The organism is Mycolicibacterium sp. lyk4-40-TYG-92, assembly GCF_030209435.1.
GTDB lineage: Bacteria > Actinomycetota > Actinomycetes > Mycobacteriales > Mycobacteriaceae > Mycobacterium.
In genome coordinates this window covers 400,168-449,688 of record NZ_JARVRX010000010.1, presented here as the reverse complement: position 1 = coordinate 449,688, position 49,521 = coordinate 400,168, and the positions used below count along the sequence as shown (strand labels likewise).

The 49,521-nt window shown below is 65.9% G+C and carries 49 protein-coding genes (1 of these 49 only partly in view); 16 read left to right on the top strand and 33 right to left on the bottom strand.

The window, feature by feature from the left end; translation table 11 throughout:
- Positions 1-527 (top strand): type I glyceraldehyde-3-phosphate dehydrogenase (locus QRN63_RS16905; protein WP_502888148.1); only part of this gene is annotated, 527 nt, incomplete at its 5' end.
- A 28-nt stretch (positions 528-555) separates the two neighbouring features.
- Here the strand turns inward: QRN63_RS16905 and QRN63_RS16900 are convergent.
- The 5 genes from QRN63_RS16900 to QRN63_RS16880 form a co-directional block, all read right to left on the bottom strand.
- Positions 556-1,656 (bottom strand): metallophosphoesterase, encoded by a 1,101-nt coding sequence (locus tag QRN63_RS16900; RefSeq protein WP_285031834.1) that lies wholly within the window; start codon positions 1,654-1,656, stop codon positions 556-558.
- Positions 1,653-2,495, bottom strand: coding sequence for an ABC transporter permease (locus QRN63_RS16895; RefSeq protein ID WP_267316242.1), 843 nt, complete (start codon positions 2,493-2,495; stop codon positions 1,653-1,655). Before QRN63_RS16895 ends, QRN63_RS16900 begins: the two co-directional genes overlap by 4 nt.
- Positions 2,485-3,222 (bottom strand): ABC transporter ATP-binding protein, encoded by a 738-nt coding sequence (locus QRN63_RS16890; protein ID WP_350224453.1) that lies wholly within the window; start codon positions 3,220-3,222, stop codon positions 2,485-2,487. Before QRN63_RS16890 ends, QRN63_RS16895 begins: the two co-directional genes overlap by 11 nt.
- A 68-nt stretch (positions 3,223-3,290) precedes the next feature.
- Complete coding sequence (locus QRN63_RS16885) at positions 3,291-4,319, bottom strand: ABC transporter substrate-binding protein (RefSeq protein WP_285031831.1); 1,029 nt, start codon at positions 4,317-4,319, stop codon at positions 3,291-3,293.
- Positions 4,320-4,358: 39 nt separating this feature from the next.
- Positions 4,359-6,695, bottom strand: coding sequence for a CehA/McbA family metallohydrolase domain-containing protein (locus tag QRN63_RS16880; RefSeq protein WP_285031830.1), 2,337 nt, complete (start codon positions 6,693-6,695; stop codon positions 4,359-4,361).
- Between the two features lie 77 nt (positions 6,696-6,772).
- Between QRN63_RS16880 and QRN63_RS16875 the strand changes: the two genes are divergently transcribed.
- Positions 6,773-7,669, top strand: coding sequence for a LysR family transcriptional regulator (locus QRN63_RS16875; protein ID WP_267316238.1), 897 nt, complete (start codon positions 6,773-6,775; stop codon positions 7,667-7,669).
- Here the strand turns inward: QRN63_RS16875 and QRN63_RS16870 are convergent.
- The 6 genes from QRN63_RS16870 to QRN63_RS16845 form a co-directional block, all read right to left on the bottom strand.
- On the bottom strand, positions 7,666-8,895 hold the full coding sequence (locus QRN63_RS16870; protein WP_285031829.1) for a M20 family metallopeptidase: 1,230 nt from the start codon (positions 8,893-8,895) through the stop codon (positions 7,666-7,668). The two genes, QRN63_RS16875 and QRN63_RS16870, sit on opposite strands and share 4 nt — an antisense overlap.
- Complete coding sequence (locus QRN63_RS16865; RefSeq protein ID WP_285031828.1) at positions 8,892-9,848, bottom strand: asparaginase; 957 nt, start codon at positions 9,846-9,848, stop codon at positions 8,892-8,894. Before QRN63_RS16865 ends, QRN63_RS16870 begins: the two co-directional genes overlap by 4 nt.
- Positions 9,845-10,813, bottom strand: coding sequence for an ABC transporter substrate-binding protein (locus QRN63_RS16860; RefSeq protein ID WP_285031826.1), 969 nt, complete (start codon positions 10,811-10,813; stop codon positions 9,845-9,847). Before QRN63_RS16860 ends, QRN63_RS16865 begins: the two co-directional genes overlap by 4 nt.
- Entirely contained in the window at positions 10,810-11,598 is a 789-nt protein-coding gene (locus tag QRN63_RS16855; RefSeq protein WP_285031825.1) for an ABC transporter ATP-binding protein, read from the bottom strand. Before QRN63_RS16855 ends, QRN63_RS16860 begins: the two co-directional genes overlap by 4 nt.
- Positions 11,595-12,350 (bottom strand): ABC transporter permease, encoded by a 756-nt coding sequence (locus tag QRN63_RS16850; protein ID WP_285031824.1) that lies wholly within the window; start codon positions 12,348-12,350, stop codon positions 11,595-11,597. The genes QRN63_RS16855 and QRN63_RS16850 overlap by 4 nt, the downstream gene beginning before the upstream one ends.
- A gap of 399 nt (positions 12,351-12,749) precedes the next feature.
- Complete coding sequence (locus QRN63_RS16845; protein WP_285031823.1) at positions 12,750-13,358, bottom strand: TetR/AcrR family transcriptional regulator; 609 nt, start codon at positions 13,356-13,358, stop codon at positions 12,750-12,752.
- Positions 13,359-13,452: 94 nt separating this feature from the next.
- Between QRN63_RS16845 and QRN63_RS16840 the strand changes: the two genes are divergently transcribed.
- From QRN63_RS16840 to QRN63_RS16820, 5 genes are all read left to right on the top strand, one after another.
- A complete protein-coding gene (locus QRN63_RS16840) occupies positions 13,453-14,349 on the top strand; it encodes a metal-dependent hydrolase (protein WP_285031820.1) in 897 nt (298 codons plus the stop codon).
- A complete protein-coding gene (locus QRN63_RS16835; RefSeq protein WP_285031818.1) occupies positions 14,346-15,431 on the top strand; it encodes a PDR/VanB family oxidoreductase in 1,086 nt (361 codons plus the stop codon). Before QRN63_RS16840 ends, QRN63_RS16835 begins: the two co-directional genes overlap by 4 nt.
- A gap of 31 nt (positions 15,432-15,462) precedes the next feature.
- Positions 15,463-16,980: a flavin-containing monooxygenase gene (locus QRN63_RS16830; protein WP_285031816.1), complete on the top strand. Its 1,518-nt coding sequence runs from the start codon at positions 15,463-15,465 to the stop codon at positions 16,978-16,980.
- Positions 16,977-17,816 carry a short-chain dehydrogenase/reductase gene (locus QRN63_RS16825; protein ID WP_285031815.1) on the top strand — a complete coding sequence of 280 codons (840 nt, stop codon included), beginning with the start codon at positions 16,977-16,979 and terminating at the stop codon, positions 17,814-17,816. Before QRN63_RS16830 ends, QRN63_RS16825 begins: the two co-directional genes overlap by 4 nt.
- A gap of 77 nt (positions 17,817-17,893) precedes the next feature.
- Positions 17,894-18,400, top strand: a complete 507-nt coding sequence (locus QRN63_RS16820) for an Abi-alpha family protein (RefSeq protein WP_285031814.1) — start codon at positions 17,894-17,896, stop codon at positions 18,398-18,400.
- Between the two features lie 24 nt (positions 18,401-18,424).
- Here the strand turns inward: QRN63_RS16820 and QRN63_RS16815 are convergent, their stop codons facing one another.
- Positions 18,425-19,240, bottom strand: a complete 816-nt coding sequence (locus tag QRN63_RS16815; RefSeq protein WP_285031813.1) for a TetR/AcrR family transcriptional regulator — start codon at positions 19,238-19,240, stop codon at positions 18,425-18,427.
- 55 nt (positions 19,241-19,295) lie between these two features.
- Between QRN63_RS16815 and QRN63_RS16810 the strand changes: the two genes are divergently transcribed.
- Both QRN63_RS16810 and QRN63_RS16805 read left to right on the top strand, forming a co-directional pair.
- Complete coding sequence (locus QRN63_RS16810; protein ID WP_285031811.1) at positions 19,296-21,056, top strand: AMP-dependent synthetase/ligase; 1,761 nt, start codon at positions 19,296-19,298, stop codon at positions 21,054-21,056.
- Between the two features lie 17 nt (positions 21,057-21,073).
- A complete protein-coding gene (locus QRN63_RS16805; RefSeq protein ID WP_285031810.1) occupies positions 21,074-22,213 on the top strand; it encodes an acyl-CoA dehydrogenase family protein in 1,140 nt (379 codons plus the stop codon).
- A gap of 53 nt (positions 22,214-22,266) precedes the next feature.
- Here the strand turns inward: QRN63_RS16805 and QRN63_RS16800 are convergent, their stop codons facing one another.
- From QRN63_RS16800 to QRN63_RS16745, 12 genes are read right to left on the bottom strand one after another with little or no spacing between them, the layout of a single operon-like run.
- Entirely contained in the window at positions 22,267-23,040 is a 774-nt protein-coding gene (locus QRN63_RS16800) for a hypothetical protein (protein WP_285031809.1), read from the bottom strand.
- Positions 23,041-23,062: 22 nt separating this feature from the next.
- Entirely contained in the window at positions 23,063-23,674 is a 612-nt protein-coding gene (locus QRN63_RS16795; RefSeq protein WP_285031808.1) for an Rv1363c family protein, read from the bottom strand.
- Positions 23,671-24,300 (bottom strand): Rv1363c family protein, encoded by a 630-nt coding sequence (locus QRN63_RS16790; RefSeq protein WP_285031807.1) that lies wholly within the window; start codon positions 24,298-24,300, stop codon positions 23,671-23,673. Before QRN63_RS16790 ends, QRN63_RS16795 begins: the two co-directional genes overlap by 4 nt.
- Positions 24,301-24,325: 25 nt before the next feature.
- Positions 24,326-25,585 carry an MlaD family protein gene (locus QRN63_RS16785; RefSeq protein WP_285031806.1) on the bottom strand — a complete coding sequence of 420 codons (1,260 nt, stop codon included), beginning with the start codon at positions 25,583-25,585 and terminating at the stop codon, positions 24,326-24,328.
- Complete coding sequence (locus tag QRN63_RS16780) at positions 25,582-26,700, bottom strand: MCE family protein (protein ID WP_285031805.1); 1,119 nt, start codon at positions 26,698-26,700, stop codon at positions 25,582-25,584. The genes QRN63_RS16785 and QRN63_RS16780 overlap by 4 nt, the downstream gene beginning before the upstream one ends.
- Positions 26,697-27,905 carry an MCE family protein gene (locus tag QRN63_RS16775; protein WP_285031804.1) on the bottom strand — a complete coding sequence of 403 codons (1,209 nt, stop codon included), beginning with the start codon at positions 27,903-27,905 and terminating at the stop codon, positions 26,697-26,699. Before QRN63_RS16775 ends, QRN63_RS16780 begins: the two co-directional genes overlap by 4 nt.
- Positions 27,902-28,966, bottom strand: a complete 1,065-nt coding sequence (locus tag QRN63_RS16770) for an MCE family protein (protein WP_267316217.1) — start codon at positions 28,964-28,966, stop codon at positions 27,902-27,904. The genes QRN63_RS16775 and QRN63_RS16770 overlap by 4 nt, the downstream gene beginning before the upstream one ends.
- Positions 28,963-30,012 (bottom strand): MlaD family protein, encoded by a 1,050-nt coding sequence (locus tag QRN63_RS16765; protein ID WP_285031803.1) that lies wholly within the window; start codon positions 30,010-30,012, stop codon positions 28,963-28,965. The genes QRN63_RS16770 and QRN63_RS16765 overlap by 4 nt, the downstream gene beginning before the upstream one ends.
- The gene (locus QRN63_RS16760) at positions 30,009-31,529 is read right to left on the bottom strand and encodes an MlaD family protein (protein WP_267316215.1); all 1,521 of its coding nucleotides are present in this window, start codon (positions 31,527-31,529) and stop codon (positions 30,009-30,011) included. Before QRN63_RS16760 ends, QRN63_RS16765 begins: the two co-directional genes overlap by 4 nt.
- Entirely contained in the window at positions 31,529-32,386 is an 858-nt protein-coding gene (locus QRN63_RS16755; protein ID WP_410506010.1) for an MlaE family ABC transporter permease, read from the bottom strand. The genes QRN63_RS16760 and QRN63_RS16755 overlap by 1 nt, the downstream gene beginning before the upstream one ends.
- A gap of 1 nt (position 32,387) precedes the next feature.
- Positions 32,388-33,251, bottom strand: coding sequence for an MlaE family ABC transporter permease (locus QRN63_RS16750; protein WP_285031802.1), 864 nt, complete (start codon positions 33,249-33,251; stop codon positions 32,388-32,390).
- A complete protein-coding gene (locus QRN63_RS16745; protein ID WP_350224452.1) occupies positions 33,248-33,895 on the bottom strand; it encodes a TetR/AcrR family transcriptional regulator in 648 nt (215 codons plus the stop codon). The genes QRN63_RS16750 and QRN63_RS16745 overlap by 4 nt, the downstream gene beginning before the upstream one ends.
- Positions 33,896-34,159: 264 nt before the next feature.
- On the opposite strand from QRN63_RS16745, the gene QRN63_RS16740 reads away from it, so the two are divergent.
- Entirely contained in the window at positions 34,160-34,954 is a 795-nt protein-coding gene (locus QRN63_RS16740; RefSeq protein WP_267316663.1) for a crotonase/enoyl-CoA hydratase family protein, read from the top strand.
- Here QRN63_RS16740 and QRN63_RS16735 read toward each other — a convergent pair.
- The 5 genes from QRN63_RS16735 to QRN63_RS16715 form a co-directional block, all read right to left on the bottom strand.
- Entirely contained in the window at positions 34,888-36,000 is a 1,113-nt protein-coding gene (locus tag QRN63_RS16735) for a hypothetical protein (RefSeq protein WP_285031800.1), read from the bottom strand. The two genes, QRN63_RS16740 and QRN63_RS16735, sit on opposite strands and share 67 nt — an antisense overlap.
- Before the next feature lie 54 nt (positions 36,001-36,054).
- Positions 36,055-36,519, bottom strand: coding sequence for an RrF2 family transcriptional regulator (locus QRN63_RS16730; protein WP_285031799.1), 465 nt, complete (start codon positions 36,517-36,519; stop codon positions 36,055-36,057).
- A gap of 195 nt (positions 36,520-36,714) precedes the next feature.
- Positions 36,715-37,935: an acyl-CoA dehydrogenase family protein gene (locus QRN63_RS16725; protein ID WP_285031797.1), complete on the bottom strand. Its 1,221-nt coding sequence runs from the start codon at positions 37,933-37,935 to the stop codon at positions 36,715-36,717.
- 1 nt (position 37,936) lies between these two features.
- Entirely contained in the window at positions 37,937-38,965 is a 1,029-nt protein-coding gene (locus QRN63_RS16720; RefSeq protein WP_285031796.1) for a phosphotransferase family protein, read from the bottom strand.
- Positions 38,965-39,720 carry an SDR family oxidoreductase gene (locus QRN63_RS16715; RefSeq protein ID WP_285031795.1) on the bottom strand — a complete coding sequence of 252 codons (756 nt, stop codon included), beginning with the start codon at positions 39,718-39,720 and terminating at the stop codon, positions 38,965-38,967. The genes QRN63_RS16720 and QRN63_RS16715 overlap by 1 nt, the downstream gene beginning before the upstream one ends.
- A gap of 105 nt (positions 39,721-39,825) precedes the next feature.
- Here QRN63_RS16715 and QRN63_RS16710 point away from each other — a divergent pair, with 105 nt between their 5' ends.
- Positions 39,826-40,464, top strand: coding sequence for a TetR/AcrR family transcriptional regulator (locus QRN63_RS16710; RefSeq protein ID WP_285031794.1), 639 nt, complete (start codon positions 39,826-39,828; stop codon positions 40,462-40,464).
- A 14-nt stretch (positions 40,465-40,478) separates the two neighbouring features.
- On the opposite strand, the gene QRN63_RS16705 is transcribed toward QRN63_RS16710, so the two are convergent.
- Together QRN63_RS16705 and QRN63_RS16700 are read right to left on the bottom strand one after the other, a co-directional pair.
- Positions 40,479-41,618 (bottom strand): 3-ketosteroid-9-alpha-monooxygenase, oxygenase component, encoded by a 1,140-nt coding sequence (locus QRN63_RS16705; RefSeq protein WP_285031793.1) that lies wholly within the window; start codon positions 41,616-41,618, stop codon positions 40,479-40,481.
- A gap of 137 nt (positions 41,619-41,755) precedes the next feature.
- Entirely contained in the window at positions 41,756-42,415 is a 660-nt protein-coding gene (locus QRN63_RS16700; RefSeq protein ID WP_267316205.1) for a TetR family transcriptional regulator, read from the bottom strand.
- 119 nt (positions 42,416-42,534) lie between these two features.
- Between QRN63_RS16700 and QRN63_RS16695 the strand changes: the two genes are divergently transcribed.
- The 4 genes from QRN63_RS16695 (at position 42,535) to ygiD (ending at position 46,496) form a co-directional block, all read left to right on the top strand.
- On the top strand, positions 42,535-43,035 hold the full coding sequence (locus QRN63_RS16695; RefSeq protein ID WP_285031792.1) for a VOC family protein: 501 nt from the start codon (positions 42,535-42,537) through the stop codon (positions 43,033-43,035).
- Positions 43,035-44,501, top strand: coding sequence for an FAD-binding protein (locus QRN63_RS16690; RefSeq protein ID WP_285031791.1), 1,467 nt, complete (start codon positions 43,035-43,037; stop codon positions 44,499-44,501). Before QRN63_RS16695 ends, QRN63_RS16690 begins: the two co-directional genes overlap by 1 nt.
- Positions 44,494-45,639 (top strand): 3-ketosteroid-9-alpha-monooxygenase, oxygenase component, encoded by a 1,146-nt coding sequence (locus tag QRN63_RS16685; protein ID WP_285031790.1) that lies wholly within the window; start codon positions 44,494-44,496, stop codon positions 45,637-45,639. The genes QRN63_RS16690 and QRN63_RS16685 overlap by 8 nt, the downstream gene beginning before the upstream one ends.
- 92 nt (positions 45,640-45,731) lie before the next feature.
- The gene (gene ygiD / locus QRN63_RS16680; protein WP_502888153.1) at positions 45,732-46,496 is read left to right on the top strand and encodes a 4,5-DOPA-extradiol-dioxygenase; all 765 of its coding nucleotides are present in this window, start codon (positions 45,732-45,734) and stop codon (positions 46,494-46,496) included.
- A gap of 8 nt (positions 46,497-46,504) precedes the next feature.
- On the opposite strand, the gene QRN63_RS16675 is transcribed toward ygiD, so the two are convergent.
- Both QRN63_RS16675 and QRN63_RS16670 read right to left on the bottom strand, forming a co-directional pair.
- On the bottom strand, positions 46,505-47,887 hold the full coding sequence (locus QRN63_RS16675) for an FAD-dependent oxidoreductase (protein ID WP_285031787.1): 1,383 nt from the start codon (positions 47,885-47,887) through the stop codon (positions 46,505-46,507).
- Positions 47,888-48,251: 364 nt separating this feature from the next.
- Positions 48,252-49,109, bottom strand: coding sequence for a cutinase family protein (locus QRN63_RS16670; RefSeq protein ID WP_285031786.1), 858 nt, complete (start codon positions 49,107-49,109; stop codon positions 48,252-48,254).
- Positions 49,110-49,456: 347 nt separating this feature from the next.
- Here QRN63_RS16670 and QRN63_RS16665 point away from each other — a divergent pair, with 347 nt between their 5' ends.
- Positions 49,457-49,521, top strand: partial view of an MFS transporter gene (locus QRN63_RS16665; protein WP_285031784.1) — the start only. The gene runs 1,270 nt beyond the window's last position; the window shows 65 of its 1,335 coding nt (coding positions 1-65); it begins with the start codon at positions 49,457-49,459; its stop codon lies off the right edge, out of view.

Below are 49,521 nucleotides of genomic sequence, written 5' to 3'. Positions count from 1 at the left end.
CGATCGCCAAGGTCTTGAATGACGAGTTCGGCATCGTCAAAGGGTTGATGACGACCATTCACGCCTATACCCAGGATCAGAATCTGCAGGACGGGCCGCACAAGGATCTGCGCCGGGCGCGGGCGGCGGCGATCAACATCGTGCCGACCTCGACGGGGGCGGCCAAGGCCATCGGGTTGGTGCTGCCCGAGCTCAAGGGCAAGTTGGATGGGTATGCGTTGCGGGTGCCGGTGCCGACGGGGTCGGTGACCGACCTGACCGCCGAACTCGGCACAGCGGCCTCGGCGGCGGAGATCAACGCCGCGATGGCGGCCGCGGCCGAGGGGCCGCTGCGGGGGATTTTGAAGTACTACGACGCGCCCATCGTGTCGTCCGATATCGTCACCGACCCGCACAGTTCACTGTTCGACGCGGGCCTGACCAAGGTCATCGACAACCAAGCCAAGGTCGTGTCCTGGTATGACAACGAATGGGGCTACTCCAACCGCATCGCCGACCTGGCCGCACTGGTCGGCAAATCGCTGTAGACGGCACCCGAAGCCGGCGTCCTCAGGGTCAGTCCGCCCGCGAACCGGTCCAGCGAAACGGTGTCCGCAGCGCAATCACCTTCTCCGCCTTGTCATACCAGCCCTGCGGCGCATGCTGGCTGGTGTGCAGATAGCACTGCACCCGGACTTCCGCGCTGCCGGGAGTGAACGTCAACAACCGGCTCAGTGGCAGCGTCGTGATCGGCATGTGGTGCCGGCTCAATGAGGCGACGTTGAGAAACCAGGTGCCCCAGCGCTGTTCGATATGGCTCTTGCCGCCGAAATTGTCATCGGGATGGGTATGGGTGTGCCCGGCGATCCACAGCTGCACCCGGCCCGGGTGCTCGGCCAGAAACTGTTCGAAGGCACCGGAGTCCGGCTGACTGTCCACCCAGTACAGGTACGACGCGCCCTGTGGTGTGCCTTCCGTGAACGGCCGGTGGTAGTGCTCAACCAACCGGCCGTCGGTGTCGCGACGCACGCCTTCCCACTCGCCCGAGGCGACGGTGGTGTCCTTGAGGACGTAGTGGTGCACCGTCACGATGATCGCGTCGGGATTGGCCAGCACCATGTCTTTCCACCATCGGAACGTCTCGCCGCTGACCACTCCCCCCGGGTTGCCGCCCAACGTGCCGCGACCGACAGACTGGGTTGGTTCGTTGCGGTCACTCAGCATGAGAAACAGCAGGTTCCCCACCCGGAACGAGTAGTGCTGCCACACCCCGTCGACCGCAAAGGGCCGGCGGGCGTTGTCGACGCCGGACGACGCGGTGTGCTGTCCGAGCGGGTCGACCCATTTCTGCCACCACCAGGCCTCGGGTTCGTCCAGGCCACTGCGATCGTGGTTGCCGCACACGCTGTAGATGTCCTCGCGCCGATGGCGGCGCAGGCCGGCGAACTGCCGCCGCAGCTCACGCCCCTCGGCGTCGTCCGGCAGCTGGTGGTGGGCACCTGACATGTCGCCGACGTCGACCGCGATGTCCCAGTCGAACGCCGGGCCGCCGTCAGGGCCACCCGCCTCGGACTGCGAAATCGCCTCGGCCAGGCTGTCTCTGCCGAATCGCCGGTCGGTGCCCACATGGGCGTCGCCGAAGGCCCAGAGGCGAAATGGGTTCACGCCGCCGGTCATTCGTGGTCACCGTCGACCAGTCCCCAGTACCGGCGGATCTGTCTGTCCGCCAGGCCGAAAACGGAGTCGACGACGATGCCGATCACCAGCACGACGATCATGACGGCGATGGCCAGCGGCATGTCACTCATGTTCTGCGCGTTCTCCAGCAGAACCCCGATCGATGCGGTGCCCGCGACCATCACGACCAGTTCACCGGCCATGAGGCTCCGCCACGCGAACGCCCAGCCCTGCCGCAACCCGCTGACGAACGTCGGCAGTGACGCCGGCAGGATGACATGCCGGTACAACGCAAACCGCCTCAGCCCCATGGTCTTTGCCGCACGCAATTGCAGCGGTGGAATGTGGTCGGCACCCGAGATCACGCCGAGTGCCACACACGGCGCGGCACCGATGACGATGACGAACAGGATTGCCGAGGTGTCGAGGCCGAAGAAGATGATCGCGAAGGGAAACCAGGCGATGGCCGGCATCGTCTGCAGTCCGGTGATGATCGGACCAAAGGTAGTGCGCAGCAGTTTGTTTCGGGACAGGATGCTGCCGATGACCGTACCGATCAGCAGCGACAGCGCGAAACCGACGACGGCCCTGGCCATCGTCGTCGAAACCGCCTGCCACAACACCGGATCGTGCAGCTGCTGCCACAGGGTGGCACCGACCGCCAATGGGCCCGGCAAGATCACCGACGACTTCCAGCCGCTCAGACAAACGAGCTGCCACGCCCCCAACGCCACCAGCAGGGCCAGCGCCTTCGTCCATATCGATGCCAGCACCGACTGCAGCCGATCGCTCTTCTGACGTGACGGCCGAGCCAGATCGGCAACTCCGCTACCGACCACGATGACCGTTGCCTTCCTCGTGCAGCCGCGCCGTGATGTGTGCCGCCAGCTCAGCGACGTCGGCGGTGTTGATCTGACGAGGACGGGGTGCCGGCACCTGGAATTCTTCGACGACACGACCCGGTCGAGTCCCCAGGAGAATCACCCGATCAGCCAGCCGCACCGCTTCCCGGACATTGTGGGTCACGAAAACAACTGTCAGTCCACGCGATTCGACGATGCGCTCGAGTTCCTCGTGGAGCAGATCACGGGTCAGCGCGTCCAGCGCGCCAAAGGGTTCGTCCATCAACAGCACGTCGGCGTCCTGCGCGAGCGCGCGGGCCAGCGCAACCCGTTGCCGCATACCGCCGGACAACTGATGCGGACGCTTGCCGGCGAATTCGGTCAGCCCCACGGTGGCCAGCAGTCGCGCCACCCGTTCGCGGCGCACGTCCCGCGGCACCGCGCGCGCCCGCAGTGCCAGGTCGATGTTGGCTGCCGCCGTCAGCCAGGGAAACAGGGCCGGCTCCTGAAACATCAGCGCCACCCGGCGACCGAAAGTGTCGACCGCCCCGCTCGACGGCGCGTCCAGTCCGGCGATGATCGACAACAGCGTGCTCTTGCCGCAGCCGGAACTACCTACCAGACAGACGAATTCACCTTCTGCGACTGTCAGGCTGACCGGATCCAGCGCGGTCACCGCACCAGCGCCCTTTCCATAGCGCTTGGTCACCTCGGCCAGTTCCAATGCCTGCTGCGGTACCGGAGGCGGCGTCGGGACGGCCACGGTCATCTCACCGGCTTGTGCACAGCGGGTCACGCGGCGACCGCCGGTTTGCCCGACGCCGCGAGCACCGCGTTCAGTGGGGCCGGATCGAAGAGGCCGTCGATGTTCAGCGGCGGCAACAAGCCGATGGCGACGGCCTTGCTCACCTGTTCGCGCAGTGAAACGATCCCCGGATCGTTGGTGAACGTGGTCTCCTTGAACGACTCGGCCAGCACCTCCGGATCCAGCCCCTTGCCAAGCGTTTTCGCGAGTGCGGCATTGGCCGACTGCGCCGCGGCCGCGGGATCGGCACCGATCTTGTCGTTGGCCTGGACCTGGCCGCGCAGCAACCCCGCCACCGCGTCGGGATGCGCGGCGAGGAAGTCCTGACGCACGACCAGCACGGTGATGGTGTTCGGATCCGACCACAACCGCACGCCGCCGGCTTTGATCATCTGCACGTCGAACGGCGCGGAATCCAGCGCACCGGCGATCTGCTTGCTCACGAACTGCTGGACGATCGCCGATTCGGGGTTTGTCGGCTTGACCGAAACATCGCCGCCGCCCTGGGTGTCGGTCTTCAAACCGTTCTTGGCCAGCCAATCGCGGAGGCTGACGTCCTGGGTGCCACCGAGCGCCGGATCGGCCACCGTCTTGCCCCTGAGGTCCTGGGCCGACGTGATGCCCGGCTGGACGACCATCGAGGTACCACCACTGGCAGCGCCCGAAATGATCTTGATGGCTTGACCTTTCGATTTCTGCCAGGCATTGAAAGCCGGGTTGGGGCCGACGTATGCCGCGTCGAGGTGGCCCGACAACAGCGCGGTGATCTCTTCGGTGCCGGTGCTGAACGGTTGCGCGGTGAAGGTGACCCCAGAGCCGAGTTGGTGGGCGAACAGCCCGTCGTTGACGCCGATGAGCGCCGGCGCGTGCGTGACACGAGTCAGATAGCCCAGCCGCAATGGCACCGGCGACGGCGACGCCGACTTGGTCGGCGAAGAGCATCCGGCCACCGCGACGACGGCGGTGATGGCTGCGCCCAGCGCAAGCAGCCTGGTGAAATGACGATGAGAGAACACTGTTTTCCTTGGTGTCGATCGAGCGGGTGAGACGCGAGGTCAGGCCGGCTCGGGACATCGCGGCCGGCCGCCCGAACGGGTGACGAACAGCGGGCTGGTCCACACCTGATGGCCATCGGACTGGGTGGCGCGCACATACGTGGCGCTGGTGCCGTGTGGCAGGCCGAGCAGGAGGTCGCCGGTCACCGTGGTGGGCAGCGCGGAGAACTCGGCCACCCGTTCGGCACGCAGCCGCAGATTCAGTCCGCCCACAGCGGATTCGACGTGGCCGGCCCCGATCAACTCGGCACCCGAGAACTCGCGCTCCACGCGCAGGCCGTCCTCGTGCACCGACGCCTCGATTCGGAAGGCGGCCGCCGCGAGGTCGGCCAACCGCACCACGATGCCCGTGTCCGAGCCGTAGGTCGTGGTCCGCCAGCGCACGGTCTCGCCGGCCACATCGAAGCCCTGTTCCGGATGCGCTGCGGCCCAGGGCGTCACGTCCAGCAGCTCGGTGCCCGTCACCCGTACTTCGCCGGACCACGTCGCCCACCGGTAGCGGTCGCGGTGCCGCGCCCCACCCCACCGGATGCGAACGAGCTCGTCGGACAGTCCGGTTTCGGTGTGCAGGTTGCGCTGCCACAGGCGCCCCGTGCTGTCGTGGATGGCGATCTCGTCCCAGCCGGACGTGCCGTACAGCGCGTAGTTCAGGCTCAATTCGGTGTCTTCGGTGGCGATTTCGTCGCCCATCCAGGCGTCGCCGCTGCGCAGCAACGCGACAGCACGCGCGCCGGTCGTCGCCCACGTCCGACGGGCGCGCAGTGCGCGTCCCACGTCGGCTTTCGTGAGCTCCGGTGCGAGAACGCCTGTCAGGCCGCCGAATCCGCCGAAGATGTTCGCGCCGGGCGCCCCGCCGCCGGGGCGGCCACGGTGCTCGTCACTGGCGGCGCTGGCGCCCAGGCGCAGACCGCGGGCCAACGCGTCTTCCAGGAACCAGGGACTGCTCCCCCAGGACGAGTGCACCTCGATCAGCCGTTCCAGCTCGGGATGGTGCCAGTCCAGGATCGCGCGCCGCCCGCCCACATGCGGGATCAGGAGATACGAATCCGGGTCTTTCTCGTAGGCGGCGTAAAGCTCTGTGATGGGCCAGGTTTGGGGTGTCGGCACGGTGCTGGCCATCCCCTGGTGCCACTCCAGCGAGCGCGCCAGCGTGGTGTCTTCTCCGAGAAAGACGACGTTGTGGTCACCGCCGACACCAGCCGTGCCACACCACTCGACACCCGGATAGCAGACCAGGCTGCCGTCGCTCGAGATGGTCCGGCAGGCGTCGACCACATCGATCCAGGCCTCGTCGGTGATCTGAAAGTCGTTGGCGGTGTACCCGACAACGTCGAGCGCCCCGATATCACGGGCATAGCGCAGGTTCCAGGCGGTGTCCTGGGTGCCGACCGTGTCATTGGAATGGACGTGCAGGTCCGTGAAGAACGCGCGCGGGGCGGGCAGGTCGTCGATGACATCGACGATGGTGTCGGCGGCCCGCACCTCGGTGTGCGTTTCGGCGACGACCTGGATGTGCGCGGCGCGCGCCGGCACCACCAGCGACACACTCGCCCAACCGGCGGACGGTGTCTGCGCCTCGGCCACGGCAGCGCCGTCGATGTGCGCGCGCAACGTGGCAGCGGTATCAGCGCAGGCGTTGCCCCACCGGTCCTGCAGATGAGCGCGGAGCGTGACAGCGCCGGCGTCGCTGCGCACCAGCCGTGGTCCGCGCACCACCACCCGCTCGGGCGGGCCGGGCACGATCGCGAGTCGATTGACGCCGGCCCGGGCCATCCGGGAGGTACCCAGTGGGTCGACGAACAGATGGACTTCGAACTCGTCCTCGACGAAAGTCTGCACGCGGGTGCCCGGGCCGCCGAATCGGCGGTCCCCCAGCCGGATTTCGATCACGTCGCCGGGCCTGAGGTAGCCGTCAACCGCGTGGATCAGCAGCGATTTCTGGAACGGCCGCTCCCCGCCTTTGACGTCATAGCGGACGGCCAGCTGCTGCACGGTGGCCGCGCCGGCTTCGGAAGCACGCCCCACCAGCGACCGGCTGATCAATTGAGCGCCGGCGTAGTCGCGCCCGGCCGGATCAGCGGTCTGCAGGTCCCAGTCGGAGTAGTAGCGGAAGCACAGTTTGAGCCAGCCGCTGTCGGCGATACCCGAGCGGCCGACCGTGTAGGTGAAGACGATCTCCTCCACCGCGCCGGCGACCACCGACGTGTGCGAGCACCGCAGCTCGCCGAGGAAGGGCACCGCGTCGAATTCCGCTGTGATGGCATCCCGTACCGCCGCCACCGAGCAGTCGTTGCTGCGTAGCGGAGGCTGCGGACGGAGGGGAATCGCGCGGGACATCAACCCATCCTTTCCGCAACGCACCTAGGAGTCCAGTTAATAGATATGATGCGATTCATCATTGAAAGTGAAGACTGATGAATCTGCAGCAGCTCCATTACGTGGTCGCGCTGGCTGAAGCCAAGAGCTTCACCAAAGCGGCCGAGACCTCCTTCGTCGTGCAATCGGCGCTCAGCCAGCAGGTACGAAAATTCGAGGAAGAACTCGGCGTGACGCTCTTCGAGCGCACGACCCGCGCCGTCTCGCTCACCCCGGCCGGTGAGGCCCTCCTGCCGCTGGTGCACCAGGTGGTCGCCGGCATCGACCAGATCAAGGTCGACGCCCAGGCACTCAGCGGCACCGTCACCGGACGCCTGACCGTCGGGATGATGGAGGTGCCGTCCGAAAGCCTTGACGTCGCAACGCTGATGGCGACATTCCACGCCCGCTACCCGGACGTGAGCGTGACCCTGCGCAGCGGTGGCAGCGACGTCCTGCTGACCGCGACCCGCGACCGCAAGCTGGATGCGGCCATCGTCGGCTCCAACGTTTCCCCGGCCAGCGACCAGTTGGATTTCACCCACTTGTTCACCGAGTCGTTGATCGCGGTCATGCCGTGCGATCACCCGTTGACCGGACAGCCGGCGGTGTCGCTGACCGAACTGGCGGTACTGCCGTTCATCGACTTTCCCCTCGGATATGGCCTCCGGCACGAAACCGACCGCGGCTTCGCCGGCGTACCGCGACGAGTGGCCTTCGAGGTCACCCGCGTCGACGAGGTCGTGCACTTCGTGCGGCAGAACCTCGGTGTGGCGCTGCTGCCGGAATCGGTGGCGCGGACCCGCGCCGACAGCGACAGCACCCTGGCGCTGCGTCCTGTCACCGGTGTCGAGATGAACCGGCAGGTGCATCTGGTGGCACCGCGACCCCATCTGCGTTCGGCGGCATGCCAGGCATTCATCGCCTGCGTCCATGACCACCTGGCGACGCACTAAGCCGGGCCGGCGGCCGAAAAATACTCCCGCACAGCGGCTTCGAGGACCTGCACGGCGGTGACCATTCTGTCGATGCTGATGCTCTCGTCGTACACGGCCCACCCGTCGTCACCTGGGCCGAACGTGACCGCGGGAATGCCGACGTGGCGGAAGCGGATGGTGTCGTTGAAAGCAGGTTTTGTGTAGGTGCGGACGTCCTCGCCCGTCACACCGCGGTACGCGCCCTGGATCGCAGCGACGAGAGGATCGCCGCCCGTCAGCGGTACGGTGCCCGCGACAAATGTCGGGCCGGGCGCGAACTCGACGTCGACCTCGATGCCCTCGGGCCGGACGGCCGTCAAGCGGCGGTGAAACTCTTCGAGCAGTCGGCCGGCGGCGACATCCGGGCCGATGTTGACGGCCGCGACGCGGGCGCTCGCTTCCAATGGCGTGAACTGCGCCATGCCGGTCTCCCCCGCTTGCAGGCCCACCACCGAAACCGGCCAGTCGCCAACAGGATCGGCGGCGATGCCGGACAGGAACTCGGCGAGAAACAGCGCCGGATTGACGCCGGTATCGGGTCGCCAGATGTGGCTCGACCGCCCGCGGGCCGTGATGTCGAGCAGCGCATGACCGGTCTGTGCCACCGCCAGGGCGATACCGCTGCGGCCGCCCTCGGTCCACGCCGTCGGCTCGACCGTGATGGATGCGTCAGGGCGCAAACCGTGTTCGTCGACCAGGTACTTGGACCCTTCGATGCCGTTGCGTTCCTCGTCAACGGTCAGGACCACCAGCAGCGTCCCGTACTCCGGCGGGTCGTCGACGATCCGGTTGGCCGCGGTCAGGAGCGCCGCGAGGTTGGCGCGGGTGTCCGACGTGCCGCGTGCATAGATCCGGCCGTCCGATTCGACTGCCGAATAAGGGTTTCCGGCGCAGACGAGCCAGCGGCTCGGCGGTCCGGACGGGTAGGTGTCGAGGTGATCGTTGAGCATGAGGGACGGGCCGGCGCCGAAGCGCTTCGTCGCCACCACATTCGGCCGCTGCGGGGTGCGACCCACCAGTTCGACGGTGAAGCCCCACTCGCGCAACAGCTCACCCACCGGGCGTGCGATGCGCTCCTCCTCCGGCGGGCGACTCGGACCGTCGAGGCTGTTCTCGCACCACGGCTGGCCGGCGGCCACCAGGCGAGTGGTGAGTTCGACGAGTTCACGCCGGTCCACGACGGCGTCGACGGCGGCGCGGGTCATGCGCGAATCTCGCTGTCGATCAACGCCCGCAGCCCGTCGTTGTCCCGGCCTTGTGCCAGCCCGAGCGTCACCAACAGGCGTGCGCGGTGTGGCGAGATCCCGGCAGCCAACTGCGCACCGTGCTCGACGAGACCGGCCACGCCACCGGGGTATCCGTACACCGGAGCGACCCGACCGTCGGCAGCCCGGGTGGTGAGCACGACGAACCTGCCGCCGTCGATCAGTTCCTCCACTGCCGCAGCCTGTTTCGGCGGTAGATTGCCGGCACCGTTCGCCGCCACCACGATCGCGCGCTGCGCATCTCCGGCGGCACGGAACACCGAGCCGTCATCACCCAACGCAGCCAGCAGCACGGGCACCGGCCGAATCGGACCCGTGGGATCGCCGTGGCTCGTGAGGCGTTGCTGGGACCGGTGCCACTGGACTTGGCCGCCGACGACGTATCCGATGGGTCCTCGCCCCGGTGCATCGAAGGCGTCGCGCACAACCCCCGAGACCTTCACGGCCTCACGGCCATCGAAAATCTTGCCGGCGAACACCACCACGGGATCGATGTCCGCTCCGGACGACGCCACCGCCAGCGCGTCCGCGAGGTTGGCGCGGCCGTCACTGTCATGCCGTGTGCCGAGAATCATCGAACCGGTGACCACCACCGGCACCGACCAGTTCTCCCGATAGGACAACCAGGCCGCCACCTCTTCGATGGAGTCGGTGCCCGTGGTCACGACGATGCCGGCGGCGCCGTCGGCGACCAGTTCGCGCGCCCGGGCCACCAGGCGTTCCAGTAGGTCGAAGTCGACCTCGGACCCACCGACCAGTGCGAGGCTCTCGGCGCCGGAGAAGCCCGCCACCGTCTCGGAGAGCTCGACCGCGCCGGTGACGGGCACCGCGCCCTGCGCAGTCTGGTGCATGGAGATGGTGCCGCCCAAGCCGAGCAGGTATGCCCCGCTCATGAATTGCTCTCCGTCACAAAGGATCCGACGATGACGTTCTGGTAGTCCGGGATGTGCTGGTCGGCAGGAATGCGCCCGATGCTCTGTGCCCACCGGGCCCGATCGGCGAGGTCGCCGGCCAGTTCGGATCCGAGGTGCGTCTGGTATTTGAACTCCGACGAGACCTGGTTGATCAGGCTGTTGTCGAGTCCTGTTGCTTTCGCGACCGCGGCCAGCGCGGCCGGATCTTTGCCGGACAGCGGCGCATCGGCATTGCGGATGGCCGCCACGAACTTGCCCACCGCCTGCTTCTTCGACTCGAGAACGTTCGCGTTGGCCAGGTAGAGGCTGTGCTGGTTGTACTTCTGCTTGCCCTGCAGCTCAATTGCGTCGCCACCCAGTGCCGCAACCGCTTTCGCCAGTGCGGGTTGGAAGACGGCGATCGCGTCGACGTTGTGGTTGGTGATCGCGGTGACGATCTCCGCCGGTCCGGTCTGGATCAGATCCGCCTTCACGTTCGCTTCGGACAGGAACCGGCTGGCGAAGTAATGTGCGCTGCTGCCCAGAGGCACTGCGATCTTGCGGCCGGCCAGGTCGGAGATCGAGTCGATCCCGGCCGAGCGGCGCGCGACGAATCTACCCTCCGGCCAGATGGCTCCGTCTGCGAAGACCCGCAGATTCGGATTCTTCAGTGCCGCAGCCGATGTGGGGACATCGCCGCCGTTGGCGACATCCACAGCGCCGCCGGCCAGTGCCTCGAGCGCTGCGGCGCCCGTCGGGAACGGGACGATCTTGACGTTGACGCCATGCTGCTTGAAGTATCCGAGATCGTTGGCCACGGGCACCTGCGCCCACGACGGGTCGACCACCCATGCCAAGGTGAGCGAGTCCGCTGCACTGTCCTTATTCGAACTACCGCAGCCCACAACCCCCAGGACCGCAAGCGCGGCAACGACTATCGCGGCAATTTTCCGATGTGTGTTCATCCGTGTTCTCCCGAGGTGAGGGCCGGCTGCTGCCCATGCAGCAGGTCGTGCAGTCGACGGCGCAGTGCTGCGTAATCGTCGAATTCGGCGAGGCGGCTCGCGGGCCGAGGTCGCGGCAGCGGGTTGCTCAGGTGGTCGGCGACGGCGCCGGTGTGATCCATCACGACAATCGAGCATGCGATGCGGATTGCCTCGTCGACATCGTGCGTGACGAAGACGACGGTCGGCCTGCTGCGCTCCCACAGCTCGACCACCAGGTCTTGCATCTGCTGGCGCGTCAGGGCATCCAGCGCACCGAAAGGTTCGTCCATCAACAACACTCGCGGGCTGTTCGCCAGGGCGCGCGCGATTCCGACGCGCTGCCGCATGCCACCCGACAGCTCGTGTGGACGCTTGTGCACGACTTCCGGCGCGAGACCGACCGCACTGATCAACTCGGCGATCCGGTCGCGCCGGTGCGCCCGGGGCACGTTCGCCGCGCGTAGCGCGAACCCGACGTTGCTCCCGACAGAGGCCCAGGGGAACAGGACGTCGCGCTGGAAAACGACGCCGCGCTCACGTCCCGGTCCGGTCACTGGCTCCCTCCCGAAGGTCACCGAACCTGTTGTCGCCCGGACGAATCCGGCGATCACGTTCAACAAGGTCGATTTGCCGCAACCCGACGGCCCGAGGATCGCCAGGAATGCTCCGGACTCGATGGTGAGGTCGAGGCCGTCGATGACGGGACGGTCCGCACCCGGATACCGCACTGTCAGCGAGCGGACCGCGATGTCGCCGGCGGTCACGACTGTTCCTTCGCCCAGCGCACCGTGCGGCGCGTGACCTGGTGGAACAGTTGATCGGCGAGGGCGCCGACGATACCCAGCGCACCGAGACAGACGAACAACCGGTCGGGCTGGCTGAACAGGCGCGCCTGGTCGAGCCGGAAGCCGAGCCCCTCGGTGACACCGGACTGCTCGGATGCCACGATCAGGATGAGGGAGGTCGCGATGCCCTGGCGCAGACCGGTGAGCACCGACGGCAGGGCGCCCGGCAGCACGACGTTGGTGAACGTCAACAACTTTGACGCGCCGAGCGATGCGGCCACCCGCAGATGGTCCTCGCGCGTCGCGGCGATCCCGGCGTACGTGTTGACCCACACCGGGAAGAAGACGCCGAGGCTGGTGAGGAACAGCTTGGATTCTTCACCGATGCCGAACCACAGGATCGCCAACGGCACCAGAGCAATAGCCGGGATGGGCCGGACGATCTGGATCGTGGGTTCCAACAGGCCCCGGGCAATGCGGGATCGGCCCGTGAGGGCGCCCACCACGATGGCGATCAGCGATCCGACGACGAAGCCCTGGAGGGCCCGCCGAAAGCTCGCGGCGGAATCGGCCAACAGCGTTCCATCGCTGTACATCTCACGTGCGGCGTGCACAACCTGCGCGGGTGCGGGCAGGAGCCGAGCGGAGAAGAGCTCGAACCGCACCGCGGCGTCCCAGCCGATGATGACAGCGACGAGGCTCAGGATCGGCAAGGCGGACAACAGCGCCATCCGGGCGAGCTCACCGCGACTGCGCCGGCGCCGTTGGGCTCCGGCCGTACTACCAAGGGGAACTGCTGTGGGCACGCCGCCCGAGCGGAGCGCGCCAGAACCGCGTGCGGGTGCCGATACCATCCATCTTCCCTTGCTGACCTGCGTGACGGCCCGCAACGTAACACCGGCGTCGCCGGGATCCGGTGTGCCGACGGCACCACAGCGCCGTCAACGCCACCGAAGCGTCACTGGCCGAATCGACTCAGACCTGCAGTAATTCGCCAGCGGTCGCGCCGCCGTGGCGCGTTTCGATCCTTCTGATCCGATGGTCGGAGTACCCACGTGGTGGCCGGCGGTCCAGTCGCGCCGGGAAGTGACTCTCGCGCGCACAGCAGGTTCATGCGCGCGTTCGCGGCACTACGGTTTCGGCATCGACGCGATCGGCAGGAGGTTTCGCCGGGCGAACTGTTCGACCTGTTCATACGTCTCCAGCGGTGTCAGCACCACCGGCGTGAGCAGGATCGAATGGGTGATCCGGACAAGGATTTCGGCCCGTGCGAGCAGTTCGGGTTCCGGGACTGCCGCAACGTCCGGGCCGCGGAGCACTTCGGCGGTCGCCGCGACGGCCCCGGCCAGCAGCGGAGAGCCATCGAGGGTCAGCCGCGGCAGCACCGTGTCGGGCTCGATGTCGAGAAGCCGGTTCCAGACCGCGTTCGTGCGCACCGTCTGGATCGTCGTCGCGAAACTATGAACCACTCGATCCGCGAAATTATCTGTGCGCGCTGCAGCGGCGCGCACAGCTTCGAACAGCTTCTGGGATTCCCGGACGAGTACCGCCGTGACGATCTCGTTCTTCCCACCGACCCGTCGATAGATCGTGACTCGACCCAACCCCGCGCGTTGGGCAATTTCATCGACGGTCGCCCGCCGGATCCCGATCTTGGCGAAGACGTCCAACGCGGCATCGAGGATCTCGTCGACGCCCTCATCACGAGCCGTGTCGAGCGCGAAGAGATCGGTGTGCACGCACCTGACCATAGTCGACGCTGCAACATTGAAACAATTGTATGTAGTGTGTTTCACTGTAGCACGAAGGACTCAGTGGCGAGGAAGGCGTGTGATGGCGAGCAAGAAACCGGGACGAGTGGTACGCGAGTACAACGACGAGGCACTGGCGATCAACGCCCGCCACGTCCACTTCGATTGGTCCGGCGTCCCGTTGGAGTACATCCCGGGCGAGCCCTATGCCACTCATTTTTGGAACGTGATGCACCTGGTCTTGCCAGAAGGTGAGCGGGCCATGGCCGATGTCTTCAGCCAGGCCCTGCCATTCATCGACGACGAGCGCCTCAAAGAGGAAGTCATCGGATTCGTCGGGCAGGAGGCGACGCACGCAGCCTCACACGAGGGTTTCCGCAATTACCTGCGCTCACACGGTGTCGAGGTCGGGGTGGTTCTACGTCGCATCGAGTTCGCGGTGGAGAAGATCTTCGGCGACCACGGGATCACCGGCCCCGCGCGCAAGGCGTGGTTGAGTGAGCGCCTCGGGGTCTATGCGGCGGCCGAGCATTTCACCGCCGTCATCGGTGAATGGCTGCTGGACAACGAGGCCTTCGATCGCGCCGGTATCGACCCGACGATGCTCGACCTGCTGCGCTGGCACGGCGCCGAGGAACTCGAACATCGCAATGTCGCATTCGATGCCTACCAGTACGTCGACGGCGGCTACGCCCGCCGCGCGCGTACGGCCATTATCGCGTGTTCGGGCCTTGCGCTTCTTTGGTTTTCGACGGCATCGCATCTGTACCGCAACGACTCGACGGTGCAACGCCGGCGTCCGTGGCCCTTCGAGTACATGCGCGCCGCCCATCGCGGATTGGTGCCGGGGGTATCGTTCCTGTTCTCGCAGATGTACTTCTATCTACGGCCCGGTTTTCACCCGTCGACGATGGGCGACATCAGCAAGGCGGTGCGCTACCTGGCGTCATCGCCCGCGGCGCAGGCGGCACACGCATGAGCGATGTCCTCGACCAGCGCACATCCGTCCATGACCCGACCCCCACGCTCAGGGCGATGGGGCAGCTGGCCCGCGGCTATTCGCGGTTGTTCACCGAGAGCCGGATCGCGGACCGCTTGTCACCGGCGCGCCCGGTACACCGGGCGGGATACGACGCGCGGCTCGAAGTTGTTGCGGCGGAACGCGTAGCCGACGACGTGGTCGGTCTGACCTTGAGCCGGCCCGACCGGTCACCGCTCCCCCGGTGGACACCGGGTGCGCACATCGATGTGTTCACCCCCTCTGGCCGGCAACGGCACTACTCGCTGATGGGAGACCAAGGCGATTGCGTCCACTACCGGATCGCGGTGCGGCTGATCCCCGACGGCTCGGGTTCCGCCGAACTGCACTGCGTCCGGGTCGGCGACACGCTGCGGATCCGGGGACCCCGCAACGCGTTCAGTCTTGCCCCCGCTGACGAGTACGTGTTCATCGCCGGCGGGATCGGCATCACGCCGATCTTGCCCATGGTGCGCGCGGCGGCATCCGGACCGTCCCCCTGGCGCCTTGTCTACACAGGGCGTTCGCGTGCATCGATGCCCTTCATCGACGAGCTCACCGAACTCGGGCGCGACCGGGTGCTGATCCGGCCCGACGACCAGTACGGCACACCGGATCTCGCCGAATTGTGCGCGCCTGCTTCATCCCGCGCGGCGTTCTATGTGTGTGGCCCGCCCGCCATGATCGACCGGGCCCGCGATGTCGCCACCGCCGCGACCGAGGCGGGCCGCACCGCAGAGTTCCACAGCGAACGATTCAGTGCCGCGCCGATCGTCGACGGCAGAGCATTCATCATGAAGCTCACCGAATCGGGACTCGATGTCCACGTCGCCGCCGACGAGTCTGCTCTCGCTGCGATCCGCCGCGTCAAGCCGGATGTGCCGTACTCATGCCAGCAGGGTTTCTGCGGAGCTTGCCGCGTGCGACTGGTGGACGGCGCTGTCGAGCACCGGGATCGGGTGCTGACTCCCGACCAGCAGGACGACTCGATGATGATCTGCGTCTCCCGCGCCCAGCGTGACTCGATCTCCGTCGCGCTCTAGTCATGCACTGGCACTCAACAAGGACACACCAATGACGAAACCCACGCCCACACATGTCCATACCGCGATCATCGGTGCCGGATTCGGCGGGATCGGCGCGGCGATGCGGCTCAAAGATTCCGGCGACAGCGACTTTCTCGTGTTCGAGCGGGCGGCCGACATCGGTGGGACGTGGCAGGCGAACACCTATCCGGGAGCGCAGTGCGATATCCCGTCGGTGTTGTACTCGTACTCTTTTGCCCCGAATCCGGACTGGACCCGTCTCTATCCGTTACAGCGAGAACTGAAGTCCTACATCGAAAGATGCGTCGACGACGGTGGCATCCGGCCACATATTCGGCTCGGTCACGATGTCACCGACGCGTCCTGGGATGACATGGGGCAGGTGTGGCAGATCGTCGCGCGCGGTCAGCGTTTCACCGCGACCGTTCTGATCGTCGCCACCGGGCCGTTCAGCGAACCGTCGATCCCGGATCTTCCAGGACTCGAGGACTTCTCGGGCCCGGCATTTCACTCCGCACAGTGGCGTCATGACGTCGACCTTCATGGAAAGGCGGTCGGTGTCATCGGCACCGGTGCTTCGGCCGTGCAATTCATCCCGCAGATTCAGCCCGATACCGCCAAACTGGTCGTCTTCCAGCGAACCCCGACGTGGATCCTGCCGCATCCGGACCGCCCGGTCGGGCCCGCGGTGCGTTCGGTGTTCCGCACGGCCCCATTCGTCCAGCAAGCGGCACGCGCGGCGGTAAGCCTGGTCCAGGAAGCGATGGTGCCCGGTCTGGTGCATCTCCCGGCGCTGCTGCAGCCGATGGCAGCCGCCGGGAAGTGGCATCTCCGTCGGCAGGTCCGGGATGAGAACCTCCGGGAAAAGCTGACACCGCGGTACGCGTTCGGATGCAAACGCCCGACGTTCTCCAACACCTACTACCCCGCGCTGGCGGCGGACAACACCGTCGTCGAGACCTCGGCGATCCGGCGGGTCACCACGGACGGCATCGAAACCGCCGACGGTGTACACCATCGCCTCGATGCCATCGTGTTCGGAACCGGGTTCAAACTGGCCCACAACGAGGGCTTCACCCGGATCCACGGCCGAGATGGTCGCAGCCTCGCACAGGTGTGGGCCGGCGGAGAGATGAAGGCGCACTTGGGCACCGTCATTCCGGGTTTTCCGAATCTCTTCATGATTCTCGGTCCGAACTCGGTGGTCTATACGTCGCAGATCGTGACGATCGAAGCACAGCTCGACTTCGTGCTCGACGCCATCGCGCAGATGCGCCACCGCCGGATCCGCAGTATCGAGGTTTCCGATGGCACCCTCGACAACTTTGTCGAGCACGTCGACCGGCGTCTTGCAGACTCGGTGTGGAACTCGGGTGGTTGCCAGAGCTACTACTTGAGCCCGTCCGGGCGCAACTTCACCTTCTGGCCGGGTTTCGTCTTCACATTCCGACGCCAGATGCGCCGAGTTCGCCTCGCGGAGTTCGACATCCGCTACGCGACCGTGCCGCCCGCGTCCGCCGACATCGAGTTGGTGGTCGGACGATGACCGCACGTGCAGCGATGAATCTTTCTGGCGCAGTGGTTTTCGTCACCGGCGCGGCACAGGGCATCGGGTTCGAAGCAGCTTCCCGGTTCGTCGCGGCCGGTTCCCGGGTGGTCCTCGTCGACGTCGATGAGGAGAAACTCGGGAAGGCCCGGGCACAGCTGGGCAACGACAGCATCAGCGTCGTCGCCGATGTACGCGATGCCGGGGCCTTGACCGCGGCAGCCGACCAGGTGGTGCAGACCTGGGGACGCATCGATGTTGTGGTCGCCAACGCCGGCGTCACACCACCGCCGGCGACCCTGCGCACCATCGAACCCGATGTGTTCCAACGGGTCATCGACATCAATCTGCTGGGTGCGGTACGCACGGTGCGCGCGACAACCGAGCACATCATCTCCAGTCGCGGACACATTCAGCTCATCGGGTCGTGCGCCGCGTTCGCACCGGGTATGGGCGGCGCGGCATACATGATCAGCAAGGCCGGGGTCGAGCAGCTCGGGCGGGCGCTACGGATCGAGCTGGCGGCGCATGGGGTGACGGTCGGAATCTCCTACTTCGGAATTGTCGACACGGCGCTGGCCCGCACGACGCTCGACGACGATCCCATGGGCCAACGGATCGGCGAATTGCTGCCCTGGCCGTTGAACCAGCGCATCGACGCCGGCCAGGCCGCCGCGAGCATTGTCGACGCAGTCGGCCGGCGCAAAGCCAGTAGCACGGTTCCGCGAGTATGGATGCCCTACGCCTGGCTTCGCGGTGTCATCAATGTGGTCCTCGACCAACAACTCGCGGCCAATCCGGCGGTGGCCAGCATCATCCGGCAACTGGAGCGATAACACGCTGTCCCGCAGTGGAAAACCGGTCACCACCCAGCACCAGCCGAACGCACCGCCCCCAGAAATGAGAGGAAACGATGGTCACCACCTCCGACGTGCACGGCCTGCACACCAAAATGGCCGGGCTGCTGGACCGCTCGCTGGAGCAGAGCACAGGCGAGACCCGGTTGGAGCTCTACCACCGCATCGTCGACCAGCTTGTTGCCGACGAGGCACGGATTCTGCGGGCGCTGTCAGACGGCACCACGTCTCCCCTCGTCAACGTCTACGCGCAGTCGCGCCGGTGGTCGTTGCCTCGAGCCGTCCTGACCAATACATCGCTGATCGGCCGCACCGCAGGCGTGACACTGCCGACCATGGTGCCGATGTACGTCGCCAATCTGCTGCGGCTCGGTCTGGTTGAAATCGGGACACAGGCAGCCGGATCCGCGCCCGGCTACGAAGTGCTCATGGCCGAGCCCGGCGTCATGCGCGCCATCGCCGATGCCCACAGGGTGCGGCAGTCCATTCGGGTGGAACGGCTCAGTCTGCGCCTGTCGGACCTGGGTCGCGAGCTGTGGACGGCAACGATGAGCGGCAAGTAGCGCCACCGCGCACGACTTGTCGAACTACCTGGGCCACAACGCGTTCCGCCACAGTGCCGACACCGCATCGGTGGCGCGATCGAGGTGGCCGGACTGGGTGGCGATGCGCGCGGGCGCGCACCCGGCGACCGTCGCTGTGGTCAGGACACGTACCAGCGCAGGAAGGTCGGTCGAGATCGGTTGGGCGCCTTGATGTACTTCGGCCGACACGATCTCCACGATGCGGCCAGTGATCGCCTCCTCTACACCGGCGACGATTTCGGCGATCTCCGGTTCATAGCCTGCCGATGCGCGACACGACGCCCACACCGGATCGTCGGCCGCCAGAGCGGCACGGATCCCGGCGATGACACGTGCGATCAAAGCCGGCGTGCACTCTCCCGGTATCCGCAACGCGAACGATTGATCGAGCATCGCGGCAGTGGTACGTCCGTTCAGCAGTTCCGCCAGAGCGGAGTACTTGGATTCGAAATAGAAATAGAACGCGGTTCGGGTGACGCCGGCCTGCCGAGTGATCGCCTGCACCGAAACCTCGGAAATCGGGTTCCGATCCAGCAGCGCGCGCAGCGCCGTCAAGATCGCCGTACGGGCGTGATCACCACGGTTGGTGGTGCTCGTGCGGTCACGAGCGACGGCGCTCGGACTGTCAGTGGCCGTCAAACTCACCGGACAGCAAGCACCATCCGGTTGACGTCGGGTTGCCAACAACACGGCTCTCTTTCTGTCGGACAAGGCATTTCGCTTACCGCCGCACTCCTCGAACGCGGTGGGCATGACCACACGGCCGTCGCGATTGAAACAATCATACGCAATATGTTCTACTGTTTCAGCCTGAGCCATTGCGGCCGCACCCCCGGTCCGGACCCGCCTGGCACTGCTGCGAGAAGGGTTTGTGATGAGCGAAAGTCTGTGCGCGCATTTCCAACGGCGCGTTGCCGAGCTCGGCCACAGCGCGGCGATCTGCCGCGCCGACGGCACAGTGGCGTTGACATGGTCGCAGTACGGCGACCGGGTTCAACGGGTGGCCGCGGGATTGGCCGCGCTGGGTGTGCGCCGTGGCGATGTGGTGGCGATGATGCTCACCAATCGCGCGGAGTTCCACGTTGTCGACGCCGCGGCGATGCACCTTGGTGCGGTCGGCTTTTCGGTGTACAACACGAGCACCGCTGCGCAGATCACGTACCTGTTCGAGAACGCCCGGCCGGCAGTCGTGGTCAGTGAGGCGCAATATCTGGAGAAGGTGCTCGCCGCCTCATCGGGCACCGATGTGCGCCACGTGATCTCCGTCGACGAGCCGAACCACGGTGTGCTCACCCTCGACGAGGTAACTGACGGTGGTGCTGACGACTTCGACTTCGACGCCGCTTGGAAGGCCGTTCAGCGCGACGACATCCTGACCCTCATCTACACCAGCGGGACCACAGGGCATCCCAAAGGCGTCGAGCTGACGCACGGCAATCTGCTGTACCAGCTCGAGGTGATCCCCAGTGTGGTCGGCAATCTCACCGGCGGGCGAGTGCTGTCCTATCTGCCCGATGCGCACCTGATCAATCGTTGGATCGGCCAGTACGCGCCGATGTACTTCGGCCTCACGGTCACCGATGTCGACGACCCGAAGGGGCTGATCGACGTACTGGGCCGCGTGCACCCGACATTCTTCGTCGCGGTGCCGATGCTCTGGTACAAGATTCGCGCTCGAGTCGAGTCGCTCATCGCCGAGCAGGCCGGACCGGCAGGCGCGCTCGCACGGTGGGCACTGGCGGCCGGCAAGAAGAAGGCGGGAGCCACCCTGGCCGGAGGCCGGTTGGGACTGCTCGACGAAGCCGCCGCCGCCGCGGCAGATGTGCTGGTGTTATCGAAGATTCGGGCCCGCCTCGGGATGGATCAACTGAGCGCTGCCGTGTCGGGCGCCGCACCCATCGACGTTTCCGTACTCGAGTTCATGCTTGCGGTCGGTGTTCCCGTGTTGGAGGCCTGGGGCATGTCGGAGACCTCCGCGGTGACAACCGTCAACCCGAGAGACCGGCTCAAGCTCGGCACTGTGGGTAAACCGATCCCGGGCACGCAGCTCAAACTGGCCGCCGACGGCGAGATACTGGTCCGTGGGTGTGGAGTGATGCGCGGATACCGCCGCGATCCCGGCCGCACCGCGGAGATCCTCGATGCCGACGGCTGGATCCACACGGGCGACATCGGCTCGCTCGATGCCGAGGGGTATCTGCGCATCGTCGACCGGAAGAAGGAGTTGATCATCAACTCCGGCGGAAAGAACATGTCCCCCAGCAACATCGAGGGCGCACTGAAAGCGGCCAGCCCCCTGATCGGCGCCGTCGCCGCCATCGGCGACAATCGTCCACACATCGCGGCGCTGATCACGCTCGACCCCGATGCTGCCGCTGATTTCGCCTCCCGGCATGGATTCGGCGGCGCCGGCGTCGATGATCTGGTCGGCCACGAGGCGACACAGCGAGCTGTGTCTGATGCGGTGGCGTCGGCTAACACCCGGCTGTCCCGGGTAGAGCAGATTCGAAGTTGGAAGGTCCTGCCGCAGTATTGGATTCCCGGTGGGGATGAGCTGACGCCGACGCTCAAGCTGCGCCGCGCACCCATCGCCGAAAAATATGCCGCACAGATCGACGCGCTGTACGCGCGTTGAACGAGAGGAACAAGACAGTGACCCACGCATCGACGCACGAACTCGCCGACCTGGCCGGTTTGGCCCGCGACTTCTTCACCAAGGAAGTCGCCCCCCGTCATGAGGAGTTCGCCGCCGCCGGAGAGCCCGACCGCGCGTTGTATCGCCGTGCCGGCGACTTGGGGTTGCTACTGATGTCGATACCGGAGGAATTCGGCGGCGGTGGGGCAACTTTCGCGCACGAGGCGGTGCTTTTTCGGGAACAGGCCCATGCCGGTGATCTGTCCATGCAGTTGGGCGTGCACGCGGGCATCGTCCCGCATTACCTGAACGCCTACGCCAGCTCCGAGCAGAAGCTGCGCTGGCTGCCCAAACTCGCCGCCGGCGAGTGGATCGGCGCGATCGCCATGACGGAACCGGGTACTGGGTCGGACCTGCAGGCCATTTCGACGCGGGCGGTGCGCGTGGGAGACGAATACGTCATCTCCGGCGCCAAGACGTTCATCTCGAACGGTGCGACATGCGACCTCATCATCATCGCGGCCAAGACCGATCCGCAGCAGGGTGCAGCCGGATTGTCGCTGTTCGCGGCCGAGGTTCGCGACGACACTCCGGGATTCCAGCGCGGTCGCAAGTTGAAGAAGATCGGCCAGAAAGGGCAGGACACCACCGAACTGTTCTTCGATGAACTCCGCGTCCCCGCGGAAAACCTGCTCGGTGGCGTCGAGGGTCGCGGCTTCATCCAGCTGATGCAGCAGTTGCCGCAGGAGCGGCTGATCGTCGGCGTCGCCGCACTGGGAGCGGTCGAAGCCGCCTACGACCACACGCTGGCGTACGTCAAGGAACGCCACGTGTTCGGTAAACCCCTTTTCGCCCTGCAGAATACGCGTTTCGAGCTGGCCGACATCGCCACCGTGATCGACGTCATGCGTACATTCGTCGACGACGCGATTCAGCGTCACATCCGCGGCGAACTCGACGTCAAACGCGCCGCGCAGATCAAACTCTGGTGCTCCGATCAACAGACGCAAGTGGTCGACCGCTGCCTGCAACTACATGGCGGCTACGGATACATGGAGGAATACCCCATCTCCCGACTGTTCGTCGACAGTCGGATCTCTCGGATCTACGCCGGCGCCAACGAGGTCATGAAGGACCTCATCGCTCGTCATCTCTAGTCCGGCACGACAACGCGGTAGCTGCCCGAGCACAGTGACCGAGACCGACCCGGTCAGCCGCCGTACTGCGGCTTCAGCTGACCCGCCAACGCAGCCAACGGGACGTTGGCCACAACGGTGCCACCGTCCATGGACCAACTGAAACGGTCCCGCGGGCTGGGGCTTTCGCGGGACAGCGGCTGGTCCGGCATGTAGAGGCGCAGTGAATCACCGGTGAGCGCGAAGGCACGGTAGTTGCCCGAATATCCGGGGCCGTCACCGTCGGGCTGGAACTCCTCCACGGTGAACGGATAGGTGCCCGGCGCATGCGGCGGCGCGGCCGCGTCGAGCACCGGCGGCAGGATCGGTGCAGCCGCGGCCGAAACCGCCTGGTTCGCATTGACTCCCGGCCGGAACAGGTCCGGGAGGTACAGTCGGCGGCCGGTATTCATGTCGAAGAGGAATGACCGATAGGCGTTGTTGGATTGGATACCGAAGGGCTCGAACGTCTCGTGCACCACCACCGACTGCAGCCCACCGGGCCCCGGGATGATCTCGTAGTCGGCGCGCGCACTGCTGTCCCGCGGCGTGGTGTTGCCGGTCGCACGCCAGCCGTTGAACAGCCGCGTGTAGTAGTCGCGTAATACCGGTCCGGCGGTCGGGTTGTCGATCAGTTCGGCCGGAACCCGCAGCGTCAGAAGCATTTCCGCTTCGCGCTGAGACTTGACCACCGCAGTGCAGGCGCCGCCGTCCCAGACCGCGCCGAGCCCGGCACAGAAGCCCTCGATCGCAGCATGGGCGGAGGGGGAGCCGGCAAAACACGTCGTAGCAACAACTGTGGTTCCCACGGCAGCCAGCGCCGCCCGGACTCTACTTGCCACGCTTACCGTCCGCTCCGGCGAGCAGCACCTCGGCCGCCAGCCACCTGTCGCCCACCTTGCGCATCGTCATCGACACACTGACGTAGTCGGTCCGCTTCTCTTTCACGCCGGCACTGGTGACGTCCTGCTTCACCGACAGCAGCACGTCGACGTCGTCGCCGCGCACGTCCTTGACCGCAGCGTCCTCGACCACACCCGTCGTGCCGACCTTGTTGTCGATCAGCATCTTTCGCATGGTGGCCGCGGCCTTGCTGTACGCGTCCTTGAACTCGCCCGTCGCGCCGCCGAGCACGTCCGCGAAGTTCTTGTCGATCGTGTTCTGGTCGGTGGTGGTCAGCATGACCGCGTAACTGCGCGCCGCCGCAAGAGCTTCCGCCGCTTCGGCGTCGCGCTGATGCTGGGCGTAGAGCAGTGCCCACGCGGTGCCCGCCGCCACCGACAGTGCGATGATCACGACAGCCACCACCCAGCAGAGGCTGCGCCGGATGGCATACGTTTTCGGGGCCTTGGGCTCGGTGAGCTCGGCCGGCGTGAACGGCTCGGCCTCGTCGGCCACCTCGTCCACGTCGACGCCGGCGACCTCGGTTTCCTTGCCGGTCACAGGATTTCGACCCTACTGGCCAGCCAGCGGTCGCCGACCTTGTCCATGGTCATGTCGATGCGGTTGCGGTCGATGCGCGGGCTCGGGTTGTTCGCGTTGGTGATCGACTGGTCGACGAATAGCAGCACCTCGACCTTGTCGGGCGTCGCCGACTTGACCGCGGCCGCGACGACAATGCCCGTCCCGGAGGCCTTGTTGTCGATCAGGACCTGCCGCAGCTGCGTGGCGCCCTGACTGTAGGCATCCTTGAACTCACCGGTGGAACCGTCGAGCGACTTGCGGTAGTTCTCGTCGATGTTCTTTGCGTCCAACGTGGTCAGTACCACGGCGTAGTCCTTGGCCGCCTGCAGCGCCGCGGCACTCGCGGCGTTGACCTGGTACTGCTCGTACTGCCGCCAGCCCAGAAAGCCCAGCCCGGACACCAACAGCGCGAACAGCAAGGCACACACCACCGCGGCCAGCCCGACCCGGCGCTTCGACGCCGCCGCAGCCGGTTCCGCGTTCTCCGCAGCCGCGGCCGCCCCCGTCACCTCGGCGGCAGCGGCCTCACCCGACGGTTCGGCCCCTTCGGTCTCGGTGTCGTGCACCTGGTCGAATACATCGGCACTGGCAGTTCGTTTACTCATCACTTCTCGCGTGTCTCGTGGACCGTCAGTTCGGCATCGGGATCGGGTACGACGGACCTCCGTATGGAGTGTCGATCGTGTAGCCCGGGTAGTGCGGTGTCTTGTCGGTCACCGCGTGGGGGTCATACCCCGGCGGCGGACCGGCAGTGTCGTCACCCGGCGGCCGCGGCGCGTTGCGGGCACCGCGGACCAACAACGATGGATCCTGATCCTCACAGTAGGTGTACTTGTACGGCTCGGGGAAACTCGCGTCCGACGGAGGGTGCCGCGGCAGGTTGTAGTCGCACCGGTACTTCGGGTAGATGTCACCGATCGCCCAGACACCGCCGTCGTGAACGACGGAGGCGAACCGGTCGATGAACGGGTCCCGGTCCGGCCGCCAGATGTACTCCAGGCCCGGAATGCGTTGGTAGATCACCTGCGAGGCCGTGGTCAGGTTGCCGAGGATCTGCACCACGTTCTGCCGGTTGTCGGCGATCAGGTTGTCCAGCGTCGCGAGCTGCGGTTCACCACGCTCGACCAGGGTACGGAAACCGCCGTCCATCCTGTTCACGCCGTCGAGCACTTTGGTCAGGTCGTTCGTGGTGGCCGCCAGCCCCGGACGCACATCGGCGACAGTGCTGAACACGACGCGGGTGGTCCGGATCATGCTCACAGTCTCCGGCAGCACCGAATCCACGGTGTTGGCCAACAAGCTCGCGCCGTCCAGGATCGCCGCAAGCTTGCGCGGTCCGTCCTTGGTGACGTGCAACTCGTTGAACATCTTGCCGAGCTTGTCGGCATCGAGCTGCGCCAGCGCGCCGCGACTGTGGTCGATGATATGCGGCAGCGTCACCGGGATGCTGGCCTGCTTGCCCGAAATCACCGCGCCGTCAGTGAGATACGGTCCACCGCCATGCTCCGGCCGGAAGTCCAGGTACTGCTCCCCCGCCGCGGACAGACCGGAAACCCGCACCGGGCTGTCGGTGGGGATGTGGGCCGACGAGTCGACGGAGGCCACTGCCTCGACACCGCTGCTGGTGAGGTTGACCGCCGCGACGTGGCCGATCGGGATGCCGCGCAACGTGACGTCCTGATTGGTCAGCAGGCCACCGGATTCGGGCAGCAGGATCCGGATGGCCATGGTCCGGTGGAACGGGTTGAACCGCAGGCCGTCGATGGCGATGTAGCCGAACGCGATCACCGCGGTGAGCAGCAGGCCGAACAGCGCGAGCACCACCTTGCGGCTCGCCACCGACTTGACGATCCGAATGATGAACGCCACCAGGCTGTTCAGCGCGTTCATCGGGTCCGGTCCGATCCGTAGATGCGGCCGAGCAGCATGTTCCACTCGTAGCGCAGGCTACCGATCATCAGGTGCCAGTCGGTGCCGTCGGGTCCGTGGATACCGGGGTCGCCCGCGTAGTTCTTGTCGGGCAGTGCACCGATCGCGATCCTGGAGATTTCCGCCTCCACATGCACCGCGGTGGAACTGGTGGCTTTGACCAGGAGGCCGATCAGCCGGTTGAAGGCGGTCAGCGAGATGTTCGGGTCCAAGGCGATCTCGTTGAACACCTGCGAAAGCTTGTTGACATCGGCGGCGACGCTGCGGGTGTCGGTGCCCCGCATCGACGGGAACTTCGACAGCTGCCGAGTGATGCGGCCGACGTTGTCCACCACGTCCATGATTCGCGTGGTGTTGTCGGAGAGGACCGCCAGCGCGGGGGCACCGGCGGACAGCGCGGTGTCGATGCTCTGCTGGTGCCGGGCAACCTCGGCTGCCATGTTCGACGTGCTGCGCAACGTCGCGTCCAGCTGTGCCGACCGCGCCGTCATCTTCGCCAGGAACTGGTTGGTCTCCGAGATCAGCCCGGCCAGCTTCTCGCCGCGACCGCCGACCACCCGGCCGGCACCGTTGACATCGGTGGTGAGGGCGCGGATGGCGCCGCCATTGACGAGCATGGCCAGCGAGTTGAGGAGTTCCTCGACCGTCGGGGCCGCGGCGGTCGACCCCAACGGGATGGTGTCGCCGTTACGTAGCAACGCACCGCCGTCTGCCTTGTCGTCCGGTGGCCGAATCTGGAGGAACACGTCGCCCAGTGGTGTGGCCGACCGCAATTCGGCCGTACTGCCCACCGGCAGTGGCACATCCCGACGGATCCGCATGGACACCATCGCGGTGAAGTCCACGGCCTCTATCGAGGTCACTTCACCGATGTCCGCGCCGTACAGGCGCACTTTCGCCTTCGACGGCAGATTCAACGCGTCGGTGAACACCGCGTTGAGGTTGTAGGTCCCGCCCCGGGACCCCGGGGACGGCAGCGGCACGCTGTCCAGGCCCGCTGCGCAACCGGTCAGCACCAACACGCTGCCGAGAACTCCTGCCCAGCGTGCGCCTCGCACAACGGATTTCACGCTCATCGCGTCGGCCCTCCCGGCGCGGGCGCAGCGGGCGCCGGCGTGGCCGACGGTGTCGCGGGTGTCGCGCCCGGCTTGGGCGGTTCGCCCTGACCGGACGGACCGATACCGTTGGCCATCAGGTCCATCATCGACGTCAACCCGAAGTCCGGGCCGTAGTCCTGCAATGTGCCGGTCGCGCAACCCAATTGCTTGAGGCCCATCAGGTTGCACAGTTCTTTGTTCAGCTGGTTGTAGGCCAACAGCTTGTCGGTCAACAGATGTCCGCGGATGCTGCCACCCACCGGGTCCAGCACGTTGTAGACGTTGTCCAGGGTCAGCGGCAGGACGTCCAGCGTCTCTTCCAACTCACGCTTGTTGTCCGAGAGGGACCGCGTCACGGTGTTCAAGTCGCCGAACGCGCCCTTGAGTTGATCGCGGTGGCGATCGAGCAGCCCGCTGACCTCATCGAGGATCTCATTGGCCTTGGCCCCGGTGCGCCCCGACCCGAGATTCTGGTCGGCGAGGATGTCGCTCAACTGGTGCACATTGCCGCCGAATTGGCGGATGGCGGCATCGTTCTCGGCCGCGGACTGGGTCAGGTCGGAGACGCTGCGGATGATCTCCTGCAGGTTCTTCTCTGTCTTCGCACCGCCATCGGGGCCGACCTTGAGGGCCTCCGACAACTTGGTCAGCGTCGACTTGATCTGCGTGCTGTTCTCCGAGCTGATCCGGGACCCCAGGTCCACCAGATCACCCAGCGGCCCACCGCCCTGAGGGTTGCCCTTCAGGGCGGTACCCAGTTTGTCGATCATCGACAGCGTCTTGTCGAACTCGACCGGAGTCCTGGTGTGGCCCAACGCGATCAGATCACCGTCGCGCAGTTTGTTCCCGCCCCGGTAGGGCGGGGTCAGCTCGACGTGCCGGTCCGTGAGGATCGAGGCGGACACAGTAGCGGCCGTGACGTCGCTGGGGATCGGGATCTTCTTGTCGATGTCCATGGTGACTTCGATGTAGCCACCCTTGTTCACCACCGAGTCGACCTTGCCCACCTGCATACCGAGCACCGACACCGCGTTACCGGGATACAACCCGACGGCGTCCTGGAAGTGCGCGGTCACGGTGATGTTGCGTTGCCACACGCGCGGCGCCACGGCCGCCGCGGTCGTCACCAGCGCGACGATCGCGATAACGGCGATCGCCCCGAACATCAAGGCACGCTTACTCATTTGCAGTCCTTGAAGTACTCGACGATGTTGAACTGGCGGGCGCGGCCGCTGATCGCGCACATCCAGGAGTCGACCATGATCCCGGCGGGCAGGGTGATGTCGGCACCGTTGCCACTACCGGTCAGGTTGGCGATGTTGCGTGCGGTGATCGGTGCGACCTGCAAGATGCTGCGGACCAGAGCGTCGTGCTCGCCGAGGAGCTTGGCGAATTCGTGCAGGTTGGCGATCAGCGCGTCGAGCTGCGGCTCGTTGGCCAGGAGCGTGTGCGCGCGGTCGGCGAGCAGCGTCACGCCGTCGAACAGCCGCTGCATCGCGGCCCGCCGGGTAGTGATCTCTCCGAGAATCTGGTTGCCCTGCAACACAAGTGCCCCGAGGTCGGCCTTCTGCCGATGCAACAGCGCGGCGATGGTGTCGGCGTTGGTGATCAGCGTCCCGAGCTGGTCGCGGCGCGACTGGATGACGCCGGCCAGCGAATTCAGGTTGGTCAGCGCCTCCGGCAGGGCGTCGGGCACACCCTGCAGGCTGCCGCTCATCACGCGCACCGACTCGGCGATCTTGTCCGCATCGAGCGGTGACAGGGTGCTGGTCGCACCCTCGAGCGTCTTCTGCAGGTCATACGGCACCTCGGTATGACTCAACTTGATGGTGTTGCCGGGCAGATGGCCCGCACCAGCCGGGCTGATCTCCAGGTACCGCGAGCCCAGGATGGTCGTGAGTTTGATGGCCGCGTGCGTGTCGGTGCCCAGCCGGACGTTCTTGTCGGCTTTGAAGGTCACGACCACGTGGTCACCGGCCAGCTCGACGTTCTGCACCTCGCCGACGTTGATGCCCGCGATGGTCACGGCGTTGCCGGATTTGATCGCGGCGGCCTGGGCGAACTCGGCGGTGTACTGCTTCTTGCCGACGTCCAGGATGCTGATCAGCACCACGGCGGCGACCATCACGATGATGACCGTCAGGCCGATCACACCGAGCCAGAACTTGTTGTAGTCCTCCAGGACTCGCTTGCGTCCGCCCGGGATGTTCGCCGGGCGGAGGGGGCCACCGAACAGGCTGCTCATCGGCACACCGCCGTGTGCCAGGTCTCGTTGCCGTTGCCCGGCGTCGCCGCGACGACGAACCGCCGGAACCAGTTGAGCAAGCCGCGCCACAGGCCGAAATCGAGGTCGCAGACGTAGACGTCGATGTAGGTGCCTTCCTGGCCCGCGCGGGCAAGTCCCTTGAGCAGCAACGGCACATTGGCCACCGCGTACGCCAGGCGTTGCTTGCCGTCGGTCACGCTGTACTTCAGGAAGCCCGGCTCGCGGTCGATGAACTGCTGCATCTGCGGGGTTATCGCGTTGACGATCGCCGACAGCCGTGTCACGTTGGCGGTGATGGACCCCACCGAGGAGACCAGCTCATCGCGCCGGCTGTTCAGGGCGGCGATCGACACCGAGGTTTCGTGCAGCATCGTCTGCAGATTGGTGCTCTGCTGAGCCAACGTCGTCATCAGCCTGTCCAGGTTCGCGATCAAATCCCCCAGGGCCGCATCGGGACCCGCGAGCGTCTGCGTCAACACCGAGGCCTGCGTCGTCAGGGTCAGCAGCGAGCCCTGGTTGCCCTGGAACGCCGTGATGATGGCATTGGTCAGGTTGTCCACCTGCTGCGGGTCGAGCTCGGTGAACAGTGGCTCGAAACCGTTGAGCATGTAGGAGATGTCGAACGACGGATTGGTACGGCTCTCCGGAATCTGCGCTCCGACAGCAAGTTTGCGCTTGTCACCTTCGCCCTGGCTCAACCCCAGGTACCGCTGGCCGATGATGTTCTGGTAGGTCACCGAGGCCAGCGTGTTGGTGTACAGCGTCTGGTTGCTGCGCACCTGGAACGACACTTTGGCCTGGTTGTCCGGCGTCAGCTCGATCTTGTCGACGCGACCGACCCGGACGCCGGCCACCCGGACATCGTCGCCTTCGGCCAAACCCGACACGTCGCTGAAGATCGCCGAATAGCTCGAGGTGGGCCCGGCGACGTTGCGCTGCAAGGTGGCGAAGACCATCCAGGTGACGGCCACGGAGAAGACCAGGAACAGCGTCAGGAAGACGACGGTGCTGCGCTTCAATTTCATGGCTGCCCCTCCGGGATCGGAGTGACGTGCACGTCCTGCCCTCGGGCCACCGGGCCCAGCAACAACTGGGTGGCGGATGTGGCTGGGCCACCGACGATCTGGCTCAACTGGTCCTTCTCACTCGGGCTGCCGACCGGCCCCACGGTGCCGCCGTAGAGCGGTGCGGACTGCTGCTGGACCTGACCGGCCGGTGGGGGTGCGCCGGCTTCGGCCGGCAAGGGCGGGCCCGGGGGTACGGGCGCCGGCTGCGGTGCGGGCGCGGCCTGCGGTGCGGGCGGCGCGTTCGGGTCCGGCGGGCCGGGAAACTCCGGCACGATCGGGACCGAAAAGCGCGGCGGCGCAATGTTGGGACGGTTCTCGGTCACCCACGGCGGGGTCGCCATACCCATCGATTCCAGGCCGGGCTTGAGGTCGGGCGCGGTCGGGGTTTCCGGTGCGGTCTGGCAGCTCGGACCCTCCATCGCGCCGTACCGCGGGCAGTCCGCCCGGGTGTACTGGCGCGACGGGTTCATCGAGATGACCGCCTTCCAGATGATGTTGCCGGTGTCCTGATTGACACCTTCGTCGTAGATCTTGTTGGCCAGGGCCTGCAAACGTGTTGAGACGCCGTGGAATTCGCCGGCATGGTCGGCCAGCACACCCATCGCGGGCGTCAGGCCGGTGCTGACCTGGATCATCCGGTCACTCTGGTGCTCGAAGGCATCCCCCAGCGTGCCAGTGGTATTCAGGCCGCCCGACAGAAAATTGGTCAGCTGCGTCCGCTTCTCGGCGAACGTCCGCATCGGCTGTACCGAGCTGTCCAGCGCCGTGAACAGGTCCGGCGACACCGTACGCAGGCTCTCGGCCGCGGCCTTCAGTGCGGACAACGTCGTCGGCCCCGTGTCGTCGGACTTCACGACCGTATTCAGTTGCTGCATGATCGCGTTCACGTCATGACCGGCGTCGGTGATCTTCTGTCCCCGGCCGTGGGTGGCCTCGGAGATGGCCGCGAAGACGCCGACATTGTTGGCATCGGGTGACTGGCCGACGGCCTTGAGGAGCTGGCGCAGTTTGGCCAGCACGTTCTGGAACAGCACCGTGGGCAAGGTCTGGTCTTCGAGCACGACGTCACCGGAACGGATCGAGCGCGCCCCGTCGCCGTTCTGCACCAGCTGCACCGCCGATACCGCAAAGATGTTGGCGGGCACCACGCGAGCGGTCACGTTGTCGGGAATCTGCGCGGCGAACTGCGGCTGGATGTTGACGTGCACCACGTTCGGCTGACCGTGCTGCGACGGCGTCACACCCGACACCATCCCGACGATGACACCGCGGAACTTGACGTCGGACCGCTCCGGCAGACCGTCACCGATATTGATGAGCTTGAGCTCGACGCGGACGAAATCGTCCAGCTTGCCTTGCGATTTCACCACCATGAGGACCGCGGCGAACGACGCGATCACCGCGAAGCACAGGCCGATGACACCCAGCTTGCGGTCGGTCGAGCCCCGCGGGTCGTGGTCGAACGAGTTACCCATCAGCCACCGAACCTCGCACCACTGATGACGCCCCACAGCGCCATGGTGAGCAGCATGTTGACGATCATCACGACCGTGACACTGCCGCGCATCGCCCGGCCGGCCGCCACACCGACACCGGCCGGGCCACCGGAGGCGAAGTAGCCGTAGTAGCACTGGATGGTCGACGAGATGAACACGAAGATCACCGCTTTGACGGTGGCGAACAGCACGTCACGGCCCTCGAGGAACAACCCGAAGTAGTGCAGGTAGGTACCCGTGGACTGACCGGCCACGACGCTGACCAACTGGCACGACAGGTAGGCCAGGGCCAGCGCCGCGAGGAACAGCGGAACCACCGCGATGACCGAGGCCACCACCCGCGTCGCCACCAGGTATGCCACCGAGTTGATGCCGAGGGTGTCCAGCGCGTCGATCTCGTCATTGATCCGCATGGCACCGAGCTGCGCGGTGAACCGGCAGCCGGCCTGCGCGATGAAGGCCATCGCGATCATCGCCGGCGCCAGTTCGCGGGTCGTCGCGAACGAGGAGACCAGACCCGTGGCGGGCCCCAGGCCCAGCAGATTCAGGGCGTTGTAGCCCTCGACGGCGACCAGTGCGCCGGCCGTGACACCCAAAACGCCGGCCACATTCAGCGTGCCGCCGCCCACCACGATGGAGCCGTTGCCCCACGTGATGTCGGACAGCAGCCGCAGCAGTTCCTTCCGGTAGCGCAACCACATCGTCGGCACGGCCAGCACGACCCTGCCGAAGAACTCGATCATGTGGCCGGTGCGCCCGGCCGCCTTCAGCAGCCCGTTGCCGACCGCGGTGAACGGCCGCAGCAGGCCCGGGGTGAATGTTGAGGGAGCGGCCATGTCAGATCGACGTCTTCGGGAACACGATGACGTACAGCTGGCTCATCACCACGTTGACGATCATCATCAGCAGTACCGACTCCACCACCGCGGCGTTGACCGAGTTCGCCACACCGGCCGGACCGCCCCGGGTGTCCAGCCCCTTGTGGCAACTGATCACCGCCACGATGACGCCGAAGACGACGGCCTTGACCATCGCCAGCGCCAGGTCACCGACCGTGGAGAACGACGAGAACGTGGCAATGAAGGAGCCCGGGGTGCCGTTCTGCAGATAGACGTTGAACATGTAGCTCGCCAGGTAGCCGACGAAGCTGGTGACGCCGGTCAGCAGCACACCGATGAGAACGAGCGCGGCCAGCCGCGGCACGACCAGGCGCTGGATCGGGGACACGCCCATCACCTCCATGGCGGAGATTTCCTCACGCATGGTGCGCGACCCGAGATCGGCGCAGACCGCCGAACCCACCGCCGTCGCCAGCAGCAGCGAGGCGACCAGCGGCGCGCCCTGCCGGATCACCACCAGCCCGGTGGCCGCGCCCGACAGCGATGACGCACCCACCTGGCCAGCCAGCAACGCGAACTGGATCGACAGCGTCACGCTGATCGGGATGGTCACCAGAACCGTTGGGGTGAAGGCGGTTCCGGCCATGAACGCGGCCTGGTCCAGGAACTCGCGCACCTGGAAGCGGCCCTTGATGATGTCGAAGAACAGGTACTCCAGTGTCCGCAGACCGAGCACGATCTGCCCACCGGCCGTGCTCAGCGATGCGATCGGGTGGTTCTGCAGATAACGCTTGACCCAGTCGATGGCCTCGGCGATGGCGCCCCACTTCGCCAGTCCCCGTGGTTGTGCCTGGTCCGTCATCGAGCCGCCGCTTCCCGGCCGGACTGCGGCCACTCGGTGGCGATGCCGCGGCACACCAGTTCATTGCTTGCGAGGGTCTGCGCGAGCAACTCCTCGCGGCTCGGCTTCTGTCCGTAGCGAAGGGCGATACCGAACGGGATGGCGCAGATGGTCTGGGCGGTGGCGCGCACGTCGACGTCGGCACGGATGTAGCCCTGCTTGATGCCGTCCCGAAGCATGGTCGCGAGAACGCGGGCGCCGTCATCGAAGAGACGCTGGAACTCCTCGGTCATCTGCTGATCGACACCGGCTGCCTGCACCACGATCAGCTGCATCAAGCGCGGTTCGTCGGCCAGAAGTTCGCTGTAGGCCATGCCGATCCCCAGCAGGTGATCACGGAATTCGGTGATCGATGTCAGCCGCCCCGGCGTCGGATCGCCAATCGCCGCGAGCACCCTGGCGTTGACCTGGCGCACGGCGTGGTCGACGATGTCGCGCTTGTTCTCGAAATAGCGGTAGAACATCGAGTGGCCGGACCCCAGGCGCTTGGCGATGTGACTGATGGAGGTCTGGTGATATCCCCGCTCAGCGAACTCCGCCAACGCCGCTTCGATGACTTCCTCGCGTACCAGCTCAGCGCGCTTCGCACGCTGGCGTTCCGCCATCGTCGCGCGCGCCTCGCCTGTCACGCGGATCACAGTAGCGCATCGATTCCGGTTTGGAACACACTCTTCGCGAAACGGAATGAATTGTCTCGCGAGGACGTGCGGTGCGGCGTCCGGTTTGCTGAACTTCACACTTGGCGTTGCCGCTGCACAGTAGGGCGGCTTCCCCGACCATGGGCCGGTTTGGGCATTTTCACCAAACACCCACAGCTTCGAGCGGCGCCGTGGTAGGCGGCAGCGGCGCACTATCCTGCCCCCATGGCAATGGATCGGATCACCGTCGAAGTTCGAGATGGCATCGCCTACGCGACGCTCAACCGCGCCGACAAGATGAACAGCCTGGATCTGCCGATGCTGGAGGCGCTCGCCACGGTGCCCGACCGACTGGCCCGCGACCGTTCGGTGCGCGTCGTGATTCTTCGGGGCGACGGGCGCGCGTTCTGCACCGGGCTGGACTTCGCCGGAGCAAAGCTGCAGGGGCTGAGCGCAGTGCGCAACTTCGGCAAGTTCCCGGGGCAGAAGACCAACCTGTTCCAGCAGGCCTGCTGGGCTTGGCGCGAGTTGCCGGTACCGGTGATCGCGGCAGTGCACGGCCACTGTTACGGCGGCGGGCTGCAGGTCGCCCTGGCGGCGGACTTCCGCATCGCGACGCCGGACTGCAAGTTGTCGGTCATGGAGGCCCGCTGGGGCCTGATCCCGGACATGACCGGGTCGGTGACGCTGCGCGAACTCCTGCCGATCGATGTGGCCAAGCGGCTCACCATGACCGCCGAGGTGTTTTCCGGGACCGATGCGCTGGGCTATGGACTAGTCACCTCCGTCGCCGACGATCCACTGCTGGCCGCCGAGGAGCTGGCCGCACAGCTGATCGAACGCTCCCCCGATGCGTTGGCCGCCACCAAGAAACTCTTCGACTCGACCTGGACGTCGGCGCCGCGCTGGGCATTCTGGACCGAGTCGCTCCTGCAACTACGTCTGCTTCGGGGGCGCAATCACCGGTTGGCGCGCAAGGCCGGGCGCGAAGGCACGCCGGTTTGGGCACCACGGTCCGTGGACTGAAGTCCCGACTTGCCGCCGGATTTTGACTTCGGTTCGGGCTTGGGCGTCAGAGCCTTCGTCAGACCGTTGATGAGTCCGGCCAACGGGTTGGGCAACTGCCCGAATGTCTGCGACGGCGACGCTTTCTTCGGCTTCTTCGGCGGCGTCTGGGTGATCGCGACGGCGGGGCTGACGGCCGATGTCGTGACGGGCTTGGGCGCAGCCAACGGGGTAAAGGCGCCCGGCTGCATGGCTGCGGCGCGGACCTTGCCGGCCTCGGTGACGATGGCCTTCGCGACGACGTTCGCCGCGTTGTTCACCACTCCGATGGCGGTCTGGACACCGGCCATGGCCGCGCGAAGCGGATTGCCGCTCTTCGCCAGTTCCTGAGCGACGGCGTCGGGCACGTGGAACGCGCCCGCGAGGAAGAAGTTGAAGCCCGGGAAGATCACTGCCGCAACCACATTGATGACGCCGATCACCGCGACCTGGAACACGCCGCGCGGCATGACGGTCGGCTCGGGGTTTCGGACGACGGGCGCGTTGAGCGCGTCGAACGTCTGCTGACGGAAATCCTGGAACGCCGCGAGGACCGCACCGGGACCGCCGAGGATCGCGGGAGGAATGTTGAGCAGACCCACCACACCGACCTCGAAAGCGTTCAGCGCCCGCTGCGCCGGAATGGCGGCATCCACATCGATCGCCTTGTCCATGGCCGCCGCGGTCGGCCCCGTCATTGATGCGCCGGCGATACCGAGCGCCTTGAGCGGGCCATTGGCCGGCAGCGCGGCGAGGAACACCCCCGGCTCCTGCAGTGTGGTCGTGATGCCCGTCGTGACGGTCTGCGCCAGCAGCGGACAGATGAGAGAGCAGTAGATGCCCTGGTTCTTGATGAAACTCGTGATCAGGCCACCCGGTGGAACCGTTGCGGCCAAACTGATTTCGCGCGTCACCGTCGGCGGGGACGGATGCTGCGCGGCAGGCGCGACGGGTGCCAGTGGTGCGACGACCACCAAAGCAACGGCGGCAGCGGCGAGGTCGACGGGCAGGCGTGCGGACAGTTGCATGGCGGTCCCCTTACGCAGCGGTTGTGGGTACCACGAACTACAGAGCCATTCGGTTCAATCGGCGCGGGAATCGATCTGCGCGCCCGGCGCGCCGAGGCTGATCAGCAGGTTCCGGGTCGGCGGCTGCGCGAGGTCGGCGACCGTGGTGGTGTTCAGCGACGCATAGAACGCCGCTTTGGCCACCGCCAGGGCCGCACGGAGCCGGCACCCCGATTGCAGCGGACAATCCAGCCCGCTGCAGTCGACCAGCTCGCTGTCATCGTCGTCTTCCAGCGACCGCACCACGTCGCCCAGGCGGGCGGTACGGCCGCCCGCGGTGAGGGCGAGACCGCCGCCGCGACCGCGGTCGGCGTCCAGCCACCCGGACGCCGCCAGGTGCGCGCACGCCTTGGTCGCGTGCGTGTACGAGATTTGCATGTCCTCGGCGATCTGCCGCGTCGAGATCCGCTGCCGGCCGTCTTCAGCCGCCAGCCGGATCAGAATCCGCAGCCCGACGTCAGTGAAACCGGTCAGCCGCACCCGACCACGCTATTTAATCGTCATAGCCGATGCAAATAAAACATGGTCGCCCAGAGCTCCACCACCGAAGGACCTCCGACCTCCCCTGGCATGTTCGATCTGGAAGCGTCCACTTTCCTTGACTGTCAGGGAAAAGTTGACTGCGCCAAATCGGATGTGCCACCGGAGAGCCGGACGTCCCCTCGATCAGCGCTATCAGTGCGCGAGGTGCTTCTTGAGCTCCGCGCGAGCGAGGGCGTTCTTGTGCACCTCGTCCGGCCCGTCGGCGAAGCGCAGGGTCCGGATGCCGGAGTACATCGCGGCCAGCGGGAAGTCCTGCGAGAGCCCGCCGGCGCCGTGCACCTGGATGGCCTTGTCCAGAATCCACTGCACGGTCTGCGGCGTGGCGATCTTGATGGACTGAATCTCGGTGTGCGCGCCGCGATTTCCGACGGTGTCCATCAGCCATGCCGTCTTGAGCACCAGCAGCCGCAACTGTTCGACTCGCACGCGGGATTCCGCGATCCAGTCCCGGATCACGCCTTGCTCTGCCAGCGACTTGCCGAACGCGACCCGGTCGGCAGCGCGCCGGCACATCATCTCGATGGCGCGCTCCGCGACCCCGATCGCACGCATGCAGTGGTGGATGCGGCCCGGGCCGAGACGCGCCTGGGCAATCGCGAATCCGCTGCCTTCTTCGCCGATCAAGTTGGACACCGGAACCCGCACATCGGTGAACCGCAGCTCGGCGTGGCCGCCATGGTCGTGATCGTCGTACCCGAACACCTCCATGCCGCGCAGCACCTCGAGCCCGGGGGTGTCCCGGGGAACCAGGATCTGTGACTGCTGGCGATGACGTTCCGAGTTCGGGTCGGTCTTGCCCATGACGATGAAGATCGCGCAGTTGGGGTTCATCGCGCCGGTGATCCACCACTTGCGGCCATTGATGACGTACTCGTCACCGTCGCGGACGATGGACAGGCCGATGTTGGTGGCATCCGAGCTGGCGACATCGGGTTCGGTCATGGCAAAGGCCGAACGAATGTCTCCGTCCAGCAGCGGTTCGAGCCATCGGCGCTGCTGCTCCTCGGTGCCGAACTCGTTGAGCACCTCCATGTTGCCGGTGTCCGGAGCGGCGCAGTTGAACACCGCGGGTGCCAATTGGATACTGCGGCCGGTGATTTCGGCCAGCGGCGCGTATTGCAGGTTCGTCAGGCCGGCGCCCTTCTGACCCGGAAGGAACAGATTCCACAAACCGCGGCGGCGCGCTTCGGCGCGCAGCTCCACCAGCACCGGGGTGCTGTCCCAGGCCCAGCGGTTGTCCAGTGCGGCAAGCTGCTCGTGGAACGTCTTCTCTGCGGGGTAGACGTGGCTGTCCATGAATGCCGTCAGCTCGGCGATCATTTCCTTGGTCTTGGCGTCGTAGGCGAATTCCATGTCAGTGCTCCTTCAGTGCGTTGAGTCCGAAGTCCAGCAGGGAGTGCACCGCGTCCCCGGCGAACGAGAAGCCGTCGCCAACGGTCTGGCCGTTGACATAGCGGTAGTGGATACCTTCGAAGATGCCCGCCATCTTGAAGAAGGCCAGGCCCAGGTAGAAGCCGAAATCGCCCAGACTGCGGCCGATCCCAGCGCGGTACCGGTCGATGATCTCCTGCTCGGAGAGGAAGCCCGGTGCTTCGCTGACGTCAGAGACCTCCGGGTTACCCGATGCGGCGAGCCGCCCGTACGCGACCATCAGCGAAAGATCGGTCAGCGAGTCACCGATGGTGGCCAGCTCCCAGTCGAGCACTGCCGCCGGCTGGTCGTGCGAGTCCATCAGTACGTTGTCCAGACGGTAATCGCCATGCACGATGCCGGGCGCCGAGTCAGCCGGAACCCGCTGCGCCAGCGCCTGATAGAGCTCTTCCATGGCAGGCAGCTCCCGGGTGCGGGCCGCAGCGAACTGCTTGCGCCAACGCTCGACCTGACGTCCCAGGAAGGCTTGGGGCCGGCCGAAATCGGCCAGACCCACCGAGGCCGGGTCCACTGAATGCACGGTGATCAGAGTGTCGACAAGCCGCTCCGAGATCGCCCGGGTGCGCGCGGCGCCGAGCGGCTCCAGTTCGGTCGCCCGGCGGTACGGGGACCCGTCGACCTCTGCCATGACATAGAACGGCGCACCGAGCACTGCGACGTCGTCGCAGAAGGCGTACATCGTGGGCACCGGGACCGCGGTGGATGCCAGCGCCGACATCATCCGGTATTCGCGGCTCATGTCGTGCGCAGTGGCCAACAGCTCCCCGACAGGGGGGCGGCGGACGATCCACGATGAATTCCCATCCGTGACACGGTAAGTCAGATTCGACTTACCGCCGGCGATCAACTTCGCAGTGAGCTGGGCTCCGGCACCGGGCACGGCGGAGGGCAACCAGGCACCGAGCCGGTCCAGGTCCAGCCCGGGCAGATCGAGGTGGGTGTCCGCGGCCATCAGACGCCGCCGCCCAGAAGGACGCCGCCGTCGATTGTCAACGTCTGCCCGGTCATCCACCCGGCGTCGTCCGACAGCAGGAACGCGACCACCGAACCGATATCTTCGGGAACCCCAAGGCGTTTCAGCGCGTAGTTCTTGCTGACCTCTTCCTCGCGCCCTTCGTACAGCGCGGTCGCGAACCGCGTCTTGACGACGGCCGGGGCAACGGCGTTGACGCGGATGTTCGGGCCGAGTTCATAGGCCAGCTCCTCGGTCAGGTGGATCACCGCGGCCTTGGACACCCCATAGAGGGCAATTCCCGGGGCGGGCCGCAGGCCGGCGATCGACGCGACGTTGACGATGGCGCCGCCATGCTCGGCCTGCCAGGCCCGATTCACCTTCTGCACCCACGACAGCGCCGACAGCACGTTCACTTCCAGAATCTTGCGCGCGGCATCCATGTCGATGTCCATGAGTGGCCCGTACACCGGGTTGATGCCGGTGTTGTTGACGAACAGGTCTGCGCCACCAAAGGTTTCGATCGCCTTGGCCACCACGGCGTCCTGGTGCTCGGTGTCATCGGCCCGGCCGGCCACGGCCAGCGCGACGTCCGGGCCACCGAGGGTCTCGACGGCAGCGTCGAGCGCCTCCTGCTTGCGGGCGGTGATCACCACCTTGGCGCCGTCGTCGACCAAACGCTGGGCAATGGCGAACCCGATGCCCCGACTGGCACCGGTGACGATCGCGGTCTTTCCTTCGAATCGCGTGCTCATGTCAACTTCCTCGTGGGGTGGCAGTACAGAGTCCCAAACGAGTGGGACACATAGGCGAAGTGTGCCACACTGGCACATAGCTGCGCAATGTCCCATAATGGGCGGATGTCCGGAGCTGATTCGACGACACCCGCCCCGCCCGCGCGACTGGGCACGGCCTTGAGCCGCCAGGCCGCGGTCGACGCAGCGACCCGGCTGTACCTGGCGGGCGAGCCTGTCGACATGTCAGCGCTCGCCGCCGAACTCGGCATCGGCCGCTCGACCCTCTACCGGCTCGTCGGTAACCGGGAAGACCTGCTGGCCACAGTGCTGGCCGAGGCCACCGAACGAACCTTTCGGCGCACCGTTGCGGATATGGCCGCAGAGGCCGGACCCGACGCCGAACCGCCGGGCGGCACCGAATACATCCTGAAGGTGATGGACCGCTTTCTGAATGCGGTCGTCGATGCGAAACCGCTACAGGCGGTGTCACACCGCGAGCCATTGTTGATTGTGCGGCTCATGCTGCTGCCCGGGCTCGTGGAGCAGACGGCCGGGCGCCTGGTCGGCGAGCTCCTCGACGCCGAGGTGGCTGCCGGGCGAATGGAATTACCGCTGCCCACAGCCACTTTCGGCCTGGCGCTCATCCGCATGTGCGACGCCCACCTCTATGCGCCGCTCCTCGGTGGCGGTGCTCCCGAGATCGGCACAGCCCTCGACCTGGTGGCCGCACTGCTCGGCCACAACCGATCCGATGAAGGTTGAACCTTTTTCGGCAATCAGTGCGGCATTGAGGCAGAAAGGTTTTCGGCCACTTCGGCTTCCCAGCTCTCGATCGAGTGCGTGGTGTCGATCTCGAACTCGAAGCGGTCGGTCATATCCGGCGTCACGTCCTCGACGTCGACGTAGAACTGCTCGTACCACCGACGCTGCTGATACACCGGACCGTCTTCCTCGGTGAGCAGCGGGTTGTCGATGCGGGCCTTGTGCTTCCAGATTTCGACGTCCTGCTCGAAGCCCGTCTGCACACCATCGATGAAAGTCCTGGCGAGTTCCGCATTTTCCGCTTCGGTCAGGCCCGGCAGCTTCTTGACGATGGCGCCGTACTGCAGCACGAACGAGTTCGGGCTCACCGGGTAATGCGAGTTGATCAGGATGGTCTCGACGGTCATGCCGTTGGATACGCTGCGCAGCCGGTCGATCATGTAGGAGGGCCCGAAATATGAGGCCTCCGAATAGAGAATGGACGTCGGGTCATGGAAAGTACTGACGACCATGTCGTCCCGCGGCGTCGAATCCATCACCTGGGTGGCGACATGACCTTCGAAGATGTTCCTGAAGTTCCGGGGAAATGCGTAGTGCACGTAGAAGAAATGCGCCATGTCGACGTTGTTGTCGACGATCTCGCGGCAGTGTGAGCCTTCGATGAGTTGGATGTTCCAGGTCCAGTCCGTCCAGGCGTCGGTGCCGTATCCCTCGATCTCGGGGATGTCGACTTCCGGCGGCGGGGTGTTGCCCTGCGGGTCGTTCCAGACGAACAGTTGGCCGTTGCGTTCGAGTGTGCGCCAGGAGCGGGTGCGTGCCAGCCGCGGTGTTCGCTTGGCGTAGGGCACCAATGTGCATCTGCCGTCGCCGCCCCAGCGCCAGTCGTGGAACGGGCAGGCAATCGAGTCGCCTTTGACGCTGCCGTACGCGAGGTTGCCGCCCATATGCCGGCAGTATGCGTCGAGCACGTTGAGCCGGCCCTGACTATCGGCGAAGACCACCAGCGACGTGCCGAACGCGTCGACCTGGTGGGGCGCACCGTCGTTGAAGTCGCGGATCAGGCCTAGGCAGTGCCAGCCGCGGGCGAACCTCGTCGGATTCTCCCCCGCCTCGATCTGCCGGATTTCCGTTCGCTCCTGCTCACCAACCGACATCGCACCCCCATCGTTGATCAGCGCTGGAAATCGTTGATCTGCAATGTAACTAGCACGGCAAAGCCACTCCACAAGCAGAGCGTCCACTGAGCGGGACACCATCGCACGTCAGTCCGCAACGCTTTCCCGAGCGCCTGCTAACCATGACCATGAGTCGCCGACCCGATGTACGACGGCATCGGGCCCATCGGCGCGGTGAGCAGGCCGACAACCATCGAGAGGATGTTGGCCCTCGCGTCCGCCTCGGTCATCCCACCACGGCGAGGGCCGTCGGCCTGCCGCTCATGATCGGCCAGCAGGGTGAACATCACCGATGCCATCGAGCTCAGGCGTTGATGACGAACCGCCTCCGGCAGATGACCGAGTGCGCGCAGGATCCGCCCGGTGAGAACGCGCGTGGCGGGCCATTGGTCGCCGGCGAAGGTGAGGTCCGCCATGACGGGGTGGTTGCGGACACGCTCGAGAAACCGGGCGTAGTGGCATGAGCCGTCGGAATACGGGGTGTCGAACAGCGGCTCAACCAGAATCGTCACCAAGGCGGCCACGTCGTCGCCGGGCCGCTCGGCAGCTTCGTGCTCGGCCAATAGCGCCAGCCGCGCCTGCTCCAGCGGGGCCTGCCGGTGCGCGATGATCGCCTCGATCAGGCCGTCCCGAGAGCCGAAGTGATAGTGGACGGCCGAGTTGTTGCGCTGCCCCGCAGCCATTGCCACGTCGCGAAGCGATACTGCGGGGCCGGATTCCGCGATCAAACGTTCACCGGCGACCAGCAACTGTGTGCGCGCATCGGGCCGGTTCACGCGCTCAGTCTAGCTCCCACAAGCGCTGATGTAATCAACAATGCTTGACCAATTAAGCGTGAGCGCTTAGTTTGAATTCCGAGGTCGAGGCCGATGGCGCGACCAACCGGAAGGAAGCCATGACCGTCTCGTATGGACCGATCTGTCAAATTGCCTGGGTCACCGACGACATCGAGGCAACCGAGCAGCTGCTGAGCAAGCAGTTCGGCGTCGGCTCGTGGGTCCGGATGCCGGGCATCGAGTTCGGGCCGGAAACCTGCCGCCTCCACGACGAGCCCGCGGATTTCACGGCCCACATCTCGATGTCCTACTCGGGCGACATGCAGCTGGAGCTGATCCAGCCGGTGCGTGGCGTCAGCATCTACACCGAATTCCTGGATCGCAGCGGGCCGGGCCTGCACCATGTGTGTTTCGAGCCGGCTGATTTCGACGCGGCCGTGGCATCCGCGCAGGAACAGGGGCTGGCCATCGTGCAGCAGGGCGAGATGTCCGGCGGGTTGATGCGTTTCGCCTATGTCGATGGAGCGTCGGCCGGGGTGCCGTACATCGAACTCGGCGAATTCAGCCCCGATATTCGCGCGATGTTCGAGCACATCAAGAAGACCGCGGCAGGCGTCTGATGGTTCCGGAAACAGTACCTGCACAGAGTATTTCGTCGTTCTCCGACGAAGTGGACGTCATCGTTGTCGGGCTGGGCATGGCCGGTGGCTGCGCGGCAGTCGAAGCTGCCGCGTCGGGTGCGCGGGTATTGGTGCTCGAACGTGCCGCGGTGGCCGGTGGCACGACTGCCATGGCGGGCGGGCACTTCTACCTGGGTGGCGGTACCGAGGTGCAGCAGGCCACGGGTCAGCACGACTCTGCCGCCGAAATGACCGCCTACCTGACCGCGGTCTCGAAAGAGCCTGTGCCGGAACTGATCGACGCCTACTGCGAGGGCAGCGCCGAACATTTCCGCTGGCTGGAAGCACTGGGCTTCGAGTTCGAGCGCAGTTACTACCCGCACAAGGCCGTCATCCAGCCGGAGACGCAGGGCCTGATGTACACCGGCAATGAGCAGGTGTGGCCGTTCCGCGAGCAGGCGGCTCCGGCACCGCGAGGTCACAAGGTCCCGGTACCCGGCGATACCGGCGGCGCGGGCATGGTCGTCAAGCTTCTGGTCGAACGGCTGGGCGAACTCGGCGCGGAAATCCGTTACGAGACAGGCGTGTCCGCTCTCGTCGTCGACGACGACCGGGTCGTCGGAGCAACCTGGAAGCACTTCGGCGAGACGGGCGCGGTGCGGGCGAAGTCCGTCGTCCTGGCCACCGGCGGCTTCGTGATGAATCGCGAAATGCTCGCGCAGCACGTGCCTCGGCTGGCCGATGAGCGCGTTTTTGCCCTGGGCAGCACCTATGACGACGGCATCGGAATCCGCCTGGGTCAATCCGTCGGTGCCGCGACAAAGTACCTGGACCAGGCATTCGTGACCGCCCCGGTGTATCCGCCCGCCACCCTCCTCACCGGCCTGATCGTGAACTGCAACGGGGACCGGTTCGTCGCCGAAGACTCTTATCACGCAAGAACATCCGCTTTCGCCCTCGAACAACCCGACAGTGTCGCGTACCTCGTCGTCGATTCACGACATGTCGAGATGCCGACGATGCCGTTGGTTCAGTTGATCGACGGGTGGGAAGAGGTCGCCGAGATGGAAGCCGCCCTCGGTATCCCCGCCGGACGGTTGCAATCCGCGCTCGACCGGTACAACGCGAACGCAGCGCGCGGCGAGGACCCTGATTTCCACAAGGCGGCAACGTATCTGGAGCCGCAGGACACCGGACCCTGGGCGGCGTTCGACTTGAGTCTGGGCAAGGCGTTCTACAGCGGCTTCACCCTCGGCGGTCTGGCGATCTCGGCCGATGGTGAGGTGTTACGCGGCGACGGTAGCACCGTTGCCGGGCTCTATGCCGCCGGCGCCTGTGCCTCCACCATCGCGCAGGACGCCAAGGGGTACTCGAGCGGCACGCAGCTGGGTGCCGGTTCATTCTTCGGCCGGCGCGCGGGGCGCGCTGCCGCCGATGCGACTACTCAAGGGGCGCAAGATGACTGAGGTTGAGGTCAGGCACATCGATGCGGGTGTGGAGATGACGCGGTTCGCGCGGGGCTGGCACTGCATCGGGTTGGCCGAGTCGTTCCGCGATGGCAAGCCCCATGCGGTCGAGGCGTTCGGCACCAAGCTCGTGGTGTTCGCCGACTCGGCCGGTGCCATCAAGGTGCTCGATGGTTATTGCCGGCACATGGGTGGTGACCTGTCCCAGGGCACCGTCAAAGGTGATGCGGTGGCGTGCCCGTTCCATGACTGGCGTTGGGGTGGGGACGGCCGGTGCCAGCTGGTGCCGTATGCCAAGCGCACGCCGCGGCTGGCCCGCACCCGGGCCTGGCTGAGCACCGAGGTCAACGGGCAGCTGCTGATCTGGCACGACCCGGAGGGTTCGACACCGGGGCCGGAGCTGACGCCGCCGACCATCGAGGGGTACGGCGAGGGCCGGTGGTCGCCGTGGCAGTGGAACGCGCTGCTGATCGAGGGATCGCACTGCCGCGAGATCGTCGACAACAACGTCGACATGGCGCACTTCTTCTACATCCACCACGCCTACCCGACGTACTTCAAGAACGTCATCGAGGGTCACACCGCGAGCCAGTTCATGGAGTCCAAGCCGCGCCCGGACTATGCGACCCGGGAGCTGTGGGACGGTACCTACCTGCGGTCGGAGGCGACGTATTTCGGGCCGGCGTACATGATCAACTGGCTGCACAACGATCTGGCCCCGAACTTCACCGTCGAGATCGCGTTGATCAACTGCCACTACCCGGTCACCCACGATTCGTTCGTGCTGCAGTGGGGGGTGGCGGTGCAGAACAACCCGGGAATGCCGGCGGACAAGACCGCCAAGCTCGCGGCGTCATTGAGCCGCAGTTTCGGGGACGGCTTCATGGAAGACGTCGAGATCTGGAAGAACAAGACGCGGATCGAGAACCCGCTGCTGACCGAGGAAGACGGCCCGGTCTACCAGCACCGCCGCTGGTACGAGCAGTTCTACGTCGACGTCGCCGACATCAAACCCGACATGGTCGCCCGCTTCGAGCAGGAAGTCGACACCACCCACGCCAACGACCTCTGGCACGCCGAGGTCGCCCAGAACCTGGCCAACCGCACCACCGTCGACAGCTTGCCAAACAGCCTCTGACACAGTTCAATTGGCAGCCGGCCGCCGGGGCGGCGGGATCCGCGGTAGCGTTGAACACCGAGATGACCGGACCAGCTGACCTGCCCACCGTCATGCCCGCCGCGTTCATCGGGCATGGCAGTCCGATGAACGCCGTCGAGCGCAACCAGTACACGGCCGCATGGACAGAATTCGGCCAGTCGGTGCCACGGCCGCGGGCGATACTGGTGGTCAGCGCGCACTGGTACATCAACGCCACCGCGGTCACCGCCATGGCGCAGCCCCGCACCATCCACGATTTCTACGGCTTCCCGCAGGAGTTGTTCGATGTGCAGTACCCGGCCCCGGGACTGCCCGAGCTGGCCGACGAGATCGCCGAGACCGTGAAGCCCACCTGGATCGGCGCTGACCGGGACAGCTGGGGCATCGACCACGGCACCTGGTCGGTGTTACTCCATGCCTTCCCCGACGCCTCGATTCCCGTGGTGCAGCTGTCGATCAACGCCGAGAAGCCATTGGAGGAACACGTCGCGCTGGGCGCGCAACTGGCCGAATTGCGCAGCCGTGGCGTGCTGATCATCGGCAGCGGCAACATCGTGCACAACCTGCGGGCCATGAACGCGCGGCTTCCCGACAGCGGATTCGATTGGGCCACAAGGTTTGACGACGCCGCGGCCAATCTGCTGACCGCTGCGCCCGCCGACATTCTGCGGCTTCGCGACCATCCTGACTTCGCTGCCTCGGCGCCGACACCGGATCACTTCATCCCGATGCTCTATTTCGCCGGGTTGTGCGCGGCGGCCGACACCCCCGCGAACGTGCTCGTCGACGGTTACACCTACGGGTCGCTGTCGATGACGTCGTATGTGGTGACCTGACTTCCCCTTCAGGCCACGCTGCCGGCGTCGACCTCCGTCGCGCCAGCGGGTTTCATCGCCTCTTGCGCCGTGATGTAGGCGTGGCGGTGGTTGAGGAACTGACGGTGCGCGCTTTCCCCAACCAAGGTCCGCACCTCGTTCAGGAGCGCCCGCCTGCCCTGATGTTGGTGACGTAGGAGCCGCCCGGCCGAACCGAACAAGCGCGTTGCGCTCAAGACCTGCGACGGCTTTTCGCGGTGGTTGAACAGGTCGAGGAACCGCCCGATCTCCCCCTTGGCATGCAGGTCCGCGACCATCTGCGCGAACACCGTCGGTACCGCACCGGACTTGCCGAGATCGTTGGCGAACCAGTAATGATCGGAGAATTCGTGATCGCGCCACCGTCCCCACCGCGCCAGCGCGGCATCCTGCTTCTCCGGCGAGCCGGCCAGGCCGTCGACTACCGCCGGTACGAGCGCGTCGACTTGCGAGAACGCATCGCTGATCCCCCGCCCTGCCGACGGGTCCTTGAAGTGGCCGGCATCGCCGACCAGCGCCCAACCCGGCCCGGCAGGTTCCCGGAAGAAGCCGGTCCAGTGCAACATCCCGAAGTACTTGCTCACCCGCTGCGCGCCCACCAGCGCCTCTGCCACCGGCTCACAGGTCAGTGCGTCGGCCATGAAACTGCCATCAAGGTCGGCACGGTATCGCTGGAGCTGACTCAATTCGGGAACAACGATCACCTGGTACAGGCCCTCGTCGCACGGCGCGGCAATCACGAACTTGTCGTCCCACCGGTGAAACACATTCGATGGCTCGGCCGGCATGTGCGCACCGCTGAAGAACGCCCAGTACGCGAACCGCTGGCCGGGGACCACGTTGTATTTGCGCGCTGCCACCAGATTCCCGATCGTGGAGTTGCGCCCGTCGGCGCCGACGACCAACCGCGCCCGCAGTTCGTCCTCCCGGCCATGCGTTTTGACCCGTACCCCGGTGACCCGGCGCCCTTCCCAGACCAATCCGGTGACCTCAGTCGCCATCCGGACCTCGGCCCCGGCTTCCTCCGCAGCACCGACCAGGATCGGGTCGAGCACCGTGCGCCGGACCGATGCGCCGCCGCCGATGTCTCCACCACGCAGCGGCCACGGAGCGTTGAACTGGAATGAGTCGGCGCGGGAGTTGGACCGCTTCATGAACGGTGCGCCGGTGGCGCGCAGCTGGTCCGTCACGCCGAGCCGATCGAGAAACGCCAAGCCGTCGGTCTCGAAGATGTGCGTCGACAGGGTGTCCCGTGGAAACGTCGCGCGTTCCACCACCGCAACGTCTACACCCTGGCGCGCCAGCATCGTGGCCAGCGGTGAGCCGGCGCATCGAGCACCGACGATGACGACGTCAAATCCCTGGGCCAACATGGTTGCTCCCGAAGTTCGCACTGCGCCGAGGCAGGCCGCACCCGGCGCAGCTGGAGAAAAGCGTACGCCGCACAATGCGCGACGTACAGCAATTCTTCAGGGCTTTGCCATGCTCACCACGGCCGGACTTCCGCCGGTTTTATCACTGCTGCGTCAATGCCGCAGCGCGCTAGACCCGTTGCTCCACACCAACTCTGGGGTGACTGCGCTTGCGCACGACAACGGTGCACTCATGGCTGTCGATATCAAATATGTTGCGGTCCAACGACACAGACACGCCGACAGGGAATCCCGTTGCGGGGCATGGGCGATGAAGCGGTAGACATCGCGCCAGTAACCTTTGGAGACCGCGACAAGGGAGTCTCTAGACCAATCCGGGTGCGAGAGATGGCGACGCCGGCACAGGCGTTGACGTCGCGACGGTGGACGGGACCACACTGGGTGGCTGCAAGCCATAGCCCGATTGCGGGTCGTACCCCGGTGGCGGGCCGGGCAGTGCGCCATATCCCGGCGGCGGGCCCGGCAATGCCCCGTACCCGGGCACGGTCCGAGATGAACCGGCAAGCAGCTTGGACACGACAAAGGCCGCGGCCTGATCGGTGTACGCGGGGACGTAACCCTGCGTATGCCCGCTCCAGGAATTGCCCGCACCGGCGTGACAGATCGGGTCGGCGGGATTACACAGGTCGATCGCTTTGGGACTCAGCGGCGAGTTCTGGGTTGGCGGCGCTCCGTCGGTCCGGTCGGCCTGGTTGCCGAACGTCGCAACGGCTGCAATGTTTTTCATGTACTCGGCCGGCAGCGGGCTGCCCCAGTTGATACCGGAGAAGCCCGCCACAATGTTGACCACACTCGCGCCTTGCGAGTAGCCGCCCAAAACGATCTTGGTGTTGGGACACGCGGCCGCGGTGGATTTGATGTGTTCGATCGCGTCTTTGGCGCCCTCACCACTGTGCCGCTGCGTGATGGTGGCCTTGTAGTCCACCGCGTACGACCGGATGGTCAAGCCACTGGCCTGCTTGCGCAGCGAGTCAACGAGGGCATCACCGACCCGGCCCATCCCCGCCGGCTCATCGGTGCCGCGCGCGAAGATGACTTCGGCGTCGGGGCAGTCGTCGGCGACAGCCACCGGTGCAGCGCCCGCGATGATGAGCGGGGCCGTGACAGCCAGCAGCACCACGGCGCCAGCAACGCCTGAGTTACGGAGGTGGCGAATCAGCATCTACGCATCTTACCTGCATGCAGAAAAGTAAGACAAACCTCTGACCAGCAAATACATCGTATACAGCAATCGCAATTACGACGACACGCCTGGCTGCGGTGCGTTTCCGGCAAATATTGGCCCAGGGATTCTGACCGCACGCAATGGCGGCTCAGCCGGCGCTGACCGGTATAGTCGCCGGCGTGGGTGCTCGTTCTGACAAGGCTCCCGCACCCATGGTGCGGGCACACTCGTCGTGCACCCCGTCTTTTCTCTCCTCGATCTGGAACCGCGCCCGCCTGGCGCCCCTGAACAAATTCGCGCGCTGATTCTCGCTGCCCGAACGTTCCCTCTTCCTGTGATGAGAAATGAAGCCATCTCTCTGCGCCGTTGCGGCGTCGCTGTACCTCGCTGAGTACACCCTCTATTCGAA

What these genes read in the sequence shown, in the direction of transcription:
- QRN63_RS16900 (WP_285031834.1), bottom strand. Translation starts at nt 1,656, where the DNA reads ATGACCGGCGGCGTGAACCCATTTCGCCTCTGGGCCTTCGGCGACGCC.
- QRN63_RS16880 (WP_285031830.1), bottom strand. Translation starts at nt 6,695, where the DNA reads ATGTCCCGCGCGATTCCCCTCCGTCCGCAGCCTCCGCTACGCAGCAAC.
- QRN63_RS16875 (WP_267316238.1), top strand. Translation starts at nt 6,773, where the DNA reads ATGAATCTGCAGCAGCTCCATTACGTGGTCGCGCTGGCTGAAGCCAAG.
- QRN63_RS16870 (WP_285031829.1), bottom strand. Translation starts at nt 8,895, where the DNA reads ATGACCCGCGCCGCCGTCGACGCCGTCGTGGACCGGCGTGAACTCGTC.
- QRN63_RS16865 (WP_285031828.1), bottom strand. Translation starts at nt 9,848, where the DNA reads ATGAGCGGGGCATACCTGCTCGGCTTGGGCGGCACCATCTCCATGCAC.
- QRN63_RS16860 (WP_285031826.1), bottom strand. Translation starts at nt 10,813, where the DNA reads ATGAACACACATCGGAAAATTGCCGCGATAGTCGTTGCCGCGCTTGCG.
- QRN63_RS16850 (WP_285031824.1), bottom strand. Translation starts at nt 12,350, where the DNA reads ATGGCGCTGTTGTCCGCCTTGCCGATCCTGAGCCTCGTCGCTGTCATC.
- QRN63_RS16840 (WP_285031820.1), top strand. Translation starts at nt 13,453, where the DNA reads ATGGCGAGCAAGAAACCGGGACGAGTGGTACGCGAGTACAACGACGAG.
- QRN63_RS16835 (WP_285031818.1), top strand. Translation starts at nt 14,346, where the DNA reads ATGAGCGATGTCCTCGACCAGCGCACATCCGTCCATGACCCGACCCCC.
- QRN63_RS16830 (WP_285031816.1), top strand. Translation starts at nt 15,463, where the DNA reads ATGACGAAACCCACGCCCACACATGTCCATACCGCGATCATCGGTGCC.
- QRN63_RS16825 (WP_285031815.1), top strand. Translation starts at nt 16,977, where the DNA reads ATGACCGCACGTGCAGCGATGAATCTTTCTGGCGCAGTGGTTTTCGTC.
- QRN63_RS16820 (WP_285031814.1), top strand. Translation starts at nt 17,894, where the DNA reads ATGGTCACCACCTCCGACGTGCACGGCCTGCACACCAAAATGGCCGGG.
- QRN63_RS16815 (WP_285031813.1), bottom strand. Translation starts at nt 19,240, where the DNA reads ATGGCTCAGGCTGAAACAGTAGAACATATTGCGTATGATTGTTTCAAT.
- QRN63_RS16810 (WP_285031811.1), top strand. Translation starts at nt 19,296, where the DNA reads ATGAGCGAAAGTCTGTGCGCGCATTTCCAACGGCGCGTTGCCGAGCTC.
- QRN63_RS16790 (WP_285031807.1), bottom strand. Translation starts at nt 24,300, where the DNA reads ATGAGTAAACGAACTGCCAGTGCCGATGTATTCGACCAGGTGCACGAC.
- QRN63_RS16785 (WP_285031806.1), bottom strand. Translation starts at nt 25,585, where the DNA reads ATGAACGCGCTGAACAGCCTGGTGGCGTTCATCATTCGGATCGTCAAG.
- QRN63_RS16780 (WP_285031805.1), bottom strand. Translation starts at nt 26,700, where the DNA reads ATGAGCGTGAAATCCGTTGTGCGAGGCGCACGCTGGGCAGGAGTTCTC.
- QRN63_RS16775 (WP_285031804.1), bottom strand. Translation starts at nt 27,905, where the DNA reads ATGAGTAAGCGTGCCTTGATGTTCGGGGCGATCGCCGTTATCGCGATC.
- QRN63_RS16770 (WP_267316217.1), bottom strand. Translation starts at nt 28,966, where the DNA reads ATGAGCAGCCTGTTCGGTGGCCCCCTCCGCCCGGCGAACATCCCGGGC.
- QRN63_RS16765 (WP_285031803.1), bottom strand. Translation starts at nt 30,012, where the DNA reads ATGAAATTGAAGCGCAGCACCGTCGTCTTCCTGACGCTGTTCCTGGTC.
- QRN63_RS16760 (WP_267316215.1), bottom strand. Translation starts at nt 31,529, where the DNA reads ATGGGTAACTCGTTCGACCACGACCCGCGGGGCTCGACCGACCGCAAG.
- QRN63_RS16755 (WP_410506010.1), bottom strand. Translation starts at nt 32,386, where the DNA reads ATGGCCGCTCCCTCAACATTCACCCCGGGCCTGCTGCGGCCGTTCACC.
- QRN63_RS16750 (WP_285031802.1), bottom strand. Translation starts at nt 33,251, where the DNA reads ATGACGGACCAGGCACAACCACGGGGACTGGCGAAGTGGGGCGCCATC.
- QRN63_RS16745 (WP_350224452.1), bottom strand. Translation starts at nt 33,895, where the DNA reads ATGGCGGAACGCCAGCGTGCGAAGCGCGCTGAGCTGGTACGCGAGGAA.
- QRN63_RS16740 (WP_267316663.1), top strand. Translation starts at nt 34,160, where the DNA reads ATGGATCGGATCACCGTCGAAGTTCGAGATGGCATCGCCTACGCGACG.
- QRN63_RS16735 (WP_285031800.1), bottom strand. Translation starts at nt 36,000, where the DNA reads ATGCAACTGTCCGCACGCCTGCCCGTCGACCTCGCCGCTGCCGCCGTT.
- QRN63_RS16725 (WP_285031797.1), bottom strand. Translation starts at nt 37,935, where the DNA reads ATGGAATTCGCCTACGACGCCAAGACCAAGGAAATGATCGCCGAGCTG.
- QRN63_RS16720 (WP_285031796.1), bottom strand. Translation starts at nt 38,965, where the DNA reads ATGGCCGCGGACACCCACCTCGATCTGCCCGGGCTGGACCTGGACCGG.
- QRN63_RS16715 (WP_285031795.1), bottom strand. Translation starts at nt 39,720, where the DNA reads ATGAGCACGCGATTCGAAGGAAAGACCGCGATCGTCACCGGTGCCAGT.
- QRN63_RS16710 (WP_285031794.1), top strand. Translation starts at nt 39,826, where the DNA reads ATGTCCGGAGCTGATTCGACGACACCCGCCCCGCCCGCGCGACTGGGC.
- QRN63_RS16705 (WP_285031793.1), bottom strand. Translation starts at nt 41,618, where the DNA reads ATGTCGGTTGGTGAGCAGGAGCGAACGGAAATCCGGCAGATCGAGGCG.
- QRN63_RS16695 (WP_285031792.1), top strand. Translation starts at nt 42,535, where the DNA reads ATGACCGTCTCGTATGGACCGATCTGTCAAATTGCCTGGGTCACCGAC.
- QRN63_RS16690 (WP_285031791.1), top strand. Translation starts at nt 43,035, where the DNA reads ATGGTTCCGGAAACAGTACCTGCACAGAGTATTTCGTCGTTCTCCGAC.
- QRN63_RS16685 (WP_285031790.1), top strand. Translation starts at nt 44,494, where the DNA reads ATGACTGAGGTTGAGGTCAGGCACATCGATGCGGGTGTGGAGATGACG.
- ygiD (WP_502888153.1), top strand. Translation starts at nt 45,732, where the DNA reads ATGCCCGCCGCGTTCATCGGGCATGGCAGTCCGATGAACGCCGTCGAG.
- QRN63_RS16675 (WP_285031787.1), bottom strand. Translation starts at nt 47,887, where the DNA reads ATGTTGGCCCAGGGATTTGACGTCGTCATCGTCGGTGCTCGATGCGCC.
- QRN63_RS16670 (WP_285031786.1), bottom strand. Translation starts at nt 49,109, where the DNA reads ATGCTGATTCGCCACCTCCGTAACTCAGGCGTTGCTGGCGCCGTGGTG.